Source organism: Spirillospora sp. NPDC000708, assembly GCF_040299565.1.
In the GTDB taxonomy this organism is placed as follows: Bacteria; Actinomycetota; Actinomycetes; order Streptosporangiales; family Streptosporangiaceae; genus Spirillospora.
The window spans coordinates 1-53,235 of the sequence record NZ_JBEPCJ010000077.1 but is presented as its reverse complement, the minus strand read 5'-3'; the positions used below and the strand labels follow the sequence as shown (position 1 = coordinate 53,235).

General features: G+C 73.1%; 52 protein-coding genes. 19 read left to right on the top strand and 33 right to left on the bottom strand.

Translation table 11 applies throughout. The features are described from left to right. Nucleotides 1-400 precede the first annotated feature (400 nt). From ABT299_RS38880 to ABT299_RS38855, 6 genes are all read right to left on the bottom strand, one after another. Nucleotides 401-1,084 carry an MgtC/SapB family protein gene (locus ABT299_RS38880; RefSeq protein WP_463043169.1) on the bottom strand — a complete coding sequence of 228 codons (684 nt, stop codon included), beginning with the start codon at nt 1,082-1,084 and terminating at the stop codon, nt 401-403. Nucleotides 1,085-1,530: 446 nt separating this feature from the next. Further along, nucleotides 1,531-3,012, bottom strand: a complete 1,482-nt coding sequence (locus ABT299_RS38875; RefSeq protein ID WP_500253795.1) for a CoA-acylating methylmalonate-semialdehyde dehydrogenase — start codon at nt 3,010-3,012, stop codon at nt 1,531-1,533. A gap of 9 nt (nt 3,013-3,021) precedes the next feature. Further along, nucleotides 3,022-4,872: a 3D-(3,5/4)-trihydroxycyclohexane-1,2-dione acylhydrolase (decyclizing) gene (gene iolD / locus ABT299_RS38870; protein WP_500253794.1), complete on the bottom strand. Its 1,851-nt coding sequence runs from the start codon at nt 4,870-4,872 to the stop codon at nt 3,022-3,024. A 121-nt stretch (nt 4,873-4,993) separates the two neighbouring features. Further along, complete coding sequence (locus tag ABT299_RS38865; protein ID WP_500253793.1) at nt 4,994-5,932, bottom strand: Cgl0159 family (beta/alpha)8-fold protein; 939 nt, start codon at nt 5,930-5,932, stop codon at nt 4,994-4,996. Further along, on the bottom strand, nt 5,929-6,891 hold the full coding sequence (gene iolC, locus ABT299_RS38860) for a 5-dehydro-2-deoxygluconokinase (RefSeq protein WP_500253792.1): 963 nt from the start codon (nt 6,889-6,891) through the stop codon (nt 5,929-5,931). Before iolC ends, ABT299_RS38865 begins: the two co-directional genes overlap by 4 nt. After that, nucleotides 6,888-7,862, bottom strand: a complete 975-nt coding sequence (locus tag ABT299_RS38855) for a TIM barrel protein (protein ID WP_500253791.1) — start codon at nt 7,860-7,862, stop codon at nt 6,888-6,890. The genes iolC and ABT299_RS38855 overlap by 4 nt, the downstream gene beginning before the upstream one ends. Before the next feature lie 183 nt (nt 7,863-8,045). Between ABT299_RS38855 and ABT299_RS38850 the strand changes: the two genes are divergently transcribed. The 3 genes from ABT299_RS38850 (at nt 8,046) to ABT299_RS38840 (ending at nt 11,343) form a co-directional block, all read left to right on the top strand. Further along, nucleotides 8,046-8,783, top strand: coding sequence for a GntR family transcriptional regulator (locus tag ABT299_RS38850; protein WP_500253790.1), 738 nt, complete (start codon nt 8,046-8,048; stop codon nt 8,781-8,783). 119 nt (nt 8,784-8,902) lie between these two features. Then, the gene (locus ABT299_RS38845) at nt 8,903-10,258 is read left to right on the top strand and encodes a phytase (RefSeq protein ID WP_500253789.1); all 1,356 of its coding nucleotides are present in this window, start codon (nt 8,903-8,905) and stop codon (nt 10,256-10,258) included. A gap of 125 nt (nt 10,259-10,383) precedes the next feature. Beyond that, nucleotides 10,384-11,343, top strand: a complete 960-nt coding sequence (locus tag ABT299_RS38840; RefSeq protein ID WP_500253788.1) for a LacI family DNA-binding transcriptional regulator — start codon at nt 10,384-10,386, stop codon at nt 11,341-11,343. Here ABT299_RS38840 and ABT299_RS38835 read toward each other — a convergent pair. The 10 genes from ABT299_RS38835 to ABT299_RS38790 all read right to left on the bottom strand — a co-directional run bounded on the left by ABT299_RS38835 (nt 11,333) and on the right by ABT299_RS38790 (nt 21,796). Next, entirely contained in the window at nt 11,333-12,154 is an 822-nt protein-coding gene (locus tag ABT299_RS38835; protein WP_500253787.1) for an MBL fold metallo-hydrolase, read from the bottom strand. The genes ABT299_RS38840 and ABT299_RS38835 overlap by 11 nt on opposite strands. Continuing rightward, a complete protein-coding gene (locus ABT299_RS38830; RefSeq protein WP_500253786.1) occupies nt 12,151-12,993 on the bottom strand; it encodes a Cof-type HAD-IIB family hydrolase in 843 nt (280 codons plus the stop codon). Before ABT299_RS38830 ends, ABT299_RS38835 begins: the two co-directional genes overlap by 4 nt. Continuing rightward, nucleotides 12,990-13,844 carry an inositol monophosphatase family protein gene (locus ABT299_RS38825; protein WP_500253785.1) on the bottom strand — a complete coding sequence of 285 codons (855 nt, stop codon included), beginning with the start codon at nt 13,842-13,844 and terminating at the stop codon, nt 12,990-12,992. Before ABT299_RS38825 ends, ABT299_RS38830 begins: the two co-directional genes overlap by 4 nt. Then, nucleotides 13,841-14,716 (bottom strand): HAD family hydrolase, encoded by an 876-nt coding sequence (locus ABT299_RS38820; protein ID WP_500253784.1) that lies wholly within the window; start codon nt 14,714-14,716, stop codon nt 13,841-13,843. Before ABT299_RS38820 ends, ABT299_RS38825 begins: the two co-directional genes overlap by 4 nt. Next, nucleotides 14,713-15,897, bottom strand: coding sequence for an ABC transporter ATP-binding protein (locus tag ABT299_RS38815; RefSeq protein ID WP_500253783.1), 1,185 nt, complete (start codon nt 15,895-15,897; stop codon nt 14,713-14,715). The genes ABT299_RS38820 and ABT299_RS38815 overlap by 4 nt, the downstream gene beginning before the upstream one ends. A 3-nt stretch (nt 15,898-15,900) precedes the next feature. Then, entirely contained in the window at nt 15,901-17,724 is a 1,824-nt protein-coding gene (locus ABT299_RS38810; RefSeq protein ID WP_387032145.1) for an ABC transporter permease, read from the bottom strand. A 64-nt stretch (nt 17,725-17,788) separates the two neighbouring features. Further along, the gene (locus ABT299_RS38805) at nt 17,789-18,985 is read right to left on the bottom strand and encodes an ABC transporter substrate-binding protein (protein WP_500253782.1); all 1,197 of its coding nucleotides are present in this window, start codon (nt 18,983-18,985) and stop codon (nt 17,789-17,791) included. Between the two features lie 179 nt (nt 18,986-19,164). Further along, nucleotides 19,165-19,824, bottom strand: a complete 660-nt coding sequence (locus ABT299_RS38800) for a DUF47 family protein (RefSeq protein WP_206699910.1) — start codon at nt 19,822-19,824, stop codon at nt 19,165-19,167. Beyond that, nucleotides 19,821-20,804: an inorganic phosphate transporter gene (locus ABT299_RS38795; RefSeq protein ID WP_500253781.1), complete on the bottom strand. Its 984-nt coding sequence runs from the start codon at nt 20,802-20,804 to the stop codon at nt 19,821-19,823. Before ABT299_RS38795 ends, ABT299_RS38800 begins: the two co-directional genes overlap by 4 nt. Beyond that, nucleotides 20,801-21,796, bottom strand: coding sequence for a Gfo/Idh/MocA family protein (locus tag ABT299_RS38790; protein WP_190855688.1), 996 nt, complete (start codon nt 21,794-21,796; stop codon nt 20,801-20,803). Before ABT299_RS38790 ends, ABT299_RS38795 begins: the two co-directional genes overlap by 4 nt. 438 nt (nt 21,797-22,234) lie before the next feature. Between ABT299_RS38790 and ABT299_RS38785 the strand changes: the two genes are divergently transcribed. The 3 genes from ABT299_RS38785 to ABT299_RS38775 all read left to right on the top strand — a co-directional run bounded on the left by ABT299_RS38785 (nt 22,235) and on the right by ABT299_RS38775 (nt 29,758). Continuing rightward, nucleotides 22,235-25,093 carry an AAA family ATPase gene (locus ABT299_RS38785; RefSeq protein ID WP_387032155.1) on the top strand — a complete coding sequence of 953 codons (2,859 nt, stop codon included), beginning with the start codon at nt 22,235-22,237 and terminating at the stop codon, nt 25,091-25,093. 256 nt (nt 25,094-25,349) lie between these two features. After that, a complete protein-coding gene (locus tag ABT299_RS38780) occupies nt 25,350-27,809 on the top strand; it encodes a M4 family metallopeptidase (protein ID WP_387032158.1) in 2,460 nt (819 codons plus the stop codon). 77 nt (nt 27,810-27,886) lie between these two features. Further along, entirely contained in the window at nt 27,887-29,758 is a 1,872-nt protein-coding gene (locus tag ABT299_RS38775) for a M1 family metallopeptidase (RefSeq protein ID WP_500253780.1), read from the top strand. A 168-nt stretch (nt 29,759-29,926) separates the two neighbouring features. On the opposite strand, the gene ABT299_RS38770 is transcribed toward ABT299_RS38775, so the two are convergent. Continuing rightward, nucleotides 29,927-30,592 carry an AAA family ATPase gene (locus tag ABT299_RS38770; protein WP_500253779.1) on the bottom strand — a complete coding sequence of 222 codons (666 nt, stop codon included), beginning with the start codon at nt 30,590-30,592 and terminating at the stop codon, nt 29,927-29,929. Between the two features lie 120 nt (nt 30,593-30,712). Here ABT299_RS38770 and ABT299_RS38765 point away from each other — a divergent pair, with 120 nt between their 5' ends. Further along, entirely contained in the window at nt 30,713-31,345 is a 633-nt protein-coding gene (locus tag ABT299_RS38765) for a TetR/AcrR family transcriptional regulator (protein ID WP_500253778.1), read from the top strand. Further along, the gene (locus ABT299_RS38760) at nt 31,345-32,679 is read left to right on the top strand and encodes a carotenoid oxygenase family protein (protein WP_500253777.1); all 1,335 of its coding nucleotides are present in this window, start codon (nt 31,345-31,347) and stop codon (nt 32,677-32,679) included. The genes ABT299_RS38765 and ABT299_RS38760 overlap by 1 nt, the downstream gene beginning before the upstream one ends. Nucleotides 32,680-32,709: 30 nt before the next feature. Here the strand turns inward: ABT299_RS38760 and ABT299_RS38755 are convergent, their stop codons facing one another. The 3 genes from ABT299_RS38755 to ABT299_RS38745 all read right to left on the bottom strand — a co-directional run bounded on the left by ABT299_RS38755 (nt 32,710) and on the right by ABT299_RS38745 (nt 34,866). Continuing rightward, nucleotides 32,710-34,122: an NAD(P)/FAD-dependent oxidoreductase gene (locus ABT299_RS38755; RefSeq protein ID WP_500253776.1), complete on the bottom strand. Its 1,413-nt coding sequence runs from the start codon at nt 34,120-34,122 to the stop codon at nt 32,710-32,712. A gap of 77 nt (nt 34,123-34,199) precedes the next feature. Next, the gene (locus ABT299_RS38750; RefSeq protein ID WP_433240157.1) at nt 34,200-34,670 is read right to left on the bottom strand and encodes an Lrp/AsnC family transcriptional regulator; all 471 of its coding nucleotides are present in this window, start codon (nt 34,668-34,670) and stop codon (nt 34,200-34,202) included. A 49-nt stretch (nt 34,671-34,719) separates the two neighbouring features. Then, nucleotides 34,720-34,866 (bottom strand): hypothetical protein, encoded by a 147-nt coding sequence (locus ABT299_RS38745; protein ID WP_500253775.1) that lies wholly within the window; start codon nt 34,864-34,866, stop codon nt 34,720-34,722. A gap of 181 nt (nt 34,867-35,047) precedes the next feature. On the opposite strand from ABT299_RS38745, the gene ABT299_RS38740 reads away from it, so the two are divergent. Next, nucleotides 35,048-35,623, top strand: a complete 576-nt coding sequence (locus ABT299_RS38740; RefSeq protein ID WP_500253774.1) for a TetR/AcrR family transcriptional regulator — start codon at nt 35,048-35,050, stop codon at nt 35,621-35,623. Between the two features lie 265 nt (nt 35,624-35,888). After that, a complete protein-coding gene (locus tag ABT299_RS38735; protein WP_500253773.1) occupies nt 35,889-36,065 on the top strand; it encodes a hypothetical protein in 177 nt (58 codons plus the stop codon). A gap of 27 nt (nt 36,066-36,092) precedes the next feature. Here ABT299_RS38735 and ABT299_RS38730 read toward each other — a convergent pair whose 3' ends face one another. Beyond that, nucleotides 36,093-36,407, bottom strand: coding sequence for a helix-turn-helix transcriptional regulator (locus ABT299_RS38730; RefSeq protein WP_190855658.1), 315 nt, complete (start codon nt 36,405-36,407; stop codon nt 36,093-36,095). A gap of 202 nt (nt 36,408-36,609) precedes the next feature. On the opposite strand from ABT299_RS38730, the gene ABT299_RS38725 reads away from it, so the two are divergent. After that, nucleotides 36,610-37,068: an STAS domain-containing protein gene (locus tag ABT299_RS38725; RefSeq protein WP_500253772.1), complete on the top strand. Its 459-nt coding sequence runs from the start codon at nt 36,610-36,612 to the stop codon at nt 37,066-37,068. Nucleotides 37,069-37,123: 55 nt separating this feature from the next. On the opposite strand, the gene dapD is transcribed toward ABT299_RS38725, so the two are convergent. After that, nucleotides 37,124-38,080, bottom strand: coding sequence for a 2,3,4,5-tetrahydropyridine-2,6-dicarboxylate N-succinyltransferase (dapD, locus tag ABT299_RS38720; RefSeq protein ID WP_347256633.1), 957 nt, complete (start codon nt 38,078-38,080; stop codon nt 37,124-37,126). Between the two features lie 86 nt (nt 38,081-38,166). After that, the gene (locus tag ABT299_RS38715) at nt 38,167-38,937 is read right to left on the bottom strand and encodes a hypothetical protein (RefSeq protein ID WP_500253771.1); all 771 of its coding nucleotides are present in this window, start codon (nt 38,935-38,937) and stop codon (nt 38,167-38,169) included. A gap of 94 nt (nt 38,938-39,031) precedes the next feature. Here ABT299_RS38715 and ABT299_RS38710 point away from each other — a divergent pair, with 94 nt between their 5' ends. Together ABT299_RS38710 and ABT299_RS38705 are read left to right on the top strand one after the other, a co-directional pair. Further along, nucleotides 39,032-39,181 (top strand): hypothetical protein, encoded by a 150-nt coding sequence (locus ABT299_RS38710; RefSeq protein WP_500253770.1) that lies wholly within the window; start codon nt 39,032-39,034, stop codon nt 39,179-39,181. A gap of 19 nt (nt 39,182-39,200) precedes the next feature. After that, nucleotides 39,201-40,277: an SMI1/KNR4 family protein gene (locus ABT299_RS38705; protein ID WP_500253769.1), complete on the top strand. Its 1,077-nt coding sequence runs from the start codon at nt 39,201-39,203 to the stop codon at nt 40,275-40,277. A 46-nt stretch (nt 40,278-40,323) separates the two neighbouring features. Here ABT299_RS38705 and ABT299_RS38700 read toward each other — a convergent pair whose 3' ends face one another. The 6 genes from ABT299_RS38700 to ABT299_RS38675 all read right to left on the bottom strand — a co-directional run bounded on the left by ABT299_RS38700 (nt 40,324) and on the right by ABT299_RS38675 (nt 44,095). Next, complete coding sequence (locus ABT299_RS38700) at nt 40,324-41,694, bottom strand: SMP-30/gluconolactonase/LRE family protein (RefSeq protein WP_500253768.1); 1,371 nt, start codon at nt 41,692-41,694, stop codon at nt 40,324-40,326. A 16-nt stretch (nt 41,695-41,710) separates the two neighbouring features. Further along, complete coding sequence (gene vph, locus ABT299_RS38695) at nt 41,711-42,574, bottom strand: viomycin phosphotransferase (protein WP_500253767.1); 864 nt, start codon at nt 42,572-42,574, stop codon at nt 41,711-41,713. A 123-nt stretch (nt 42,575-42,697) separates the two neighbouring features. Beyond that, complete coding sequence (locus ABT299_RS38690; protein ID WP_500253766.1) at nt 42,698-42,892, bottom strand: DUF397 domain-containing protein; 195 nt, start codon at nt 42,890-42,892, stop codon at nt 42,698-42,700. Nucleotides 42,893-42,895: 3 nt separating this feature from the next. After that, entirely contained in the window at nt 42,896-43,084 is a 189-nt protein-coding gene (locus ABT299_RS38685; protein ID WP_500253765.1) for a DUF397 domain-containing protein, read from the bottom strand. Nucleotides 43,085-43,088: 4 nt separating this feature from the next. After that, on the bottom strand, nt 43,089-43,283 hold the full coding sequence (locus tag ABT299_RS38680) for a DUF397 domain-containing protein (protein WP_500253764.1): 195 nt from the start codon (nt 43,281-43,283) through the stop codon (nt 43,089-43,091). Next, nucleotides 43,280-44,095: a helix-turn-helix domain-containing protein gene (locus tag ABT299_RS38675; RefSeq protein WP_500253763.1), complete on the bottom strand. Its 816-nt coding sequence runs from the start codon at nt 44,093-44,095 to the stop codon at nt 43,280-43,282. Before ABT299_RS38675 ends, ABT299_RS38680 begins: the two co-directional genes overlap by 4 nt. 101 nt (nt 44,096-44,196) lie before the next feature. Between ABT299_RS38675 and ABT299_RS38670 the strand changes: the two genes are divergently transcribed. Further along, nucleotides 44,197-44,625: an ATP-binding protein gene (locus tag ABT299_RS38670; RefSeq protein ID WP_387032194.1), complete on the top strand. Its 429-nt coding sequence runs from the start codon at nt 44,197-44,199 to the stop codon at nt 44,623-44,625. 38 nt (nt 44,626-44,663) lie between these two features. Here the strand turns inward: ABT299_RS38670 and ABT299_RS38665 are convergent, their stop codons facing one another. From ABT299_RS38665 to ABT299_RS38655, 3 genes are all read right to left on the bottom strand, one after another. After that, nucleotides 44,664-45,791 (bottom strand): CU044_5270 family protein, encoded by a 1,128-nt coding sequence (locus ABT299_RS38665; RefSeq protein WP_500253762.1) that lies wholly within the window; start codon nt 45,789-45,791, stop codon nt 44,664-44,666. Next, nucleotides 45,788-46,390 carry an RNA polymerase sigma factor gene (locus ABT299_RS38660; RefSeq protein ID WP_500253761.1) on the bottom strand — a complete coding sequence of 201 codons (603 nt, stop codon included), beginning with the start codon at nt 46,388-46,390 and terminating at the stop codon, nt 45,788-45,790. The genes ABT299_RS38665 and ABT299_RS38660 overlap by 4 nt, the downstream gene beginning before the upstream one ends. Before the next feature lie 96 nt (nt 46,391-46,486). Continuing rightward, the gene (locus ABT299_RS38655) at nt 46,487-47,101 is read right to left on the bottom strand and encodes a TetR/AcrR family transcriptional regulator (RefSeq protein ID WP_500253760.1); all 615 of its coding nucleotides are present in this window, start codon (nt 47,099-47,101) and stop codon (nt 46,487-46,489) included. Between the two features lie 85 nt (nt 47,102-47,186). Between ABT299_RS38655 and ABT299_RS38650 the strand changes: the two genes are divergently transcribed. Together ABT299_RS38650 and ABT299_RS38645 are read left to right on the top strand one after the other, a co-directional pair. Next, nucleotides 47,187-47,849 carry an FMN-dependent NADH-azoreductase gene (locus tag ABT299_RS38650; protein WP_500253759.1) on the top strand — a complete coding sequence of 221 codons (663 nt, stop codon included), beginning with the start codon at nt 47,187-47,189 and terminating at the stop codon, nt 47,847-47,849. Then, entirely contained in the window at nt 47,849-48,169 is a 321-nt protein-coding gene (locus tag ABT299_RS38645) for a DMT family transporter (protein WP_500253758.1), read from the top strand. The genes ABT299_RS38650 and ABT299_RS38645 overlap by 1 nt, the downstream gene beginning before the upstream one ends. A gap of 38 nt (nt 48,170-48,207) precedes the next feature. On the opposite strand, the gene ABT299_RS38640 is transcribed toward ABT299_RS38645, so the two are convergent. Beyond that, nucleotides 48,208-49,017, bottom strand: a complete 810-nt coding sequence (locus tag ABT299_RS38640) for a helix-turn-helix transcriptional regulator (RefSeq protein ID WP_500253757.1) — start codon at nt 49,015-49,017, stop codon at nt 48,208-48,210. Nucleotides 49,018-49,144: 127 nt separating this feature from the next. Between ABT299_RS38640 and ABT299_RS38635 the strand changes: the two genes are divergently transcribed. The 3 genes from ABT299_RS38635 (at nt 49,145) to katG (ending at nt 53,172) form a co-directional block, all read left to right on the top strand. Then, nucleotides 49,145-50,191: an NAD(P)-dependent alcohol dehydrogenase gene (locus tag ABT299_RS38635; RefSeq protein ID WP_500253756.1), complete on the top strand. Its 1,047-nt coding sequence runs from the start codon at nt 49,145-49,147 to the stop codon at nt 50,189-50,191. A gap of 331 nt (nt 50,192-50,522) precedes the next feature. Then, entirely contained in the window at nt 50,523-50,945 is a 423-nt protein-coding gene (locus ABT299_RS38630; RefSeq protein ID WP_190855924.1) for a Fur family transcriptional regulator, read from the top strand. 16 nt (nt 50,946-50,961) lie between these two features. Then, entirely contained in the window at nt 50,962-53,172 is a 2,211-nt protein-coding gene (katG, locus tag ABT299_RS38625) for a catalase/peroxidase HPI (RefSeq protein ID WP_500253755.1), read from the top strand. Nucleotides 53,173-53,235: the final 63 nt, after the last annotated feature.

Below are 53,235 nucleotides of genomic sequence, written 5' to 3'. Positions count from 1 at the left end.
AAGTCCATCGCGAAGCGACGCCGAAGGCGCCCTTGACTTTGGAGGGGCGGCCCCGTACGCAAGCGCCACCCCACCACCCGAACACCCCTCTTGCCCTACTGCGCTGCTGCCGTAACTTGCTGCCATAACTTGCTGCCGTGACTCGCCGCTGTGACATGCTGCCGTGACTTGCTGCCGGTGACATGCTGCTATGACTGGCGCCATGACTTGCTGCGACGTGACCTGGCGCCTGGTCTTGCTGCCACCGTAACCTGCCGCCTGGTTTGGCTGCCTGGTCTTGCTGCCGGAAAAGCCGCCGCGACTTGCTGCCTATTTGGTGCTCATTGAGAGATGGGATGGCTCTCGGTGTTGATTCAAATAAGAGCGCCCAAGTATCCGAGCGGAACCGTTAGAAGGCGGGCTACTCGTCGTCGCGGTCGGCGCCTGTGGTGACGGCGACGACGTCGGGGAGCTCGCTCAGGACGGCGGTCAGGTCGGGGATCGAGCCGGGACCTTCGAGGACGACGGTGACGACGGCGTTCCAGCGGCCTCGGCGGTGCGCGGGCTCCTCCCGGTCGCGGCGCTCGTCGCGACCGCGCTCGGAGTCGGAGTCGTCCGGCAGGTGCTCGCGTTCCACGTCGGCCTCGATGACGGCGAACCCGCGCTGGGTGCATTCGACGAGGACGCGGCGGAGGGCGCCGCGTCCGTCGCGGTAGACCAGCCGCATGCGGGTCCGGTCGGCGGGCCGGAACCGGTCCAGCGGCAGCCGACGGGTGAGCGCGCTCAGCCCGTAGACGACGAGGAAGTGCCCGGCGGTCCCCGCGATCGCGAGCAGCCAGAGCCCGCCGCCCGCGGCCATTCCGACGGCGGCGGTCACCCAGACGACGGCGGCGGTGGTGAGGCCGCGGACGGCGTCGCGGCGGACGAAGATGAGTCCGCCGCCGATGAAGCCGATGCCGGAGACGATCTGGGCGGCGACGCGGGATGGGTCGAACGCGACGGGTCCGGGGGCGTGCTGGAAACCGTACTTGCTGACCAGCATGAACAGGGCGGCGCCGACGCCGACGAGGGTGTGCGTGCGAAGGCCGGCGCTCTTGTTGCGCACGCCCCTTTCAAGGCCGATGCATGCGGAGAGCGCGAGGGCCAGTAAGAGTTCGCCGATCTGGACGAGTCCTTGACCTGTCACTACCTGGTCCTCCGATCCGGTCGACGATCCGCGGCCCGTGGCCTGCGACGATCCGCGGCGGTCCGCGACGTCCCGCGGCGGCCCGCGGTGGCGCGCAGCGTGCTGCGGCGGCCTGCGGCGGTGATCCGCGGCGGCCCGCGACGATCCGCGGCGGTCCGCGGCGGTCCGCGGCGGTCCGCGGTGGTCCGCGGTGGTCCGCGGCGATCCGTGGTGGTCCCGCGGTGGTCCCGCGGCGGTCCGCGACGATCCGCGGCGGTCCGCGACGATCCGCGGCGGTCCGCGGTGGTCCCGCGCCTGCGACGGTCCGCGGCGGTCCGCGAGGATCCGCGGTGGCCGCCCCGGTGGGGCCGGGGCGGCTCGGCGGGTCAGGTCGCGGTCGGGAAGGACAGCTCGCCTGCGGTGGACGCGGCCTGCGGCTCGGGCCACCGGGACGTGATGGCCTTGGCGCGCGTGTAGAAGCGGACGCCCTCGGGCCCGTGGATGTGGGTGTCGCCGAACAGGGACGCCTTCCAGCCGCCGAAGGAGTAGAACGCCATCGGCACCGGGATCGGCACGTTGATCCCGACCATGCCGACGTGGACGGCGCGCTGGTAGCGGCGGGCCGCCTCGCCGGACGAGGTGAAGATCGCGGTGCCGTTGCCGTGCGGGTTGGCGTTGACGAGGGCGATGGCCTCGTCGAGGCTCCCGGCGCGCAGCACGATCAGGACGGGCCCGAAGATCTCCTCGGTGTAGGCGGGCAGGTCGGTGCCGACGCCGTCGAGCAGGCAGGGCCCGAGGAAGTAGCCGGGGCCGGGGCGTCCGCGGCCGTCGACGACGACGGTGGCGCCGGCGGCCTGCGCGGCGTCGACGTGGCCGGTGACGCGGCGCAGGGCGTCCTCGCTGATCAGGGGGCCCATGTCGGAGCCGGGGTCGGTGCCGGGGCCGACCTTGACGGCGCGGGCGCGGTCGGCGAGGCGCGCGACGAGGGGGTCGGCGGCCTCGCCGACGGCGACGACGACGGAGATCGCCATGCAGCGCTGCCCGGCGGAGCCGTAGGCGGCGGAGGTGATCTGGTCGGCGGCGTGGTCGAGGTCGGCGTCGGGGAGGACGACGGCGTGGTTCTTGGCGCCGCCGAGGGCCTGGACGCGCTTGCCGGCGGCGGTGGCGGTCTCGTGGACGTGCCGTGCGACGGGCGTGGACCCGACGAACGACACGGCGGCGACGTCGGGGTGCCGGATGAGGGCGTCGGCGGTCTCGCGGTCGCCGTTCAGCACGTTGAAGACGCCGTCGGGGAGCCCGGCCTCGGCGTACAGGTCGGCGATGAACGCGGACGCGGACGGGACGCGCTCGCTCGGCTTGAGCACGAACGTGTTGCCGGTGGCGATCGCGATGGGGTGCATCCACAGCGGCACCATCACCGGGAAGTTGAACGGGACGATGCCCGCGCACACACCGAGCGGCTGCCGGAAGGAGTAGGCGTCGATGCCGGAGGACACCTGGTCGGAGTACTCGCCCTTGAGGGCCTGCGGGATGCCGCAGGCGAACTCGACGACCTCGCGGCCGCGGACGATCTCGCCGCGGGCGTCGTCGAGGACCTTGCCGTGCTCGGCGGTGACGAGCCGGGCGAGCTCGTCCTCGTGCCGTTCGAGGAGGTCGCGGAAGGCGAACATGATGCGGGCGCGGCGGGCCTGCGAGACGTCCTGCCAGGTCTCGAAGGCGCGGGCGGCGGCGCCGACGGCGGCGTTCACCTCGGCGGCGCGGCCGAGGACGACCTCACCGGACTGCTCGCCGGTCGCGGGATCGTGCAGGGGGGCGGTGCTGCCTCCGCCGACCTCGACACCGCCGATCCGGTGCTGAATCAGGCTCATGATTTCCTTTCAGAGGTAGCGGCGCTGGGCCTTCTTGGCGTCGTCGTAGCGGGCGCGGGCGTCCCGCGTCGCGCCGCGCTCGGAGGTCTCGGCGACGGGGACGTCCCACCAGGCGTCGCTGCCGGGGGCGGGGGCGAGCGGGTCGGTCTCGACGTGGACGACGGTGGTGCGGGGCGAGGCGGCGGCCTTGCGGAGGGCGGCGCGGAACTCGTCGGCGCCGGTCGCGCGGAGGACGTCGGCGCCGAGGCTGGCGGCGTTGGCGGCGAGGTCGACGGGGATGGGCGCGCCGTCGAGCCCGGTGCCGGTGCGGACGCGGTGCCGGGTGCCGAACCGGTCGGCGCCGACGGTCTCGGAGAGGTTGCCGATGGAGGCGTAGCCGTGGTTCTGGACGAGGACGACGAGGAGCTTGATCCCCTCGGCGACGGCGGTGGTGAGCTCCTGCGCCATCATCAGGTAGGAGCCGTCGCCGACCATGACGTACACCTCGCGGGAGGGGTCGGCCATCTTCACGCCGAGGCCGCCGGCGATCTCGTAGCCCATGCAGGAGTAGCCGTACTCGACGTGGTAGCCCTTGGGGTCGCGGGTGCGCCAGAGCCGGTGGAGGTCGCCGGGCATGGAGCCGGCCGCGCAGACGACCACGTCCCGGGGGCCGGACTCCTCGTTGACGATGCCGATGATGCGCGACTGGGCGGGCGGGTCGCCGTGGTCGAGGGCGTAGGCGCCGTCGACGATGGTGTTCCATCGGGCCGTCAGGTCCCGCGCGTTCTCGCGGTGGGCGTCCGGTGCCGTCCATCCGGCGAGGGCGGCGTCCAGCGCGGTGAGGGCCTCGCGCGCGTCGGCGACGACGGTGGTGCCGCCGAGCTTGAACGCGTCGGCGCGGGCGACGTTGATGTTGACGAACCGGACGCCGGGGTTCTGGAAGAGGCTGTGCGACGCGGTGGTGAAGTCGCTGTAGCGGGTGCCGATGCCGACGACCACGTCCGCGTCGCGGGCGAGCGCGTTGGCCGCGGTGGAGCCGGTGGCTCCGATCGCGCCGACGGCGGACGGGTGGTCCCAGGCCAGCGAGCCCTTCCCCGCCTGCGTCTCCGCGACGGGGATGCCGGTGCGTTCGGCGAACGCGTGCAGCGCGTCGGTGGCGCCGGAGTAGATGACGCCGCCGCCCGCGACGATGAGCGGACGTTCCGCCGACCGCAGCGCCTCGCACGCGTCGTCGAGGTCGCGGGCCTCCGGCAGCGGGCGCGGGATCCGCCACACACGGCGGGCGAACAGTTCCTCGGGCCAGTCGAACGCCTCGGCCTGGACGTCCTGGGGCAGCGACAGCGTGACCGCGCCGGTCTCTACCGGATCGGTGAGCACGCGCATGGCCGCCATCAGTGCGCTGGGAAGCTGCTCGGGGCGGTTGATGCGGTCCCAGTACTTCGACACCGGCTTGAAGCAGTCGTTGACCGACACGTCATGGGACCGCCCGTCCTCCAACTCCTGCAAGACGGGATTGGCCGGACGGGTCGCGAAGATGTCCCCCGGCAGCAGCAGCACCGGCAGCCGGTTGATGGTCGCCAGCGCCGCGCCCGTGACCATGTTCGTCGCGCCCGGCCCGATCGAGGTCGTGCACGCCAGCGTCGACAAGCGGTCGTTCATCCGCGCGAAGCCCGACGCGGTGTGCACCATCGCCTGCTCGTTGCGGGCCATGTAGTACGGCATCTCCTCGCCATACTCCAGCAGCGCCTGCCCGATCCCCGCCACGTTCCCGTGCCCGAAGATCCCGAAGCACCCCGGGAAGAACCGCTGCTCGCGCCCGTCGCGCTCCGACCACTGCGCCGCCAGGAAGCGCACCAGCGCCTGCCCGACCGTCAACCTCATCGTCTTCTTCTCCTTCACAGCGCCCCCCTCACCGTTCACTCCACCGCTCACAGGCACACTCCACTGCTCACAGGCACTCCGCCGCTCACAGCGCGTCCACCGCTCACAGCGCGTCCACCGCTCACAGCGCGTCCACGGCCGCGTCCACCGCGCCCGCGACGTCGCCGTCCCTCGGGTACAGCAGCGACCGGCCGACGATCAGCCCGCGCACCGTCGGGAGCCGCAGCGCGCGCCGCCACCCGTCCAGCGCGGCGCGCGGGTCGTCGGCGACCTCGCCGCCGAGCAGCAGCGCGGGCAGCGTCGACGCGGCCATCACCCGTTCCATGTCCGGGACGACCGGGACCTTCAGCCAGGTCCGCGCCGACGTGGTGCCGAGCGCGGACGCGATCGAGACGGCCCGGATCATCGCCTCCGGCGTCAGCACGTTGCGGACGCGGCCGTCGACGCGGCGGGAGATGAACGGCTCGACCATCGCCAGCAGCCCGTGCTCGGCGAGCGCGGACACCGCCCGCGCGCAGCCCTCCAGGGTGTCGGCGGTGGCGGGGTCGTCGTCGTCCACCCGCAGCAGCACCTTGCCGCCGTCCAGCCGGGACGCGGCGATCGCGTCCGCGCTGTAGGCGGTGAACCGGTCGTCGATCTCGAAGGACGCGCCGGCCAGGCCGCCGCGGTTCATCGAGCCGATCACGACCTTGCCGTCCAGCACGCCGAGGAGCAGCAGGTCCTCGACGATGTCGGGGGCGGCGAGCACGCCGTCCACGCCGGGGCGGTCCAGCGCGGTGCAGAGCCGGTCGAGCAGCTCGCCGCGGTCGGCCATCGCGAAGGGGTCGCCGCCGGCGGCGAGCGCGCCGCGCGCCGGATGGTCGGCGGCGACGATCATCAGCCGTCCGGTGGCGCCGGCCGGGGCGGAGCGCCGCGGCCGGCGGGCGGCCGCCTCGGCGATGGCCTCGGGGCGCCGCACGCGGGTCTCCGTCAGCGCCGCGATCCGGGACCGCGCCGGGGACTCCGCCCGTGCCGGCACGCTCGTACCGTTCTCCGCGCTCACACCCGTCTCCACGCTCATGCCGGCACCCCGTCCAGCAGCGCCGCCACCTCGGCGTACTCCGGCATGGCGTCGGCGCACGCGAGCCGCGACGCGACGATCGCGCCGGCGGCGTTGGCGAACGCGACGGTCCGCGCCAGGTCCCAGCCGGACAGCAGGCCGTGGCAGAGCGCGCCGCCGAACGCGTCGCCCGCGCCGAGGCCGTTGACGACCTCGACCGGCACCGGCGGCGCCTCCACGGCCTCGCCGTCCGCGCCGACCGCGAGCACGCCGCCGGGGCCGCGCTTGACGACGGCGAGCCGGACGCCCCGGTCGAGCAGCGCGCGGGCGGCCCGCACCGGGTCGGATTCGCCGACGGCGACCTCGCACTCGGCGAGGTTCCCGACGGCGACCGTGGCGTGTTCGAGGGCCTGGCCCGTCCAGCGGGACGCTTCGGCCGCCGACTCCCAGAACATCGGCCGGTAGTCCAGGTCGAGGACGGTGAGCGCGGTGCGGGGCCGGGCGCCGAGCGCGGCGAGCGTCGCCGTCCGGGACGGCTCGGCGCACAGCCCGGTCACCGTCGCCCACAGCACCCCGGCCGACCCGATCGCGGCGAGGTCCAGCTCGTCGGCGCGGATCTCCAGGTCGGGGGCCTTGGGGAAGCGGTAGAAGTACAGCGGGAAGTCGTCCGGCGGGAACAGCTCGCAGAACGTGACGGGCGTCGGCAGGCCGGGGACGTCCGCGACGAACCGGGCGTCCACCCCGTATCCGGCGAGGGCGCGGCGGACGAACCGGCCGAACGGGTCGGCGCCGGTCCGGGTGATCACGGCGGCGCGGCGGCCGTACCGGGCGGCGGCGACCGCGACGTTGGTGGCGCTGCCGCCGAGGAACCGGCCGAAGCCTTCGACCTCGTCGAGCCCGACGCCCGACTCCAGCGGGTACAGGTCGACCCCGACGCGGCCCATCGTGATGACGTCGAGGGACGCGGGCGCAGCGGTCATGCCGCGATCCCGGCGAGGAAGTCCAGGGACGCGCGCACGTCCCCGATCGGCCCGGCGCCGTCGTCCGGCTCGCGGTCGAGGATGGTGTCCTGTTCGAGGACGTACCAGCCGCCGTACCCGGCGCCTTCGAGGGAGCGGACGATGCCGGCGATGTCGATGTCGCCGCCGCCGAGGGGCCGGTAGATGTCCTTGCGGACGGCGTCGGTGTAGGCGATCCGGCCGGCCTGGACGTCGCGGGCGAGCCCGGCGTCGACGTCCTTGAGGTGGACGTGCGCGATCCGCTCGGGGACACGGGCGGCCAGCTCGCCGGGGTCGACGCCGCCGATCAGCAGGTGCCCGGTGTCCAGGCAGAGCGGGATCCCGGAGCCGTCCAGGACGCGCTGCACCTCGTCCGCGCGCTCCACCATCGTGCCGACGTGGGGGTGCAGGACGGCGCGGACGCCGGACTCTGCGGCGAGCGCGGCGATCCGGTCGAGGTTGGCCAGCAGCGCCGCCCAGCCCGCCGCGTCGAGCGCGGGCCGCTCGTCGTATCCGTCGAGGCCGTGCACGGCGGCGAGCACGAGCGTCAGACCGCCTTCCGGAGTATCGGCGGCGGGAGCATCCGCACCGGGAGCGTCCGCACCGGGAGCGTCCGTGCTGCGAGCGTCCGTGCCGGGCGCCGCGGTAGTCTTGGAACGTTCCACACCGAACGCGGTCAGGGTCCGCCGGATCTCGGGCAGCGGGTCGCGGTCCGGGTCGTGCAGCACGACGGGGGCGAACCCGCCGAGCGGGCGCAGCCCGTGCGCGGCCAGCAGGTCCGCGCGCTCGGCGGCGCCGGCGGGCAGGAAGCCGTCCGGGCCGAACTCGGTGGCGGCGAGACCGAGGGCGCCCATCTCCGCCAGCACCCGGCCGGGCGCCATCTGGTGCCCCCACCCGGGCACCTCGCACACCCCCCAGGAGATCGGCGCTCCCGCGACGCGGTCTTTGATCATCGGCACTCCATCCCGGTGAAAGGCGACGCCGGCGCCGCGGCCGGCCCCCGCCGAGTCTGCTGAAACCGGCCGAGCCATGTCAAGGCTTTGTCATGACATTATGAGGTAAGGAGGTTCGGCCAAGCGCGGAGTATCATCCGGTACGGGAGCCCGGCCGGGAGCCGGGCCCGGAGGGAGCCCGGGGTGTACCGACCGCGCGTGATCGTGGACCGCGGCAGCCCCGTGCCGCTCTACTACCAGCTGGCCCGGCAGCTCGAGGCCGCGATCCAGTCCGGCGAGCTGTCGCCCGGCACCCGGCTGGAGAACGAGCTGGAGCTCGCCGAGCGCTGCGGGCTGTCCCGGCCGACCGTCCGGCAGGCGATCCAGCACCTGGTGGACCGCGGGCTGCTGGTCCGCAAGCGCGGCGTCGGCACGCAGGTCGTCCTGTCGGAGATCCGCCGCCCCGTCGAGCTGACCAGCCTGCACGACGACCTGGCGGCGGCCGGCCGGGAGCCGCAGACCGAGGTGCTGGAGTTCGGCACGGTGCCCGCAGACGACCGGGTCGCCAAGGAGCTGGGGCTCGCGGCGGGCGACCCCGTGCTCCGGATGCGCCGCGCCCGGAGCACCGGCGGCGAGCCGCTCGCGCTGCTCACCAACTACCTGCCCGAGGGCCTGCTCGCCGTCACCGCCGACGACCTCGCCCGGCACGGCCTGTACGAGCTGCTGCGCGCGAGCGGCGTCAACCTGCGGATCGCCAACCAGTCCATCGGCGCGCGCCGCGCCACGACCGAGGAGGCGCGGCTGCTGGACGAGCGGCGCGGCGTCCCGATGCTCACCATGACCCGGACCGCCTACGACGACAAGGGCACCGCGATCGAGTTCGGCCGCCACGTGTACCGGGCGAGCCGCTACTCCTACGCGCTCACGCTCGTCGAACGCTGACCGCCGCCGCCCGCGCGGGCGCGCCGGACCTCGTGATCGATTAGAGCGCTCTATTGAATTAGAGCGCTCTAACACTTACGGTGCAGGGCATCCCCCCCGAGCGCATCAGGAGGAACCCGATGCCCTTCGCACCGTTCCGCCCCCGCGGCCACCGCCTCGCCGCCGCCGCGGTGACCGCCGCGCTGGCCGCCGCCGCGCTGTCGGCCGCCCCGGCGTCCGCCGACGACGACGAGCTCGCCCAGGTCCACGCCCGCCTGGAGACCCCGGCGGTGTTCGACGACGACGCGGGCGGCAACGCCAACGCCGACGACCCCGCGATCTGGAACCACCCGAGCGACCACGACGGCGACCTCGTCATCACCACCCTCAAGCAGGCCGGGCTCGCCGTCTACGACGCGTCCGGGCACGAGATCCAGCGGATCGCCGCGCCCGCGCCGCCGCGCGCCGGCGACGAGCCGGGCCGCTTCAACAACGTCGACCTGATCTACGGGTTCCGGCTCGGCGGACGCACCGTCGACCTCGCCGTGGTGTCCGACCGGGGCCGCGACATCGTCCGCACCTACGCCATCGACCCGCGGGCCGCGCTCCGGCACGGCGCGCCGCTCACCGACGTCACCGACGCCGCCGCCCCGTTCGTGTTCTCCTCCTCGCTCGACCAGGTCAACGACCAGGCCACCGCGTACGGGATCGCGTCGTGGAAGGACGGGCACGGCGCCTCGTACGCCGCGCTGAGCCGCCGCCACACCCCGCGCGTCGGGATCGTCCGGCTGGAGGCGACCGCCGCCGGCAAGATCACCTACCGGCACGTCCGGGACGTCGACCTGCCGTCGTCGTTCGCGCTGCCGGGCGGCGGCACCTGGTCGCCGTGCGAGGACCCGGGCCGCGGCCCGCAGGTCGAGGGCATGGTCGCCGACGAGGAGCACGGCGTGCTGTACGCCGCGCAGGAGGACGTCGGCATCTGGCGCATCCCGCTCGACGGCGGCACGCCCCGGCTCATCGACAAGGTGAAGGACTTCGGCGTCCCCGCCGCCTACAACGCCGAGACCGACGAGTGCGAGGTCACCGGCCCCGACCCGGGCGCCGGCGGCGCGCACATCACGCCGGACGCCGAGGGCCTCACCATCTACCGCAAGGACGACGGCGAGGGCTACCTGCTCGCGTCCAGCCAGGGCGACAACACCTTCGTCGTCTACGACCGGGAGGGTTCGAACGAGTACCTCGGGCACTTCCGCGTCGCGCCCGGGACGAACGCGGACGGTTCCGAGGAGTGCGACGGCGCGATGGTGACCAGCGCCCGCGTCGGCGGCTTCAAGAACGGCCTGCTGGTCGTCCACGACGGCTTCAACGCCCCCGACGAGACGGGCCCGGACGGCGAGGTCCGCACGAACACCAACTTCAAGTTCGTCGACTGGAAGGACGTCGCCGAGCCGCTCGACCTTGACGTCACCCCCGGCGCCTGGGACCCCCGCGACTGATCCGCCTCCTTGAGATGCGGCGGCCGCCGTCATGAGCGCCTTCATGACGGCGGCTCGCCGCCGGTCTGCGTGAGGGGCCGGGGGCTGGTTGGATCGGGGGCAGCCTCGTGAGTGGAGGAGCGTTGATGTCCCATCCGACCTTGGAAGACGTCGCCGCGCGGGCGGGGGTGTCCCGGGCGCTGGTGTCGCTGGTGATGCGCGGCTCGCCCAAGGTCGGCAAGGAGCGCCGCGAGGCCGTGCTGAAGGCGGCGGACGAGCTGGGCTACCGGCCGAACGTGATGGCGCGCGGTCTGGCCGCCGGGCGCACCGGGATGGCCGGGGTGCTGGCCGCCGACCTGCACGATCCGTCGTTCGCGTCCGTCCACGACGGGCTCGCGGACGAGGCGGCGCGGCGGGGCGTCCGGCTGCTGCTGGCGAGCGGCGGCGGGCGTCCGGCGCGCGAGCGGGCCGCCCTCGGCGAGCTGCTCGACCTGCGGCTGGACGGGCTGGTCCTCGCGGGCCCGAGGATCGCGGCGGCCGAGATCGAGCGGGCCGCGGCCGGATGTCCCGTGGCGGTGGTGGGGCGCCCGCTGCGGTCGGCAGGCGTCGACTGCGTGACGGGGGACGACGCGGCGGCCGTGCGGCTCGCCGTGACGCGCCTGGCGGAGCTCGGGCACCGCCGCATCGCCTGCCTGAACGTCGGCCGCTCGCGCCTGGAGAGGGCGTTCGAGACCGCCGTGGGCGAGGCCGGGCTCACCGCCGTCGGGGATCCGCGGTGGCGCTCGCCCGGGGCGCCGACGGCGGTCCTCGCCCTCGGCGATGTCACCGGGACGGCCGCGCTGAACAGCCTCTACCGTGCCGGGCTGGACGTGCCGGGGGAGGTGTCGCTCATCGTGCACGGCGACGCCCCGGGCGCGGCCGCCGCCGGCGTGACCACGGTCGCGGCCCCGGCCGCCGAGCTGGGGCGGCTGGCCATGGCCGCGCTGCTCGACCGGATCGACGGCGGTGTCAGTGGCGGCGGTGGCGGCGCGGCGGGGGAGGGACGGCGCGTCACCGTCCCTCCCGTCCTGACCGAACGCGCCACGACCGGGGCGCTCACACCATGACGCGCAGCCCCGGCACGGCGAGCGAGATCGGCCCGGCGTAGACCTTCCGGGCGTCGCGCAGCGCGTCGAGCGGGTCGGCCCACGGCCGCAGGTGCGTGAGGACGAGATGCCCCGCGCCCGCCTCCCGCGCCAGCCCGGCCGCCTGGACGGGCGTCAGGTGCGTCTCGGCGGCGCCGGGCGTCCGCACCGACGCCGCCGCCTCGCAGAGCAGCACGTCCGTGCCCCGCGCGAGGTCGAGCAGTTCGTCGCACTCGCCGGAGTCGCCCGAGTAGGTGAGGCTCGCCCCGCCTCCCGGGCGACTGCCTCCCGGGCGACTGCCTCCCGAGCCCCCGCCCGCCGAGCCCCCGCCCGCCGAGCCCCCGCCCGCCGAGCCCCCGCCCGCCGACACCCGTACCGCCACGCCTGGCACCGAGTGGACGACGGGTGCCGTCACGACGGTGAGCGGCCCGAACGGGCGCGGCTCGGCGGGCGGGGTGCGCCAGTCGAGCGCTCCCGCGTACGCGGGCGGCGCCGCCGGGTTCACCACGTGCGCCGCCGTCCCGGCGGGCGCGGTGACGGGCAGCCGCTTCGCCCCGCCGCGCCGGTCCCGCAGGTAGGCGAGCGGGATCAGGTCCGAGTAGTGGTCGCGGTGCGGATGGCTGATCACGACGGCGTCGACGGCGCACGGGTCGGTGTAGCGCTGCAGCGGGCCGAGCGCCCCGGTGCCGAGGTCCAGCAGCAGCCGGTACCCCGCGTGCTCCAGCAGATAGCAGGAGCACGCGGCGTCCGGTCCCGGGACGGTGCCCGCGCAGCCGACGACGGTCAGGATCACGGCATGACCCGGGCGACCAGGTCGGCGACGGCGCCCGCCGCGCAGTCGGCGACCACGACGTCCGCGGCGGCGCGGACGCCGGGATCGCCGTCGCCCACGGCCGCGCCGAGCCCGGCGGCCTGGATCATGTCCAGGTCGTTGGGGTTGTCGCCGATGGCCGCGATCCGGTCCATCGGCACGCCGCGCAGTGCCGCCAGCTCGCGCAGCGCGGTGCCCTTGGTCGCGCCCGCCGGCAGCACCTCCAGGTACGTCGCCTCCGACCGGACGAGGGTGACGCCGGTCCCGGGGTCGGCGGCGAACCCGGCGAGGGCCGTCTCCGCCGCGCCGACCAGGCCGGGCCGGTCGCAGATCAGCATCACCTTGATGATCTCGTCGAAGGGCAGCTCGCCCCATGAGCCGACCCGCGCGAGGGCGATGCGGTCGCGGCGCGCGTACTCGGCCAGCGCCGCGGACGGCGCGGCCCCGGCGGAGCGGACGTGGGCGCGGCCGCCGCTGAACGCGACCGGCCACACCCCGTCCGGCATCTCGTCGAACAGCAGGGTCAGCCGCGCCCACGCCGCCGCGCTCAGGCACCGCCGGTACAGCACCGCGCCCGTGCTCAGGTCCACGATCCGGGCGCCGTTGTAGAGGATCGCCGGGGTCGCGAGGCCCAGCTCGCGGTAGTACGGCAGCGCGGACTCCTCGCTGCGCCCCGTCGCGACGACCACGCTGCCGCCCGCGCCGGTGAAGCGGCGCAGCGCGGCCAGGTTCGCCTCGACGATCCGCAGGTCGCGGCCGACGAGCGTGCCGTCCAGGTCCGTGACGATCCACTCGGCGGTCCGCACGCCGGTGGCGCTCACGGGCGGCCCGCCGGGGCGAGGCCGGCGATCTCCGACAGCACGGACCCGGCGAGGTCGAACCCGCCGACGCACGCGACGTAGCCGGGCGCGTCCCAGTCGTCCCCGCCCGGCTCCCCGCCGAGCGGCAGGTACGTCCCGCCGGCCCGGCGGACCAGCAGCAGCCCGGCCGACACGTCCCACGCGTTGACGGACGTGCCGTACGCCGCGTCCGACCAGCCCGCCGCGACGTGCGCGAGGCACAGCGCCGCGCTGCCTGGCCGCCGGACGGTGGCGAACGACTCGACGAGCCTCGCGTAGTCGCGCAGCGCCGCGTCGCCCGCCCGCTTCAGCTCGCGGGCGTTCGGGTAGCCGGTGACGATCACGCCGGTCCGGTCCTCGGCCGCGCCGGCGGAGCGGATCGGCTCGCCGTTGCAGGTCGCGCCGTCGAGCGAGGCGGTGAACATGTCGTCGCGGACCGGGTCGTACACGACGCCCGCGACGACCTCGCCGCCCGCGACCGCCGCGATCGAGGTGCAGAAGAACGGCAGGCCGGCGGCGAAGTTCGCGGTCCCGTCGATCGGGTCGACGTACCAGCGGACCGCGCCGGCGGGCGAGCCCTCGACGTCGCCGCGCGTGCCGCCCTCCTCGCCGACGACGACGCTGCCGGGCGTGTGCTCGGCGAGCACCTCGCGGATCGTCTCCTCGGCGGCCCGGTCGTGCTCGGTGACCGGGTCGTGGAAGTCGCGCTTGACCGCGACCTCCGGACGCGAGCGGAACGCGCCGCGCAGCCGGTCGCCGGTCGCGCGCGCCGCGATCTCGGCGATCCGCGCCAGCTCCCTCGACTCGGGCACGCCGATGCCCTTGCTGTTCATGCGTCTCCTTCGGCAGCGGTGGTGAGCAGGTCCAGCAGCCCGTGGCCGTCGTCCACGACGGCGTCGGGCCGGTAGCGGACCTCGTACGGGACGTCGTAGGTGCCCTTGGCGACCATCAGCACGTTGCCGCCGACGCCGGCGCGGTGCCCGCACACCACGTCCCGGTCGAAGTTGTCGCCGACGTACCAGGCGTCCTCGGGCTCGACGCCGAGCGCGCGCGTGGCGATCCGGATCATCTCGGGGTTGGGCTTCCGGACGCCGGCCTCGTCGCTGTAGACCTCGATCGCCAGCTTCCCGGCGAGGCCCGTCGCCTCGGTGTAGTCGCGGTGCACGGCCCCGGACAGCGCGTTGCTGACGATCCCGCACGGGACGCCGAGCGCGGCGGCGCCGTCCAGCAGCTCGGGGATGCCGGGGCGGGTGCGGCGGTCCTGCCGCAGCTCTCCCATCCGCTTGCACAGCGGGGTCGCGTGCGCGACGACGAGCTGCCGCGCGGCGGCCGGCCAGTCCGCGGCGACGTAGTCGCCCCAGAACCCGGTGTGGGTCATCTCCGCCGGCGCGTAGGGCCGCGACATCGCGTCCTTCCAGCACTTGTCGGCGGCGGCGCCGGCCTTGATGTCGGTCTCGACGGCGGCGGCGTCGAGGTCGTGGCAGCCGGCGCGGGACAGCAGCGCGTGCACCTCCTTGGCGAGCGCCGCCGACCAGCCGGGCCTGCGGGACGTCTCGACGAGCACGCCGCCGAAGTCCAGCAGCAGCGCCCGCGGCCGGCGCATCGCCCGCCCGGAGAGCCGGTGCGGCCGCTCGCCCGCACCGTTCGTGCGGTTCGTGCCGTTCGTGCCGTTCACGGGGCCGGTGGTCGCGTTCTCGTCGCTCACTTGGCGCCCTCGCGGACCGGGGTGACGGCCTCGTCCCAGGCGGCCGACCGGACGCCGTCCTCGCCGAACAGGTGCAGGTGCTCGGGACGCGCCCAGCAGCGCAGCGCGTCGCCCGGCCCCGCGCCCGGGTCCTCGTGCGTGATCGCGAACATCCGGGTGTCGTGCACGCGCAGCTCGACCGTCCAGCTCGGGCCGGTCGGCAGGACGGTCTCGACGACGGCGTCCTCCGACCAGGCGGTGTCCGGCACGGTGGTGTCCGGCACGGTGGTGTTCGGCGCGGTGGTGTTCGGCGCGGTGGTGTTCGGCGCGGCGCCGCCCTGCGGGGCGAGCCGCAGCGCCTCGGGACGGACCCCGAAGCAGCCGACCGCGCCGAAGTCGCCGCGCTTCTCCGCGAACCGCTGGAGGGACGAGGCGAGCCCCGCCTGCTCGGCGGGCACCATGTTCATCGGCGGGCTGCCGACGAACTCGGCGACGAACCGGTTCGCGGGCCGCTCGTACATCTCCATCGGCGGCGCGACCTGCTGGAGCTCGCCGCCGCACATGACGGCGATGTGGGTGGCCATCGTCATGGCCTCCATCTGGTCGTGGGTGACGAACACGACGGTCGCGCCGGTCTCGTCGTGGATGCGCTTCAGCTCGGTGCGCATCTCCAGGCGGAGCCGCGCGTCCAGGTTCGACAGCGGCTCGTCCAGCAGCAGGACGTCGGGGTCGACCGCGAGCATCCGGGCGAGCGCGACGCGCTGCTGCTGCCCGCCGGACAGCTGCGACGGGTAGCGGTCCGCGCATTCGGCCACCTGGACCTTCTCCAGCGCCTCCATCGCGCGGGCCTTGCGCCGCTCCGCCGGGACCTTGCGCATCCGCAGCCCGAACTCGGTGTTCCCGCGCACCGTCAGGTGCGGCCAGAGCGCGTAGTTCTGGAAGACGAGCCCCATGTCGCGCTTCTCCGGCGGGACGTAGACGCCGCGCTCCACCGAGTCGAGCACCCGGTCGCCCACGGTGATCTCACCGCGGGTCGGCTGCTCCAGCCCGGCGATCATGCGCAGCGTGGTCGTCTTCCCGCAGCCGGACGGCCCGAGCAGGCAGGTGAACGAGCCGTCGGGGATGGTGAGGTCGAGGTCCTTCACCGCCGCGTGCCCGCTGACGTAGTTCTTGACCACTCCGCTGAGCGTGATGGTCGGCATTGATCAACCTCCGATGCCCGAGGCCAGGCTGCTCTTGGTGAGCCGCTGGGCCAGGTAGGTCATGGTGAACGAGACCAGCGCGATGACGAGCACGACGCCGTTGGCGAGCTGGGTGTAGCCGTAGTCGACGAGCCCGATCGACAGCGTGGTCAGCAGCTGGGTGCCCGAGGTGGTCAGCATGATCACGATGCTGAGCTCCTTCAGGCCGGAGATGAACGGCAGCACCACGCCGGTGACGAGGGCGCCGCGCTGGATCGGGATGATGATCCGCAGCATCCGGGTCGGCCACCGCGCGCCGCTGATCTGCGCGGCCTCCTCCGGTTCCCGGCCGAGCTGCATCATCGCCGCGATCCCCGACCGGGACGAGTACGGCAGGTGCGTGATGACCAGGACGACGACGAGCAGCGTGATCGTCCCGTACAGGGCGGGGACGGGGCCGCGCCGCACCGCGAACAGCGACAGGCAGGCGGCGGCGAACGCGATGCCGGGCACGAGGTAGGGCAGGAACGACACCTGCCGCAGGAACGTCGAGACCCGGCCGCCGTCGCCGCGCACGACCACGTACCCGATGAGCAGGCCGAGCAGGCCGCAGACCAGGGACGCCAGGCCGACGATGCGGAGGCTGTTCCAGGCGGCCTCCCACAGCTCGGTGCCGCGCAGCACCCCGTGCGGGAACCCGACCGCGCCGGGGATGTCGCTGCCGAACCAGTACTTGAGCGTGAAGTTGTCCGCGCTGAACACGCCGGGGGTCTTGGTGACCGTGGACAGCAGCAGCGTCAGCACCGGGATGACGACGCTCGCGGCGAAGACCGCCATGCCGAGGGAGAAGGCCGGCCAGCGCCAGGCGCGCAGGTCGCCGCGCCGGTCCATGGCGCCCTTGCCGCCGACGGTGACGAACCGGCGCTGCTCGCGGACGAGCCGCGTGTCGACGAGCACGACCAGCACGCCGACCAGGACGATGACGCCCGCGAGCGTCGACGCGACGCCGGTGCTGCGGTCGCGGATCGCGTGGTAGAGGCTCGTCGACAGCACGTTGTAGTCGCTGGGCAGCCCGAGGATGTACGGGGTGCCGAACGTGCCGAGGACGCGGCCGAGCACCAGCAGCACCGCCGACGACAGCGCCGGCATCATCAGCGGCAGCGTGACGCGGCGCAGGACCGTCCGGCCGCCGGCGCCGAGGATCCGCGCCGAGTCCTCCAGCTGCGAGTCGATGCGGCGCAGCGCGTTCCCGAACAGCAGCAGGACGAACGGGTAGTAGTGCAGGCCCAGCGTCACGATGATCGGCAGCGGCCCGTAGGCGAGCCAGCCGGGGGTGTGGATGCCGGCGCCCTGCAGGTAGCCGACCTGCCCGCCGGACCGCTCGTTCTTGAACAGCGTCAGCCACGCGAGCGCGAACGTCCAGGACGGCAGCATGTACGGCACGACGAGCGCGGCGGCCAGGAACTTGCGGCCCGGCACGTTCGTGCGCGTCACCAGCCACGCCATGGAGCCGCCGACGACGAGCGCGAACACGATGACGCCGACGGCGACGAACAGCGTGTGCCACAGCGGTTCCCAGAACAGCAGCTTGCTGACGGGCGAGCGGAACACCCGCCACAGGTAGTAGCTCGTCCAGGAGCCGGGGGCCTGGCCGGAGCGGGCCTCGTCCCCGTACTGGACGCGGCCCGCGTCGGAGATCACCGACACCAGCGGCGCGATGACCAGGTACAGCAGGACGAGGGTCATCACCATGCCGAGCAGGACGGTGGGATCGCGCAGCAGCACGCGGGCCCGGTACAGCACGCGCCGGCCACGTGACGCCGGCGGTGCGGAGGCGGCGACCGCCATGGAAGGTTCCTCCGGGGTGAGAGGGGACCGGCGGGCCGCCGTTCGCGGCCCGCCGGACGGGGGATCAGTGGTGGTTGAGACGCCAGAAGTCCTTGATGTCCTGGCGGGCGCGGAAGTCGGCGATGAGCTGGCTCGACGAGAACCGGTAGAGCTGGCCGTTCCAGTCGGTCAGCCCGGGCGGGTTGTTCCTGCTGACGCCGACCGCGTCGTTACCGGACACCCCGCCGGCGTGGGCCTCCAGGTCGAAGCCCTCCTTCTCCATGGCGAAGTGCACGAACAGCTTGGCGGCGTTCGGGTGCTTGGAGCCGGTGGCGATGGTGGCGAACTTCGGGTAGGCGAAGCCGGTCCACGGGTTCAGGCCCTCGCAGACCTTCATCTGGTAGCCCTTCTCCTCCACGTCGCGGAACTTCGCGATGGAGAACAGGCCGATGCGCTGCTGGGTCTGGTTGGGGGCGGCGACGCCGGCGGCGACGTCCTCGTCCTCGGTGGTGAGGACCGGTGAGTTCTGCGCGAACCGCTTCACCCACTCGTGCGCGGGGTCGTCCTCGGTCAGCTTGAGCTGGCCCTTGCCGAGCTGCGCGTACGCGGCGGTGAGCTTGTCGCCGCCCTGCTTGGCCATCTGCGTGAACCACTGGGTGAAGACCTCCTTGCCCAGCGGGTCCTGCAGCATCACCTTGCCCTTCCACTTCGGGTCGGTGAGGTCCCAGATGTTCTTCACCGGGCAGCCCTGCGGGCTGAGCTTGGTGTTGTAGACGAACACGTACGCCTTGGAGATCATCATCAGCGGGTTGCGGTTCGCCTCGCCGATGTGCGGCGCGAGGTCCGGCGGGATCCACGTCTGGACGATCTTCTGCGGGAGGAGTTGGCCGACGAGCATCGGGCCGTCCTCGAACAGGTTCACGTCGATCGTGACGTTCTTTGCCTGCGCCTCGCGGGTCATCTTCTCGGCGGTGTCGGCGGCCTTGGACTTCACGCCCTCGGCCTTGATGCCGTACTTCTTCGTGAACGCCTCCGCCATGTCCTTGACGTCGCCGCTGCCGTCGTAGGCGAGCACGCTGCCCTCCTTCTTGGCGGCGGCGACGAGGTCGTCCAGGTCGAACGACGCGGCGTCCTGCACGGTCACCGACGGCAGCGGCGTCCCCTCCTCGCCGGCCTGGCCGCTGGTCGAGGGCGCGCAGGCGCCGAGCAGCGCGGTGGCGACGGCGGCGGCCGCCGCGGCACCGGCCCGGGCGCGGCGCCCGGTGGGAATGGTGCGGATCATGTGGGTTCTCTCCTCGTGTGCATCCGCGGGCCCCCGACCTGCGGCTCTCATGCGGGTGACAGCGGGGTCAGTGCCGTTCGAGGGGGGACGACCCCCCACGCTCCCCGATCGGCTGCGTCGGCATCAGTTCCTCTCGAGGGGGGACGACCCCCCACGCCCCCCGATCGACTGCGTCGGCATCAGTGACTGCGTTTCAACATCGCGTCGGACAGGGCGTCCGCCGCCTCGCCGAGGCGGCGGCCGACCGCGTCGAGCCGGGCGAGCAGCTCCCGGCCGCGCAGGACGTCGGTGCCGAGCGGTCCGGCGAACAGGCGGGCCAGCTCGGCCTGCCGGGTCTCCCGGACGCGGTTGCGGGCCTTGCGCGCGCCCAGCGCCGCGAGGGTGACGGCGGCGGGCTCGGCGAGGACCTTCCGGACGGCGCCGTCGAGGGCGGTCAGCCCGTCGAGGACGGCGTCCAGCGGTGCGAGGGTGAAGTCGAGGTCCGGCGGGCCGAACAGGTCGGCCTCCCGGACGAAGTCGCGGAGGTTGTCCAGGACGTCGTCGACGGACCGGGACAGCCGGTAGAGGTCCTCCCGGTCGATGGGGGTGGCGAGGACGCCGTGCAGCATCGCGGCGAGCGCGGCGCGCTCGGCGTCGCCGGCGTGCTCGATCTCCGCCATCCGGGCGCGGGCGTCGGCGGGCGGGGTGCGCCCGGCGGCCATGGCGCGGGCCAGCTCGGCGCCGTCGCGGACGGCGCGGATCTGCCGGCCGACCTGGTCGATCACCCGTGTCCCGGAGCGGCCGCGCAGGTCGTCCCAGACGAGCCGGAAGCGGCGCGCGGGCCGCACCGCGGCGCTCACAGCGCCCTCGCGGCGAGGCCGCCGGCGGCGCCGGCGGCGAACGCCAGCGGCAGCGTGAACAGCCACGCCGCGCCGATGCCGAGGACGTTCTGCCAGCGCACCCGGGACGCGCCCTCGCTGGCGGCGACGCCGACGACCCCGGCGGTCACCGACTGGGTCATGCTGACCGGCGCGCCGGCGAGCGAGCTGGCCGTCACCGACGCCGCTGCGGCCGCCTCGGTGGACACGACGTGCAGCGGGCGGGCGAGGACGAGGCCGCGGCCGAGCCGCTCCCCGACGCGGTGCACGGCGCTGAGCGCGCCGGCGCAGAACACGACGGCGATCAGCAGCAGCATCAGCGGGGCGGGCTGGACGGGGCCGACGGCGCCGAGCCGCCGGGTCGTCACGACCTGGCGGGCGACGCTGACGACGGCGAGCATCTTCTGCCCGTCGTTGGCGGCGTAGGCGGCGCACTGCGCGCCGTAGGCGAGGACGTGGGCGGTGCGGACGGCCCGCGGCATGCCGGTGAACGACGGGACGCGCCGCGACGCGAGCCCGAGGCCGTAGCCGACGGCGGTCCCGACGAGCGGCGCCGCCGCCCCGATGAGCAGGACGGTGGCGAGGCCGTCCCACGACACGCGCAGGCCCATGCCGAGGCAGGCGCCGCCGATGCCGCCGAGGATCGCGAGGGTCAGGCTGGTCGGCAGCCCCTTGCGGGACAGGAGCCCGACGATGCCGAGCGCGACGGTCACGCCGAGCAGGAACGCGACCGCGCCGTGGGGGTCGCCGAGGTCGGCGAGCCGCTCGGTGAAGGTCCGCGCGACGGCGGTGCCGACGAGCTGCGGGACGAGCACCAGCGGCAGCAGGACGAGCAGCATCAGCAGCGGCGCGGGCGAGCGGGGGTAGCGGCCGCTCAGCCCGAGCAGCGCGCCGCCGTCGTTGACGCCGGTCACCCAGACGAAGGCGAGGGCGACGGCGCCGAACGCGATGGCCCAGATCATCGCAGCTCCGCGGGCCGGACGCGGCGTTCCTCGTGCAGCGACACCGTGGCGGCCTCGGCGATGAGCAGCGCCTCCAGGGCCTCGTCGACGGTGCACGGGCTGTCCGCGTGGCCCCGCGCCATGTCTAGGAACGTTCCAATCTCGCTCGCGTAGGCGGGCTCGAACCGGTCCCAGAAGTTGGTCCACGCGTCCCCGGACGGCCAGTCGACGCCCGGCTCGGCCGACCGCAGCGCGGCCCGCTCGTCCAGCCCGACCACCCACGTCCCGGCGGTGCCGGACAGCTCCATCCGGACGTCGTAGCCCGCACCGTTGTAGCGGGACCCCTGCATCGTCGCGATCGTCCCGTCGTCCAGCACCAGGACGGCGGCGCTGGTGTCGACGTCCCGGGCGTCCGCGAAGTAGCCGTCGCCGCGGTTGGCGCCGACCGCCGTCACCGACTCGACCTCGCGGCCGGTGACCCAGCGCAGGATGTCGAAGTCGTGGATGTGGCAGTCCCGGAAGATGCCGCCGGACGTGCGGACGTACTCGGCGGGCGGCGGCGCCGGGTCGGCGGTGACGAGGTGCACGCGGTGCAGGTCGCCGAGCCGGCCGTCCAGCACCGCCTGGCGGGCGGCGGCGTACCCGGCGTCGAAGCGGCGCTGGAAGCCGATGTGCACCGGCACCCCGGTCTTGGCGACGCGGTCGCGCACCTCCAGCGTGGTGCGCAGGTCGGGGGCGACGGGCTTCTCGCAGAACGCCGGCACGCCGGCCTCGCAGGCCCGGACGAGCAGGTCGGCGTGGGTCGAGGTGGGCGTCGCGATCAGCACCGCGTCCGGGCGGGCGGCGAGCACCGCGCCGGGGTCGGCGGCGCGGGCGCCGAGCGGGCCGGCGAGGGCCTCGGCCCGGCGCGGGTCGGCGTCGCCGATCACCAGCTCCGCGACCGCCGGATGACCGCTCAGGAACCGGGCGTGCCACGCCCCGATCCGTCCCGCGCCCAACAGTCCGACCCGCATGGTGTGCCTCCAATGGCCCGGTCGAGGGGATGACGCGTCATCCGGAGTTCAGAGAGTGTTCACCCTCTGTTCACCTTCTCGTCATCTGTGTGGCCTGGGGCACATTTGTATCCGCAGCGGGAGGGCCCGTCAATACTTTGTTCTTACATATGGACGTACTGACGTGACGTCATGGACGCGGTGCGGGCCGTTCGCCGAGGCCGCGGGCGGCGCCCCGGCCGGGCCGCCACCGGGATCTTGACTGCGGTTGCGGAGCGGGTTACCGTCCGCGACGGGTTCACACGCCGACCCAGGCGGTGCGGAGGCCACGCGATGAGGCATGCGATCCGGCCGGCCGGCGAAGACGCGACGGGCATCGTCCCACCTGCGCGTCCTCCGGCAACAGACGGGGAACGGCTTCAGCGCGTCCGCGGCGCTCCCGCGCCGAGCAGGGAGAGCGTGCTGGCCGACGTGCGCGCCCATCTGGCCGGGGGCGGCGGCGCGCTGCTCGTCGGCCCCACCGGGATCGGCAAGTCCACGCTCGTGTCCACCCTCGCCGACGAGTACGCCGCGGCCGGGCACCGGGTCTTCGCGTGCTGCCCCGCCGAGACCGAGCGCCACCTGCCGTTCCTCGGCCTCATCGACCTGGTCGCGCAGGGCGCCGACGAGGTCGTCGACCGGCTGCCCGAGCCGGAGCGGCGCGCCCTGCGGTCCGCGCTGCTGCTGCACGACGTCCCGATCGGCGAGCGCGACCTGCTGAGCCTGCGGCTCGGCGTGCTGCACACGCTGCGGATGCTCTGCGCCGACCGGCCCGGGCTCGTCCTCGTCGACGACGCGCAGTGGCTGGACCAGCCGACCGGTGAGCTGCTCGCGTTCGTCGCCCGGCGGGCCGGGCGGCTGGCGCCGCCGCTGCGGATGGTCGCCTCCGTCCGGGCGTCGTTCGGCGACCCGCGGCGGTCCGGCGGGCAGTGGCGGGACGCGGCCGGGCTGTGCCCGAAGCCGGTGCTGACGGTGAAGGTGCCGCCGATGTCGGCGGCGGAGCTGGCGGCGCTGCTGGCGGATCGGTTCGGCCGGTACTGGCCACGGTCGCAGGTGGCCCGCATCCACCGGGTGAGCGGCGGGAACCCGTTCTTCGCCGTGGAGCTGGCGCGCAGCGCGGTGGAGAGCGGCGCGCTGGAGGACGGCGGCCCGCCGGGCGGCGCCCTGCCGATCCCGCAGAGCCTGTCGGTGCTGATCCAGAAGCGGGTGGGCGCGCTGCCCCGGGCCACCCGCGAGACGCTGCTGATGGCGAGCGCGGCGAGCCGCCCGTCGGTCGAGCTGCTGCGCCGGGCCGGCGGCGCGGACCTCGCGGAGGCCGAGCGGCAGGGCATCGTCGACGTGGACGCCGGCGGCCAGATCCGGTTCACCCATCCGCTGCTGTCGGCCGTCATCTACGCCGAGGCGGAGGCCGGCGACCGGAAGGCGGTGCACGCGTCGCTGGCGCAGGCCGTCCGCGACCCGGTGGAACGGGCGCTGCACATGGCGAAGCTGACGTCAGGGCGGGACCGGCGGATCGCCGGGACGCTGGAGGACGCCGCCGCCGTAGCGCGCCGCCGCGGCGGCCTGTCGACGGCGGCGCACCTCGGCGAGCTGGCCGCCGACCACACCCCCGAGTCCGAGCGGGACGCCGAGGTCGGCCGGCGGCTGCGCGCGGCGGAGGACGCCGTCGCGGCGGGCGACTACCCCCTGGCGCGGCGGCTGGCGCACCTGGTGCTGGAGGCGTCCGCGCTGCCGCGCGACCGGGTGCGCGCCTGGATGGTCGTGATGGACTCCTCCGGCCAGGCGCTGGCCGAGGTGGAGGAGGTCTTCCCGCGCGCGATGGAGGACGCCCGGGGCGAGCCCGAGCTGCTCGCGCCGCTGCACTACCGGCTGAGCTGGCGGGCGTGGATGGTGCTGGGCTCGGCGGAGGCGGCGCTCCAGCACGCGCGCCGCTCCGCCGAGCTGGCCGCCGTCGCCGGGGACCGGGCGACGGAGCTGCTCGCGCTGACCAAGCAGGCGAACATCGAGTTCTTCCTCGGCCGCCCGGAGGGCGAGCGGACGCTGCGCCGGGCGCTCGCCGACCCGCAGGAGCCGCAGGTCATGTGGCACCACAACGGGCCCATCTACCTCAAGCACCGGCACCACCTGCTGCACGACCGGCTGCAGGAGGCCCGCAACGAGCTGCGCACGCTGATCTACGGCGTCCGCCAGCGCGGCGTCGTCGAGAGCCTGTGCCTGAGCCAGTTCTGCATGAGCCAGGTGGAGATCCACCGGGGCCGCTGCCGGCAGGCGCTGAGCCTCGCCCGGCAGAGCCTGGACCTCGCGGAGGACTCCGGGCTGAGCCAGGGGCCGTCCTGGTACTCGCTGGCGCTCGCGGAGGCGGCGGGCGGCGACCTCGAACGGGCGCTGACCGCGGCGGAGCAGGCGCTCCAGCACAGCGAGACCGACGGCGACCTGCTGTTCCTGCCGCGCGCGCTGCACGCCGAGGCGCAGGTGCGGCTGCGGCTCGGCGACGCCGCCGCCGCGGTGCGGATCCTGCAGCGGGTCCGGCTGATGGAGACGTCGCAGGGGCTCGGGGACCCGGCGGTCCGCCGCTGGCACGCCGACCTCGCCGACGCCCTCGTCGCCGTCGGCCGCACGAAGGACGCGGCGGACGTGCTGTCCGAGGCGAGGGCGCAGGCGACGCGGCTCGGGCGGCGCAGCGTCCTGGCGGTGCTGGAGCGCTCGTCCGCGCTGGTCCGCGCGGCGGAGGGCGACCGCGAGGGCGCGCTGGACGGGCTCGTCCGCGCGGTCGAGCTGTCGCAGGCGCTCCCGTACCGGCTGGAGGAGGGACGTGCCTGGCTGGAGTTGGGCGCGTTCCGCGCGCACACGGGAGACGTGGAGGCGGGACGCGCCGACCTGCTGCGCGCCCGGACCATCTTCGCCCGTGCGCAGGCCCGGCCCTGGCTGGAGCGCGTCCAGGACGAGCTGCGGGACATCGAGCACGGCAGGCACCGGCACGGCGACTCGGAGCACGCCGGTCCCGGCAACGGCGCCCGCGGCGGACCGGAGCGCGGCGGGCACGGGCACGGGTCCGGCGAGGCCGGCGGCCGGGGCGCGGGCGCCCACCCGCTGGACGTCCTCACCGACATCGAGCGCGAGGTGGCCGTCCTGGTCGCCGAGGGCGCGACCAACCGGGAGATCGCGTCCCGGCTCTTCCTCAGCGTGAAGACCGTCGAGGCGGCCCTCACCCGGACGTTCCGCAAGCTGGGCGTCCGCTCCCGGGTGGACGTCGCGCGGGTCGCGGTGTCCGGCCGCTGACCTGCGCTTTCGCTGAGTTCCTGCGGCTCGCCGGAGGGGCGTGCCCGCAGGCATAGGGATATCCCTACGCCTTCGCCGTGAGGCTTCTGCAAACGCTCACGTGTCCACAGACTCGCGCTTGTCCGTGACGCCCGACTTGAACCGAATCACCCAGTGTCGGAATCGCACAGAAGGGAGCGGATGCCGCGGCCTCCGGACGCGTCCCCCCCGTCACCACGGGATTACCCGCTTCAGTGGTGAAAGGACAACCACCCCCATGTCCCAACGGACAATCGCGATCGCCTCATCGGCGGCCGCGCTGATCGCCCTCACCGGCGTCGCGGTCGCACCGCAGGCCGCGGCGACCCCGCGGCCGACCCCCAAGGCCAAGACCCAGCCCGCCGGCCCGGACGCCTTCTCCAAGGCCGACTTCACGCTGAACCCCGCACCGTCCACGCGCGACAAGGCCGTCAAGAACGCGCGGAAGGCCCTCGACGCCCACGGCGCGCGCGCTCACCGCGCGAGCGGCCAGGCGTTCAAGGTCCGCACCGTCGCCGTCAGCCGCGACGGCGCCGCCGACGTCCGCTTCGACCGGACCTACAAGGGGCTCCCCGTCTACGGCGGCGACCTCATCGTCCACCTCAAGCCCAACGGCTCCTACCGGACGCTGGAGACCGCGTCCGCCACCTCCGGTGCCATCGGCACCACGCCCGCCATCAGCTCCCAGAACGCCGCCGCGCTCGCCCGGCAGCAGCTCAAGGGCACCGTCTCGGCGGTCTCCGCGCCCAAGCTGGCGATCAGGATGGACGGCCGGTCGGCCACGCTGGTCTGGGAGACCGTCGTGTCCGGCGTCAAGGCCGACCAGACGCCGAGCCGGCTGCACGTCATGGTCGACGCCCGCAAGGGCCGCGTCGTCCAGAGCAGCGACCAGATCGACACCATCGCTCCCGCCGGCGTCCGCGCCGCCGCCCCCGCCGCTCCCGCGGCCCCGCGGACGGCGCTGACCACCGGCTCCGGCCACGGCATCTACGTCGGGACGGTCAACATCGACCTGACGCAGTCCGGCAGCACATGGACGATGAAGGACCCGTCCCACGGCAACGGCTACACCACCAACCTCAACCACGCCACGTCCGGCACCGGCACCACCTTCAGCAACACCACCGGCACGTTCGGCAACGGCTCCAACAGCGACCCCGCCTCCGCCGGCGTCGACGCCCACTACGGCGCCGCGATGACCTACGACTACTACAAGAACGTCCAGGGCCGCAGCGGCATCTTCGGCGACGGCCGCGGCGTCCCGTCCCGCACCCACTACGGCAACGCCTACGTCAACGCGTTCTGGGACGGCACCCAGATGACCTACGGCGACGGCCAGAGCAACGCCCGGCCGCTCGTCGAGCTCGACGTCGCCGGCCACGAGATGAGCCACGGCGTCAGCGGCGCCCTCACCGGCTGGGAGGAGAACGGCGAGACCGGTGGGATGAACGAGGGCACCAGCGACATCTTCGGGACGATGGTGGAGTTCTACGCCAACAACCCGGTCGACACGCCCGACTACACCATGGGCGAGCTGATCAACATCAACGGCGACAACCAGCCGCTGCGCTGGATGTACAACCCGTCGCTCGACGGCAACTCGCCCAACTGCTACAGCAGCAACAACGGCAGCCTGGACCCGCACTACTCGCTCGGCCCGCTCACCCACTGGTTCTTCCTCGCCGCCGTCGGCAGCGGGGACCACGGCTACGGCAACAGCCCGACCTGCAACAGCTCCACGGTCACGGGCATCGGCAACGACAAGGCCGCCAAGATCTGGTACAAGGCCCTGGCGTCCTACGCCAACAGCAACGAGAACTACGCGCAGGCCCGCACCGACTCGCTGAAGGCCGCGGCCGACCTGTACGGCACCCACTGCACCGAGTACAACACCATCAACGCCGCGTGGGCGGCGGTCAGCGTCACCGGCAGCGACCCCGTCCCGGGCACCTGCCCCGGGCAGGGCGGCGGCCCCACGGTCACCAGCCCCGGCGACCAGACCAGCACCGTCGGCCAGGCAGTGAGCGTGCAGATCAAGGCCAGTGACCCCAACGGGCAGGCACTGACCTACAGCGCGACCGGGCTGCCAGCCGGGCTGACGATCAACGCGAGCACCGGCGTGATCTCCGGCACCCCGACCACCGCGGGCACCAGCACCGTCACGGTCACCGCCAAGAACACCTCCGGCCAGACCGGCACGGCCACCTTCACCTGGACGGTCAACCCGGTCGGCGGCGGCACGTGCTCCTCGCCCGGCAACAAGGTGTCCAACGGCGGGTTCGAGAGCGGCACCTCGCCGTGGACGACCACGTCGGGGGTCGTCTCGGCCAACGGCAGCGGTGAGAGCGCCCACTCCGGCACGCACTTCGCCTGGCTCGACGGCTACGGGCAGTCCCACACGGACTCGGCCACGCAGTCGGTGACGATCCCGGCGAACTGCAAGGCCACCCTCACCTACTACCTGCACATCGACACCGACGAGTCGCCCGGCACGGCCTACGACAAGCTCACCGTCAAGGCCAACGGCACGACCGTCGCGTCCTACTCCAACCTCGACGCCAACTCGGGCTACGCGCAGAAGAGCATCGACCTGTCCGCCTACGCGGGCCAGACCGTCACGCTCTCCTTCTCCGGCACGGAGGACGCCTACCTCCAGACGAGCTTCGTCCTTGACGACGTGGCCCTGAACGCCGGCTGACGCCCCCTCCCTCACCCCGCTCTGTCGCCGGCCCCCACCGCTGGGGGGCCGGCGACAGTCATGAGCAAGGAGAATCCATGAACAGCAGACTGCTGGCCGCCGCCACCGCCGTGGCGGCCGCGGCGGCCGGCCTGGCCGCGGCGGTCGCCCCCGCGCACGCGGCCCCACCCGCGCACGCCGCCCTGCCCGGAACCACCATCACCGACTGCTCCGCCGCCCAGGTCGTCTCCAACGGCGGGTTCGAGAGCGGCACCTCGCCGTGGACGACCACGTCCGGGGTCGTCTCGGCCAACGGCAGCGGTGAGACCGCCCACTCCGGCACCCACTTCGCCTGGCTCGACGGCTACGGCTCGACCCACACCGACACCGCGTCCCAGTCGGTGACGCTGCCCGCCGGCTGCACGGCGACCCTGTCGTTCTACCTGCATGTGGACACCGACGAGTCGCCCGGCACCGCCTACGACAAGCTCACCGTGAAGATGGGCGGCGACACCGTCGCCACCTACTCCAACCTCGACGCGAACTCCGGCTACGCGAAGAAGAGCATCGACGCGTCCGTCTACGCGGGCAAGACCATCACGCTCTCCTTCTCCGGGACGGAGGACTCCGGCGCGCAGACCAGCTTCGTCCTCGACGACGTCGCCCTCGACGTCTCCGGCGGCGGCACGACGCCCCCGCCCACGGGCGACGGCACCCGCACCCCCGACTCGCAGTCCTACACCGTCAACCTCACCAGCGACGCGTCCGGCGCCAACTGGCAGGGCCACGAGTCGGTCGCGTTCACCAACACCGACTCCGCCCCGCTGTCGGAGGTCTACCTGCGGCTGTGGGACAACGCCCACGGCACCTGCCCGTCCAACACCCCCATCACCGTCACCAACGTCACCGGCGGCACCGCCTCCGCCCTCACGGTCGGCTGCACCGCGATGAAGGTGACGCTGCCGAGCCCGCTGGCGAAGGGGCAGAGCGCGACCGTCGCGTTCGACCTCGCCATCGCGGTGCCGTCCGGCGCCGACCGGTTCGGGCACGACGGGGCGTACAACTTCCTCGGCAACGCGCTGCCCGTCCTCGCCGTCCACGACGGCGACGGCTGGCACCTCGACCCGTACACCAACAACGGCGAGTCGTTCTACGGCCTGGCGAGCGACTACAAGGTGACGCTCGACCACCCGACCTCGCTGTCCGTCCCCGCGACGGGCACGTCCGTCGACACCCCCGGCTCGTCCGGCCGGACGGTCACGACCGCGACCGCGTCGCACGTCCGCGAGTTCGCCTGGGGCGCCGGCCCGTTCTCCAAGATCTCCGCCACCTCGCCGAACGGCGTCAAGGTGAACATGTACTGGGTGAGCGGCATCAGCCAGTCCAGCGCCCAGCAGATGCTGTCGCTCGCGACCAGCGCGATCGACGCCCACTCCGGCCGCTTCGGCGCCTACCCGTACGGCGAGGTCGACGCGATCCTCGACAACAACTTCTGGTTCGGCGGCATGGAGTACCCGGGCTTCGTCCTCGACCTCGTCAGCACCGTGGCGCTGCCGCACGAGCTGGCGCACCAGTGGTGGTACGGGATCGTCGGCGACGACGAGTACAACCATCCGTGGCTGGACGAGGCGTTCGCCGACTACGCGACCGACCTGTACCGCGGGATCAGCGGCGCGGGCTGCTGGAACAGCGTGTCGTGGGCGTCGTCCGACGAGAAGATCACCAACTCGATGGCGTACTGGGACGCGCACTCGTCCCGCTACTCCACCGTCGTCTACGACTACGGCAAGTGCGCCCTGCACGACCTGCAGCGCGTGATCGGTGACTCCGCCATGGCGAACCTGCTCAAGACCTACGCGGCGAGCCACTGGTACGGCATCTCCACGACCGCCGAGTTCAAGAAGGCCGCCCAGGCGGCCACCACCACCGACCTCACGTCCTTCTGGACCCAACACCGCATCGAAGGCTGACCTTCTCGCGAGGCGCACGGCGGGCGACACCCCCGCCGTGCGCCTCCGCGTCTTGGCCCGGCCGCCACGCGGTCGATGCCCGGCCGTTCCGCGGTGCCGCAGGCTGGTGGCGCTCTGCGTGGGTTCGTGGAGGGGTGACGGAAGGCAGGTGTGGACACGCCGGCTGTGTCAGGCGAAGGAGAAGTGCGCGGCGGCTTCGGTGGGAGTGATCGCTTGGCGGCGTCCGGGGACGTCGTGGACGCTGGTCGCGCCCTCGGCGCGCAGCTGGTCGGCACCGGCGTCCCGGGCCATGATGACGGCGTAGTCACGGACGTCCGCGGCGGCGAGGTCCGTGCGGCCTCGCTCGGCGTACTGCTGGAGGAGGTCGGTGACGTCCGGGTCGAATCGCAGCATGGTCACCGGGGCGTTGAAGCGCCTGGCGATGGCGATGAGCCGCGCGCGTGCCCGCGCCGTGACGTTCGTCGACTCGGCGACCGCGCTGCGCCCGGCGGCGAGCCTGGCGACGATCCTGCGGTCACGTTCCTCGAAGATCCGTGCGTCCGCCGCGTCGGATTCCGCTTGTGCGGGTGAGGTGCCGAAAAGCTCCGCGCGGATCTCGTCGCTGGACACCACGGCGTCCGCGTCGATCTGCCCGCGCGCGATCAGTGCCCGAACGAAGCTGGTCTTGCCCGAGGCCGGTGGGCCGACGAGGACGACGAGTCCCACCGGCACCCGGATGACGGGCGCGAGACCGTGGAGGCGGAGGTCACCTGCGCGGTCGAGGGCTTCCTCGGGGGAGCCGGCGGGCAGTCCGCGCAGGTGGTGCTGCGTCGGTTCCGGGGGGTTCTCGGGCACACGCCCATTCTGCCGGGTGCGGCGGCGGCCGCCCGTCCCCCGGAGATCGGGGGGTTGACGGGGCTTGCCCGTCGTGCGATAACAGCGTTACTGACCAAAAACGTTGTTATCGAGGACGGTATGGCGTCGAGCGCGTACGAGCTGGCCCAGCGGCAAGGGGACGAGGCGATCCGCACATCGCTGCTGGACGCCGCCAGCCGACTGCTGGCCGAAGAGGGACCGGGGGCGCTGGCGTTGCGCCGGATCGCCGCCGACGTCGGCTGCTCCACGACCGTCCTGTACCGGATGTTCGAGAGCAAGGCGGGGCTGATCGAAGCCCTGTACGTGGAGGCGTTCGAGCGGTTCCGGCGGCGGCTCGCGGCGGTGCCGGAGCGGTCCGACCCGCTGGAGCACCTCATCGACCTGGGACGCGCCTACCGGGACAACGCCCTCGCCGAGCGCAACTACTACCGGCTGATGTTCGGCGAGCCCATCCCCGGCTTCCGGCCGAGCGACGAGGCCCTGGTCCAGGCCGCGGAGACCTTCACGATCCTGCAGGACGCCGTGGCCGGCTGCGCCGCCGCCGGTCTGCTGACCGGCGGCGATCCGCGCCATGTCGCCGCGTCGCTCTGGGCCGCCATCCACGGCGTGGTCAGCCTCGAACTCGCCGGCCACCTCCCCGCCGACGCCGCCGAGGTCTTCGAGGCCACCCTCCTCGCCATGGGAGCCGGCCTGTTCCGCACCCCTTCCGCACCCGAGAAACGAGGCCCCTGATGCCCAGCCCGTTCCTGGAAGGCCCCTACGCCCCCGTCACCGAGGAGACCACCGCCCACGACGTGCCCGTCACCGGGCGCGTCCCCGCCGAGCTCAACGGCCGCTACCTGCGCATCGGCCCGAACCCGCTCGGGCTGGAGGACCCCGAGTCCTACCACTGGTTCCTCGGCGACGGCATGGTCCACGGCGTGCGGCTGCGCGACGGCCGCGCCGAGTGGTACCGCAACCGCTGGGTGCGGTCCCGGCGGGTGGCCGCCGGGCTCGGCGAGCCGTGGCCGGAGGGGCCGGTCTTCGACGACTTCGACTTCGCCCCGAACACCAACGTGATCGGGCACGCGGGCCGCACGTTCGCGCTGATCGAGGGCGGGTTCCGGCCGTACGAGCTGGGCCACGACCTCACCACCCTCGGCCCTTGCGACTTCGGCGGCACCCTCAAGGGCGGCTACACCGCGCACACCAAGAAGGACCCCGCCACCGGCGAGCTCCACGCGATCGCCTACTACTTCGGCTGGGAGCACCTCCAGTACACGGTGCTGAGCGCCACCGGGCTCGTCACCCGCTCGGTGGAGATCCCCGTCTCCGACGGCCCGATGGTGCACGACCTGGCGCTCACGGAGAAGTACGTGATCGTCTACGACCTGCCCGTCACGTTCTCCATGCCGCTGGCCGCCGACGGCGCCACCCTCCCCTACGCCTGGAACGACGCGCACCCGGCGAGGATCGGGCTGCTGCCCCGCACCGGCGACGCGTCCGACGTGCGGTGGATCGACATCGAGCCGTGCTGGGTGTTCCACACCATGAACGCCTACGACGACGGCGACCGGATCGTGCTCGACCTGGCGAAGTTCCCCAGCTTCCTGCGGGACGGCCGCCTGGAGGGCAACCCGCCGCCGGTCCTGGACCGCTGGACCATCGACCCGGCCGCCGGGACCGTCGCGCAGCGGACCCTCGACGACCGCGCCCAGGAGTTCCCCCGCGTCGACGAGCGGCTGACGTCCCGGCCGCACCGCTACGGCTACACCGTCGCCTCGGAGTCGTCGCCCGGCGAGCTCGTCGGCGACGGCCTCCTCAAGCACGACTTCCGGACCGGCCGCACCGACGTCCGCCGTTTCCCCGCGGACGCGGTGGTCGGCGAGGCCGTCTTCGTCCCGTCCGCGGCCGACGCCGCCGAGGACGACGGCTACCTGATGGTCCTCGCCTACGACGCCGACCGCGCCGCCACCGACCTCGTCATCCTCTCCGCGCAGGACTTCACCGGCCCGCCGGTCGCCGTCGTGCACCTCCCCGTCCGCGTCCCGCCCGGCTTCCACGGCAACTGGCTCCCCGACCGCTGACCGCCGCGCCGACGGGATCGGCGGGCGAGGTCAGCTGTCGAAGCCGAGGCCGAGGGTGTCCATGGCGCGGAGCCACAGGTTGCGCCGGCCGCCGTTGACGTCGGCGCGCGCCATGGAGCGGCGGGTCAGCTCGATGCCGAGCCAGCGCAGGGGTTCGGGCGGGAACGGGACGGGCTTGGTGCGCACCATCGCGAGCCGGGTGCGCGGCGTGTCCAGGCCGTCGAGCCGGTCGAGGATCACCTGGGCGGCGAAGCGGGTCGCGCCGACGCCGAGGCCGGTGAAGCCGAGCGCGTAGGCGGCGCGGCCCTGCGCGGCGGTGCCGAAGAACGCGGAGAACCGGGTGCAGGTGTCGATGGCGCCGCCCCAGGTGTGGGTGAACCGGACGTCTTCGAGCTGCGGGAACGTGCGGAAGAAGTTGCCGGCGAGGACGCGGAAGGTGTCGGGGCGCTGGTCGAGGTCCGCCGACATCCGGGAGCCGTAGTGGTAGACGGCGTCGTAGCCGCCCCACAGGATCCGGTTGTCGGCGGTCAGCCGGTAGTAGTGGAACCGGCTGCCCGAGTCGGCCATGCCGTGCCGGTTCCGCCAGCCGATGGCGCCGAGCTGCGCGTCGGTCAGCGGTTCGGTGACCATCGCGTAGTCGTAGACGGGGACGACGTACGGGCGGACCCGGTGGACGAGCGAGGGGAACGCGTTGGTGGCGAGGGCGACGCGGCGGGCGGCGACGCGGCCGTAGGCGGTGGTGACGACCATGCCCGGGCCGCGCGCGGCGAGGGAGGTGGCGGGGGTGCGCTCGTAGATGCGGACGCCGAGCCGGAGGCACGCGTCGCGCAGGCCCCAGACGAGCCGGGCCGGGTTGACGAGGGCGGTGCCGTCGCGGTCGAGGAGGCCGGCGAGGTAGGTGGGGGAGGCGACCTCGGCCCTGACCCGCTCGGTGTCGAGGAACTCGGGGGACAGGCCGTGGCGGCGCATGGCCTCGGCCTCCTCGCGCAGCTCCAGGACCTGGTGGGGGCGGGTGGCGACGTTGAGCTCGCCGGTGCGCTCCCAGTCGCAGCCGATGCCGTGCCGGCGCAGCGCGTCCTCGATCTCGTCGAGGTTGCGCATGCCGAGCCGTTCGAGTTCGGCGATCTCGCCGGGCCAGCGGGCGAGGCCGTTGCCGAAGCCGTGGGTGAGGCTGGACGAGCAGAACCCGCCGTTGCGCCCGGACGCGGCCCAGCCGGCCTCGCGGGCCTCGACGAGGACGACGTCGCGGCCGGGGTCGCGCTCCTTGGCGAGCAGGGCGGTCCAGAGGCCGCAGTAGCCGCCGCCGACCACGGCGAGGTCGGCGTGCTCCTCGCCGGCGAGGGCGGGGAGGGCCGCGGGGCGCGCGGGGTCGTCCAACCAGAAGGGGACGGGTTCGGCGTGCACGAGCGCGCGTGCGGGATCAGCGGCGATGGCCTGGGACATGCCACTAATTTAGCGACTTCCAGGCAAGATTTCACTAATCGAGTTGTCATGATCGAATGCGGCTACTGATTTAGTGGTCAGTGCGTGCCCCAGCGGTAGCTCTCCTTGCGCAGCTGGAGGTACACGAACGTCTCGGTGCCCGCGACCCCGGGGATGGAGCGGATGCGGGACGCCAGCACCTCCGCGAGGTGCGCGTCGTCGTCGCAGACGATCTCGCAGAGGATGTCGAAGCCGCCCGCGCACAGCACGACGTAGATCGTCTCCGGCATGTCCGACAGCGCGGACGCGACGGGTTCGAGGGGGCCGGAGACCCGGACCCCGACCATCGCCTGCCGGTGCCCGCCGACCAGCAGCGGGTCGGTGACGGCGACGATCTGCATCACGCCGGACTCGGTGAGCCGCTGCACCCGCTGCCGGACGGCCGCCTCCGACAGGCCGACCACCTTGGCGATCGCCCCGTAGGAGCGCCGGCCGTCCTCCTGCAGCTGCTCGATGATCTGCCAGGAGATGTCGTCGAGGTCCGGCCCGGCCGTGCTCTTCCTGCTCATGGCCCGCATCATCGCAGGCCGCCGCGCGGGCGGCGGGCGGATCCCCGCATCAGGGGACGCCACCGGCCGGAGCGGGACGGATCAGGAGAAGGCGGGCGGGGCGATGCGGGGCGCGCGGTCCTCTGAACGGGTCGCGCAGGTCGGCGCCCGCCATGGCGTGCAAGGCCAGCCGCGCGTCGGCGACGGTGCGGGCCATCGGACCCTGCGCGGCCCACGCCTGGACGGTGAGGGGCGGCTCGGGGTTCCATGCCTGCTCCTCGGGCTGCTGGGGGCGTCACGTGGGCCGGAGCGCACCGGCGATGGCGAGGAGCGTACGTGATGCAACGCTGATGTACAACGGTGTTGTATAACGCGACCTCCGGCGTTACCCTGCGGGCATGCCGGTGGAGATCGATATCGACCAGCGCCTCGCGACCATCGCCGACGCCACCCTGGACATCGTGGCGGCGGACGGTCTCGACGGCGTGTCCATCCGGGCCGTCGCCAAGCGGATCGGCGGCTCGACGACGCTCGTCACCAACTACCTGCCCACCAGGGAGGCGCTGCTGCGCAACGCGATAGAACACGCCATGCGGGACTGGGACGCCGAGCTGGACCAGGCCCTCGAAGGCACCCCCGCACCCGGGCGGCTGGCGGTCCTGGCCCGCTGGGCGTGCTCGACCACCGGCAACGACGAGGTGCTCCGCCGGCTGTTCCTGGAGATCCTCGGCCGCAGCGGCCGGGGGTCGGAGGCGCTCCAGCTCATCCGGGACGACGCGTGCCAGAACCTGGACGGGCTCGTCGACGCCGCGCGGGACGCGGGCGCCGCCGACGCCGCGTTCGCCGCCGACGTCCTGCACCTGGTGTTCCGCGGCTTCTACGTCTCCAGCCTGGAGGCGCCCGAGCGCTGGAACAGCGAGCGGATGGCCCCGCTCGTCGACCGGCTCGTCCGGATGCTGACCACCGGACCGTGACGAGCCACCGGACCGAGATGAGAGAGCGCGCTGATGGACCTCGACGCGAGGGCGGGCCGCGGGGGCGCCCGCTCAGCCACGCGCCCCCGTGTCGCCGGCCGGTTCCGGCTCGGGCGTTCCGGTGCCGTCCGTGCCCGCGGGCCGGTGCCGGGCCTCCAGGGCCGCGAGGAGCTGCGCGGCCAGGGCCTTCATCCCCGCCCGTCCCGGCGATCTCGCGTTCGAGCCGGCCGCAGCTGTCGTAGATCCGGCCGCGGAGCCGGACGTCGTGCATCGCGCCGGCCACCGCCTCGCCCTCGACGTCATGAGCGGCGACTTCCCCGAGTACGTGCCGGAGGCCCCCGCCGGCGCCGACCCGTGGACGTCCGCGCCCGGCGCCCCCGCGACGCGGCGCCTCACGCTCGGCGGCCCGGACCCGTCCCGCGTGCGCATCGGCCCCCGCTGACGGCGCGGCGCCCGCGCACCGGCGCGCTCAGGCGTAGGAGCCCTCGCCGAGGAACACCTCGATGAGGTCCCGGACGTCGTGGTCGGACTCGGCCGGGTGCCGGAACGGCCGGTCGCCGTTGATGGTGTAGGTGTTGCGGCGGCCGACGCGGGTCCGGACGAGGTACCCCGCCTCCTCCAGGTCCGTGATGATCAGCTGCGCCGCCCGCTCGGTGATCCCGATCTGGTCCGCGACGTCGCGGACGCGCAGGTCGGGATCCCGGGCGATGCAGATCAGGACCCGGGCGTGGTTGGTCAGGAACGTCCACGGCTTCCGGTCCTGCCGTGTCCTGGCGTCCTCCATCGGCGACCTCCGCTGTCCGGTGCTTCCTCCCGGCGGCGAGCGCGGGCGGAGCTCGAGCGGTGCCCCGCCCCGCCGGTGCGGGAGGTGTCGGCCACTCCGCCATGATACGACAGGGTTTTGCCGAATAATTTTTCCTGTAACATCTTTGCGGCAAGCAGGATCAGTAGTCGACGCCGTCGTCACGTGAGGAGGGTGCTTCACCATGCTCGTGCAGTCCGCCACGTCGCAGGTCACACCGGATCACTGCGCCGGTGAGTCCCTACGCGCGGAGTCCGCGCCGCGCGCCCGCCCCGCCCTCGCCTTCGAGACCGGCACCCGCGACGGCGCGACCGTCCTGATGATGAAGGGGCGGCTGGTCGCCGAGACCGTCGTGACCGCCGAGGCGAAGATCCTCACCACGACCGTGCTGGCCGGACGCCCCCTGAACCTGGTCCTCGACCTCAGCGAGGTCGACGCGATCGACCAGCACGGCACCGCGCTGCTGACCAAGACGCGCTTCACCGTCTCCGCCGCCAGGGGCGCCCTGCACCTCGTCGCCCCGCTCGGCGGAGCCGTCCACCCCGCGCTCAACCGGTACCTGCGCCGGATCTGCGTGCCGCGACTGGACGACGTCCCCGCCGCTGCGGGCGCGCACCCGCCGGACGCCGCCCGCTCAGCCTGAATCGGGAACCGCAGGTCGCATGCGGGCTCCAGAGGGGGGAGCCCGCACGCGATCGTCAGTTGTTGGTGTGGAGGTCGGTGTTCAGCGCGATCTTCGCGCCGTTGCGGGGCAGCGCCTCCACGGCGCCCGTGCCGGAGTTGCGGCGCAGCAGCAGCCCCGACCGCCCGGACAGCTCCGCGGCCTTGACCGCGGTGCCGTCCGGCAGGGCCACCTTGGTGCCCGCCGTCACGTACAGGCCCGCCTCCACCACGCAGTCGTCGCCGAGCGAGATCCCGATGCCGGAGTTGGCGCCCAGCAGGCAGCGCTCGCCGACCGAGATGACCTGCGTGCCGCCGCCCGACAGCGTCCCCATGATCGACGCCCCGCCGCCCACGTCGGAGTCCGCGCCGACCACCACGCCCGCGGACACCCGGCCCTCGATCATGGACGTGCCGAGGGTCCCGGCGTTGAAGTTCACGAACCCCTCGTGCATCACCGTGGTGCCGGCCGCCAGGTGCGCGCCGAGCCGGACCCGCGACGCGTCGGCGATCCGCACCCCGGACGGCACGACGTAGTCGGTCATCCGCGGGAACTTGTCGACCCCGTCCACCGTGACCGGGCCCCGCGCCCGCAGCGCCGTCCGGACCCGCTCGAAGCCGTCCACCGCGCACGGCCCGGCGCTCGTCCACACCACCGTCGCGAGCAGGCCGAAGATCCCCTCCAGGTTGACCCGGTGGGGGCGGACCAGCCGCGCCGACAGCAGGTGCAGCCGCAGGTACACGTCGTGCGCGTCCACGGGCGGGTCGGCGAGGCTGCCGATCTCCGTCCGCACCGCGACGGTCTCGACCCGCCGCGCCTCGTCCCGCCCGACCGCGACGTCCTCGCCGAACACCGCGCGCGCCTCGCCGGCGTCCAGCCGGCGGGTCCCCTTGCCGGCCTCCCCGGCGAGCCGCGGCTCGGGGAACCAGGTGTCGAGCACCGTGCCGTCGTCCGCCACCGTGGCGATGCCGTCGCCGACCGCTCCGTCTGTCACAAATCCCGTTCCGACCATGCCGAACACGGTAACGGCCCGCCCGCCCCCTCATGGCAGCCGGCGTGGACCGACCGGCGAGGGACGCCTCAGCGGTGCATCCGGCGCCAGGGGTTCTGCGCCTCGTCCACGGATTCGAGGAGGAGGCCGCGCACCCGGTCGGGGAGGGCCTGGATGTACGGCGTCACCACGGGCAGCGTCGAGGCGAGGCCGTCGAGGACCTGCTGGGCGGACGCGTCCTCGTGGGCGTCGGCGAAGCGCTCGGCGGCGGCCCGCTGCCGCATGCCGATGAATTGCGACGCCTTGATGAGGAACAGGGTCCTCACATGCTCGTGGAGGACGGCGAGGTTCCCCTCGGAAGGCTGGAAACCGGCCGTGCGGACGATGTCCTCCAGGTAGGTGGGGGAGAGGCGCGGGGCCGTCAGGCCGACGATGCCGGGTGGAAGGGTTCCGATGGACGCCAGGGACGGGTCCCGCCGTTTCCACATCCCGGGGAGCTTCATCCGGTTGAGCCGGTCGGGGCCGGCGCCGAGCGGGAACAGCCCCGACTCGGTGCCCGCCGGCGTCTTCCAGAAAGCGCCGAACACGAAATCGTCCTCGGTGTCGTGGAAGCCCACGACGCGGGCCGGGGGCTCGTCCGGCCCCAGCCACACGAACCCGGGCTGGTGGACCAGCGGCATGTGCTCGTAGGGCCGCTCGCCGTAGGACTCCACCGTCGCGGTGAGGGAGCGCAGGGCGTCGTCGAGCGCGAGCCCGCTGCGGAAGCGGCGCCCGGAGTCCAGGCGGAGGCACTGCGGGCCCGCGTCCGGCGGTGCGGCGGTGCCGGTCCGCGCGGCCTTGCGTCTGCCGAACAATGGCATCCAGACTCCTTGATCTTTTCGCACGCCATTTCGCGCGCCGCGAGCGCCACGCACCCGCCCCCGTTCATCGGCCAATGAACATCTATCACGGGGTATGAATGGCGACGATGACCGCCTGGAAAGGATCTCGTCCGTATCCGGCCAGCCCTTTATCGCCGGTGTAATTGCGGGTGCCGGGACCGGTGTTTCCCCGGAATTCAAGGAACGCCGCGAGGAAATGCCCGCCGCGCCGATGGCCGTGTGATAGCGGTAGGGTCCGGCGGGTGAACGATCATGTTTCCGCCGCGGACGGTCTCCGGCGGGCGGGCGAGAGGCTGGCCGCGACCTTCCGGAGCGTCCCGGACGGCGGCGGCCCCGGCCGGGAGCCGCAGATCCCGAGCGGTTCCTGCCCGGACGACTACAGCGCGCTGGTCTCCCGGACCGGCCCGGGAACCCTGGCGGGCGTGCTGCGGCTCCTCGTGCCGGGCGGCGACGGCGGTTTCGGCATGGAGGCCGAGCAGCGCGAGCACGAGCCGCCGCATCCGGAGGCGAGGCTCTGGGGCGTGTTCACCGGCGGGGAGACGTGCTGGTGGCTGCCGTTCGGCGACGATCCCGCCCGATGGCTGGTGGCGCTGGACGGGCACGGGCGGCAGCAGCTCAACCTCACCATCACCGAGTTCCTCGACGAGTGGCTCGACGGCCGGCTCGACCTGCCGGTGCTCGCGCCGCCGCCCGTCCCGCGCGAGCGCACGTTCACGCGTGCCGGGCACCCGGTCGCGGCACCGGCCGAGCCCGTCCGGGGCGGCGTCCGGGATCCCCTGGCCCAGCTGCGGACCATCATCGGGCCGGGCCGTCCGGCCACCGCCCGTGACGCCGGCTATGACTGGGAGGCCATCGAGCAGGAGCTGGGCGTCCCCGCGCTGCCCGCCGACTACAAGCGCCTATACGAGGTGTACGGCGCCGGCGGGCGGTTCGCCGTGAACGGCATCTTCGTCCAGGCCCCGGACGGCCTCGCGGAACACCTCGCGGAGTACGGCCACTATTACCGGAAGTGGGCCGAGAACTGCCGCAATCCCGCGCACCCCGATCGCCGCTACAAGGGGTATCCGGAGCCCGGCGGGCTGCTTTACTGCGGCAGCACCGAGGGACGCGACACGCTGTGCTGGGACACCGCCGGCCCGGACCCGGACCGCTGGCCCGTGGTGAACCTGGGCTACGGCGACATCGTGGAGTTCGGGCCGCTGACCGAGCTCCTCGTCGCCGAGCTGACCGGCGTCGGCCTGGACATGACGGACGCCTCCCTCGGCGACCCCGCGGAATGGGCGTGGCCGTTCTGGGGACCGCGCCCTCCCCGCACCTGAACGCGCCGGGCCGTTGCGGCGCGGGCGTTCGGGTGCGGAGGGTCCGTCACTTGCCCTTCGTGGGGAGGCGCAGCCGGATGACCGCTGACTGGTCGTTCGCTGTGGTGCACTTGGCCTCGCCGGATGGGCAGGTGTCGACGGCGAGGTACAGGTATCCGTTCGCGGTGGAGAGCGCTTCGGCTCCGGCGGTGACCGCGGACAGGTCGCCGTTCCGGCCGACCTGGTAGACGGTCTGCTGAGCGTTGCGCAGCGAGTCGCGGAACTCGCGCTGGGACTTGGTGAGGTCGCCGCTCCACCGGAATCTCGCGGAGATCCCGGTCGTGCCGTTGCCGGGCCGGGGGTCGCCGGCCCCGTAGTAGAGGCCGCCGGTGGCCCGGTCCACCGCGATGCTCGACGCATGTTCCCCGTCGCCGCCGCGCGGGGCGTCGACATATCCGTTGATGGCCTTGCCGAACGGCTTGAACGGTGCGTCCGGACGCTTGAGGGACGCCGTGTCGCGGGACCCGACGACGGGATAGATCCGTTCCGTCGCGGTGGCGATTCTCAGGATTCCGCGACCGGTGTGCACGTACAGGTTCCCGCTGTTCCACGCCAGCGGCGCGTTGCCGTCCTCGGGGATGTAGGTGTCTTCGGCGGGAGCACCGGTCTTCGGATCCAGGAGATTCGGATCCTTTTTGGGGAGTTCTTGCGTGGCATTCAGGGGAGTGCCCGCGACTCTGACCGTCCGGCCCGAACGCAGGCGGTGGACGAGGAGCGAATTGCGCTGGTTCTGCCGGTCGCTGAAGAACACGGTCCCGTCGTCGGCGACCGCCACCCCGTTCACGGACACAGGCGGGACCCGCTCCGCAGGCGTCCGGTCCGTGAGAGGGCGCTCGCGCGCCGTCGCGACGACCCTGGTCGCCTGCCCGTCCCTGGTGACCCTCCACAGGCCCTCGGCGTCGAGCGCCAGATAGAGACTGCCGTCCGGCGCGGTGGCCGCCTGAACCGCCTGGCCCAACGCCTCTGCGTTGAACCGGTCCAGAGCGGGGACGCGCACCCGCGCGACGGCTCCACCGGGATCGGCCGTCCAGAGTTCGAAGCCTTGGGAATCCACCGTGAACAGGGCGACGTTCCCGTGCTCGTCAGTGGTCATGCTCTGCACTTCCCCGGGCACCTTTCGCTGCGGTCCGCCGCCGCTGTCGGAAGTACCGGCTCCCAGCACGAATTCGACCGATGCGCCACTGGAGGAGCCGCGGACCGCGAAACCGACGACGACGGCCGCCACGATGATGACCGGGACGAGCACCGCGAGGAACCAGCGGCGCCGCGCCAGGATGGGAATCTGAATGACCGGCCTCCCAGTGCATCGTTCGCCTTCCCGGCCGGGGGTAGCGCGGAAGTGACGAAAGCGGCGGCATCCTACCGGTCGCCGCACCACCGGTCGCCGCCGCGCCTCAGCGGTAGTCTTCCAGGCCGTCCGCGAGTTCCTCATCGTCGCCGTCGCGGAGCGCGTAGAGGGCTTGCTGCAATGCGAACGTGCCGCGGATCGCGGCGATGCGGGTACGGAGTCCGTGGTTCGACAGGCTGCCCAGGGCGAGCACCCGCTCCAGGAGCTCGGGGCCGTAGCCGGCGCCGATGGCCGCGAGGTCCTCGGCCGGGTCGCCGAGTGCGACATCGTCCCAGTCGAGCACTCCGGAGAGGCGCGGCAGCCCGTGCGTCCACTCCCACAGGACGTTCTCGGGACCGAGGTCGCCGTGGACCACTGCTCGGGTGAGGTGGGGGAGGCCGTCGAGCGCTGTGAGTTCCCGATCCGCCCGTAGCCGCCCGCTGTCGGACATGAGCTGGAACAGCTCCGCGCGCACGTTCTCCGCGAACAGCCGCCACCGGCCTTCTGATGCCTGAGGTAGAACGGCCCGTACCGTCTCGTCGGTGCCCGCACGGGCCAGACCGGACAGCAGCATGGCGTACTGCGCCGCCACGGCGTCGAGCACGCGGGCATCGTTGAGGGCGTCGGCCTCCAGCGGTTCCCCGGGAATGCGACTGAGCACCAGGAACGGCGTCTCGCCGGTGTCGTGCGCGCCGCCCCGGAGCAGCGGCTCAGGTGTGCGGAAGCCGAGGTCGAGGCCCGCGAGTGCGTGCAGCGCGGCCGCCCGCTGGGGCAACCGGGCGGCCGCCGCCCGCGTGCGAGGCAGGCACACGACGCGGTCCGAGCCGATGACCACGATGTGGAATTGCCCCTGGCGTACGGCAAGGCCGTCCGGTCGGTCGTCGGGCAGCAGACGGTCCAGCAGAGCGCGATGCGTCGCAAGGATGCTCACGAGCGTGACCTCTGGGTCCTTCGATGGATCGGAGGCGATGTGCACGAAGCACGGCCAGCTGGAATGCGGACGGCCCGGCGGCCGGGCCGCCGGGCCGTCGAGGAGCTGTGTCGTGGGGTCGGGTCAGGGGGACGTGGTGCGCTTGATGCGCGCCAGAAGGGCGGCGAACTCGCCGGCTGTGAGGGTGAGGTGCCCGCCATCGGGGTCCTTCGAGTCCCGCACGCCGACGCCGACCCCCGGTGCAAGACGTCCCAGCTCAACGCACTGGTTGTCGTTCACGCCGCCGGTGTACGCGCTCTTGCGCCACTGGATGCCCATGACCTAACGCTCCGCGTTCTGCTTGATCTGGCTGACGACGTCCGCGAACTGTACGGACGTGAGAGTCAGGTGCCCGCTGTCGGGATTCTTCGAGTCCCGGACCCCGATGCCGACCTCCGGCGCCAGTCGTCTCAGCTCAACGCAGTGCTGGTCGTCCGCTCCGCCGCTGTAGGAGCTCTTGCGCCACTGCATGGTCTCAGTGCTCCGTGTGTCGCTTGAGCTGGTTGATGATGTCCGTGAATTGCGCGGGGGTCAGGGTGAGGTGCCCGCCATCGGGGTTCTTCGAGTCCCGGACCCCGATGCCAACCTCCGGCGCAAGACATCCCAGCTCAACGCAGTGCTCGTCGTCCGCCCCGCCGCTGAATGAACTCTTGCGCCACTGCACGATCATTGGTAACTCTCCAAGTACCGTTTGATGATCTCGCGGGAGGCTTCAAGGGAAGCCGCCGTCGCGCCTATGCGATCGAACTTAACGGACAGTTCGCGGACCTCGCCAGGCGTCTCGATCAAGCGTCCTCCGTTCTGCGCGCCCGAGTACGCGATGTCGCGGCTCTCTAGGCTGAGTACCTGCAGGGCACCATCGACGCCGAGGTGTGCGCCGGACTTGAAAGGGATGATACGCAGGCTGATCTGAGGTAGATCAGCCAGCTTCAGCAGGTGATCAAGTTGTGCTCTCATCACCGATGCGCTGCCGACCACGCGGGCTAGGACGCTCTCGTCTAGGACGGCCCACATCTCCACGTCGGTCCCCCTATCGAAGAACGACTTCTTGCGGGCGGTCCGCCTTTCCATGGCGGCCTCGAAGTCCTTCGGTGTTCCCGATTGGACGTAGGCCCAGGTGTACTCGTCGGTCTGGAGGGCGAGCGGGATCACCTGGCCGTGGTAGGTCCTGATGATGTGGGCCTCTTCCTCGTACTTGACGAGTTGGCGGCCCCAGTCCGGGTCGTGGGCCATTCGGGCGAACCAGAGCAAAAGCTGAAATAGCCATCCGGTTCCGTAATGCTTGTCGAGTGCCCGCATGTGGTCTTCCTGCGGCCGCCGTCGCCCCGCCTCGAAGTTGGATACAGTGCCGCGCTGCACGCCCATTATCTCGCCGCACTGGGTGAGTGACAGTCCCATCTTCTCTCGCCAAAACCGCAGGTAGAAGGCCAGGAAGTGCCACATGGAGAGCTTCGGGTTGAGGGGGTCGCGGACGATCGGCATCGCTCTCTCCTGTATCCGGATCGGGGGACTACAGGCACAACGTAGAACGACCGGGTGATCCTTGCCACAAGAAATCGAAAACGTTGGCGAGGGTGGGGACGATGGTGATGACGGCGGCGGGGGATTTGATCATTCCCATGCTCGCGACGCCGGCGACGGTGGGGCTGGCGCGTACTCTTGCGGACGCGTGGATGTGCAAATGGGGATATTCGCGCATTCTTGACGATGCGCTGCTGATCGTCTCCGAACTCGTCACGAACGCGGCGCGCGAGACGCCGCACAAGGAGATCCGCTTCCAGCTCAGCCGGGACGCGCAGGGGGTCGTCATCGCCGTCTGGGACTCCGGTCTCGGCGCGCCGCGTCCGAAGCCGTTCCGGAGGCTCACCCTCGAAGACCTCGACCTCTCCGCGGAGGCGTTCGACGACAACGGCGGCTGGGGCCTGCACATCGTCCAGTCCCTCTCGACCCGCTGCGGCGCGACCCAGGACCCGAACGGCGGCAAGTGGATCTGGGCCCGCCTGTCTCCGTGAATCCGCTCCGGTCGACGGCCGGCGCCTGGGGACCCCGGTCAGCGCGGGGCGGTGTCGGTCCAGCCGGACGCCAGGTTCACCACCGAGTTGATCGGCGAGCCCGGTGCGCGTCCCGCGTTCCCGCCCGCCGGCTTGAGGACGAGCTGCTCGTAGGCCAGGGCGGTCCCGGACGCCTGGTCGATGATCAGGCGGTGCTCCAGGTCCCCGTCGGAGGTGTGCTCGTCGATCGCGACCGCCGTGCCCTGGCGCCCCTCCGCGTCCCGCACCGAGCCGATCGTCCGGACGGTCGGCAGGTCGGCGATCATCCGGAAGGCGGCCGCGCGGACCCGTGGGGTCACCGGCATGGTGAGGATGATGTCGCGGGCGACCGAGAACATCCAGGAGTCGCCGGTCTTGTTCCTGGTCAGCGGCTCGGTGTCGCGGCCGGACCTGCCGAACCGCTCGAGGAGCAGCCGCTTGAGGCGGTTCGGGTCGGCGGGCAGCGCACGCAGGTCCTTCATGGTGACGTTGCCGCCGAGCGAGAAGATCGCCCCGTCGGGCGGGAGGGCCCGGCAGGCGGTGGTCGGCGCCCCCGCCGCCAGCTTGAGCGTCATCGGCGCGAACCCCTTGCGGTCCATGGGGATCGCGAAGGTGGCGGGGGAGCCCGCGCGGCGCCAGGCCGCCTGGTCGGCGGGCCCGGCCGGGCGGGTGCCGAGATCCTGCCGGCGGCCGCAGTCGCGCCCGGTGGGGCCGCTCGGCGTCCAGCCTTCGAAGCGCCGCGCCCAGACGACGGTGTAGTCGCCGGTCGGCGCGTGCAGCCGGTAGTAGAGGCGCGAGGTGCTCGTATCGTGCCAGTACCCGCGCATCGTGTCGTCGTGCCGTTCGGCGCTCCGCGCCGCTGCGAGCAGCACCGTCCGAGCGGCCGGGGGCGGTGCGGTCGATCGGTGCGGTCCGGTCTCCGGCGACGCCCCCAGGACGGGCACCGCGACGGCCACCGCAGCGGCGACGGCGGTGAGGCCGAAGCCGCCGGCCCACAGGCGCTTCCTGCCGGCGGCGAGGCCGCGCGGGCGCCGGGAGGCGGCCCCGCCGGCGATGTCCCGCTGCACATGGGCGAGCGCCGCGGCGGTCTCCTGTTCGGTGGGACGCGGCCGCCCGAGGGCTTCGCGCACCAGGTCGATCTCGTTCATCGGTCTGACTCCTCGGTGATGAGCGTGGGGTCCACCCCGCCCAGGGCGTCACGGAGCTTGCGGCGGGCCCGGTTCAGCCGGGAGGCCACCGTTCCGGGCTTGAGGCCGAGCGCCTCGGCGACCTCGGGATAGGTGCAGTCGCCGAGGGCGACCAGCAGCAGCACGTCGCGGTCCCCCGGCGACAGGCCGCGGAGCGCCTCGGCGAGGCCGCCCCGCACGAGACCGGCGCTGACCTGGGCCACGACCTGCTCCTCATGCCCCGTCTGGGGACCGGCGGCGGGCGTTCTGGCGAGCGTCCGCAAGTAGCGGGCCTCGCCGCGCCGGTGCGTCGCCACCAGGTTGGTGGCGATGCCGAACAGCCACGGCCGCAGGGCGCCGCGCGCCGGGTCGTACCTGTCGCGCCGCCGGTAGGCCGTCAGGAACGTCTCCGCGGCGATGTCGTCGGCGGCGTCGGGGCCGAGCCGTCCCGCGACGTACCGGTGGACGTCGGGGAAGTGGCGGTGGAAGATCTCAGCGAACTGCTCAGGCTCATGCCACGATGCCTCGATCCCCACGGCGTCGTCGCGGAGCGGGTCCGCGGCGGCGGGGGTGTGGCTCATCGTCACCTCGTCCTTCGCTGGGGCGATCGGTCACCCCTACTCCGCCGCCCGTGCAGCAACCCTTCACACGGACAGGACCCGGCGGCGCGCCGCAGCTCAACGAGAGGGCGCGTTGCTGGTGACGGCGTGGGCGAGGCGGGTCAGGGACGCGGTGATCTGGGGCGGGGTCAGGCCCTGGCGGCGTTGCTCGGTGTAGACGTCGGGGGCCAGCGGGGCGAGCAGGGCGTCGGTGAGGGCGGCCGGGTCCGGGGTTCCCGCCTCGGTCAGCAGCATCCGGACGTGGGCGCGCCAGAAGCCGTAGGCGCCGGCGGCGAAGCGCGCCGCGCCCTGCTCCGCTCCGAGGACGAGCGCGATGTGGTCTTCCAGCAGCTCGACCATGGCGGCGTAGAAGGCGGCCAGCCGGTCGCCGGGGGGCGCGCCGGGGCCGAGCGGCGGGTCGCCGCGCAGCAGGCGCTCCTGGAGCGCGCGCTCGTGCTCGTCGAGGAGCGCCCGCGCGATCGAGACGGTGTCGGGGTAGCGGCGGTAGAGCGTGCCCCGCCCGACGCCCGCGGCCTTGGCGATGTCGTCCATGGTCACGGCGCGCGGGTCGCGGGAGGCGAACAGCTCTGCGGCGGCGGCCAGCACCTTGGCGCGGTTGCGGGCCGCGTCCGCGCGCTCGCGCGGCGGGTGGCCCGCGGGACGTCCGCTGAGCAGGTCGGTACGGGGCTCCATGACGGCGACTCTAGTAGCGATGTGGACAAAGTGTCCACATCGTTGCTACGGTCGAGCCGACTTCAAGCGGACATAGTGTCCAGTTATGAGGAGGCTGCTCATGGCCACGCTGCTGCACCTGGACGCCAGCGCCCGGCGCCGCTCGATCAGCCGCGAGATCGGCGACGCCTTCGCCGGGTCGTGGCGGGCCGCCCACCCCGGGGGGACGTACGTCCACCGGGACCTGGCGGCCGAGCCCGTCCCGCACATCGGCGAGGCGTGGACGGAGCTGTGCGACCACGTCCTCGCGCACGGCATCACCGACATCGACCGCTACAAGGAGGCCGTCCGCACGCCGGAGCAGGCCGAGGCGTGGGCGGTCGTCGAGCCGCTGCTGTCCGAGCTGGTGGCGGCGGACGTCATCCTGATCGCGACGCCGATGTACAACTACTCGGTCCCGTCGTCGCTGAAGGCGTGGCTCGACCAGGTGACCTTCCCGCGGATGTCGCTCGCCGGACGGCGCTTCGTGGTCGCCACGGCGCGCGGCGGCGCGTACGGCCCCGGCGCGCCGAAGGCCCGCTTCGACCACCAGGAGCGCTTCCTCCGCGACTTCTTCGCCGGTCACTTCGCCGTCGAGGACGCCGTGTTCGTCGCCGCCGATCTGGCCAACTCCCGCGTCGACCCGGCCCTCGCCCACCGCCGCGCGGAGCACGACGAGCTGTACGCCGCCGCGCTCCGCACGGCCCGCGACCTGGGCAAGGAGTACTGATGAACTGGCTCGTCCTCGGGCTGGCGGGGCTGGTCGAGATCGCCTGGGCGCAGAGCATCAAGCCGACGCAGAGCTTCACCAGGCCGCTGCCGACCCTGGTCTGCCTGGTCCTCATGGTGGCCGCGGTCTGGCTGCTGGCCCAGGCGATGCGCACGCTCCCGGTCGGCACCGCGTACGCGGTCTTCACGGGCATCGGCGCGGTCGGCGCGATCGCGCTGGGCGTCGTCGTCCACAAGGACCCGCTGACGGCCGGGCGCATGACCGCGCTCGCCCTCATCGTCGCCGGCCTGGTCCTCGCCCGCGTCACCGGCTCCGAGTGACGCGCTCAGCGGGCGGCGAGGGCGGCCGGCGCCCTCGGTCAGGTCGCGGCCATCGTGGCGAGCAGGGCCAGGGACCGCTCGTCCGGTGAGCCGGGCCGGGCGTGGTGGACGGTGAGCACTTGGCCGTCCTCCAGCGGCATCGCGTGGAAGCGGAGGCTGATCACACCCAGCTCCGGGTGCCGGAAGCTCTTCGCGCCCGCCGTGGTGGTGTGGACGTCGTGGCGGGCCCACAGTTCCCGGAACTCCTGGCTGCGCAGCGAGAGTTCGCCGATGAGCTCCGTCAGCTCGGGGTCGTCCCGCTCGGTTCCGATCCGGGCCCGGAAGTTGGCGACCGCGTCGGACGCCGCCGCGTTCCAGTCCACATGCGTCTCCCGCGTCCCGGGGTCCAGGAACACCGCGCGCAGCAGGTTGGTCCCGGGCACGTAGCAGGAGGCCAGCTCGCACGCCAGGGCGTTCGATCCGACGACGTTCATCCGGCGGCTGGTCACCGTGGCCGGTGTGGTCGTCCAGGCGTCCAGCAGTTCCTGCACCATGTCCGACACCCGCTCCCGGGTGCGGGTGGCGGTCGGTGCCGGGCGGGCCAGAGCGTACAGGTGCTCCGTCAGTTCCTCGTCCAGCCGCAGCGCCCGGGCAAGCGACTCCAGGACGCTCTCCGAGGGGCGGTGGCCACGTCCCTGCTCCAAGCGCACGTAGTAGTCCGCGCTCACTCCCGCCAGGAAGGCCAGTTCCTCGCGCCGCAGCCCCGTCACGCGGCGACGGGCGTCGCCGGCGTCGTCGAGGCCCACGTCCTTGGGCCGGACCAGGGCTCGGCGAGCCCGGAGGAATTCTGCGAGAGCGGCGTCGTCCATCGCTTCAGGCTACGTCGGGCCGTCCCGTACGAGGGTGGCCCTGCGATTCCCAGTCATCGGCCACCGATGGTGGAACGGCGCGGTCCGCCCGCAGCATGGGGGCGTCGTGAACGAGAGGAGATCCACCATGCGAACGGTCAACGGCTGGGCCGCCCAGGCACCCGGCTCGGCGTTGGCGCCCTGGCGCTTCGAGCGCCGTGAGCTGCGACCCACCGACGTCGCGCTGCGAGTGACGCACGCCGGGGTGTGCTTCACCGACCTGGAGCACGTGCGGCCCCGGCCGGGCCACGAGCGGCCGGACATCTTTCCGCTGGTGCCGGGCCACGAGATCGTGGGCGATGTGACGGCCGTCGGCAGCGCGGTCACCCGCTTCCGGGTCGGCGACCCGGTCTGCGTGGGGAACATCGTCGACTCGTGCGGGGTGTGCGAGGCATGCCGCAGCGGTGATCAGGAGTTCTGCGCGGAGTTCCCGACACTGACCTACGGGGGGCGCGACCGGCGCGACGGGTCCCTGACCCAGGGCGGATTCAGCGACGAGTACGTGGCCGACCAGGCGTTCGTGTACCGCCGCCCCGAGGGGCTCGACCCGGCCGGCACCGCGCCGCTGATGTGCGCGGGGATCACCACCTGGGTGCCGCTCAGGCGCTGGGAGGCCGGCCCGGGGCGGACGGTCGGCATCATCGGCCTCGGCGGGCTCGGGCACGTGGCGGTGAAGCTGGCCAAGGCGCTCGGCGCCGAGGTCGTGGGCTTCACCACCTCACCCGGCAAGGCGAAGGACATGCTGGAACTCGGTGCCGACGACGTGGTGGTGTCGACCGACGCCGAGGCCATGGCCGGGCAGCGCGGGCGGTTCGACTTCATCCTCGACACCGTCCCCTTTGCGCACGACCTCTCGCCCTACCTGACGGCGCTCCGCTTCGACCGGACCCTGTGCACGCTCGGCATCGTGCCGGAGCTGTCCTTCACACCTCAGGCCCTCCGGTTCGGGCGGAAACGGCTGGCGGGCGCGGGCAGCGGCGGCATCACCGACACCCGGGAGATGCTCGACTTCTGCGCCGCCCGCGACCTGACCGCGACCGTGGAGGTACTGCCCGTCGCCGAGGTCGACACGGCACTGGACCGGCTGGCCGCGGGCGACGTCAGGTACCGGTTCGTCCTCGACCTCACGGCCTGACGATCTGAGGCCGGCGCGGAGAAGTGGAGCGGGACGTCGACGACGGTGGGGCCGCCGGCCTGGTGCATCAAGGGATGTTGCGGAGGGTACTGATGAGGCCGAGGAGGGTGGAGTGGGTTTCGGGGCCCGCGTCGGCCGGGCCGGTGCGGCCGCTCTCCTCGCCGGCCCATGTTTTTCGCGGGGTTCTGCACGGGGCCGCAGCCCAGCCGTGCAAGGCGGATCCGCATCCTGGACCTGACCTGGTCAAGAACTGGGTTTCTACAAACACTTGACTCATTCAAGAAAACGAGGCAGCCTGTCGGACGTGGCCACGACCGTGGAGATCCGGCAGATGCTGCGCGGGGCCGCTCTCCGCGTGACCCGTCCGCGGGTCGCGGTGCTGAGCGCGGTGCACGCGCATCCGCACGCCGACACCGAATCGATCATCAGCGCCGTGCGCGGGGACGTCCCGAAGGTCTCCCACCAGGCGGTCTACGACTCGCTGCGCGCGCTGACGGACGCGGGCCTGGTCCGGCGGATCCAGCCGGCCGGCTCCGTCGCGCGCTACGAGGCGCGCGTCGGCGACAACCACCACCACATCGTGTGCCGGTCCTGCGGGACGATCGCCGACGCTGACTGCGCGACCGGCGAGGCGCCCTGCATGACCGCGTCCGACGACAGCGGATTCTCGATCGACGAGGCCGAGGTCACCTACTGGGGCCTGTGCCCCGACTGCTCCACCGCTCACCGTTCCTCATCCGCCAACCTCGCGTAGCCCTGGAGGGAACCCCATGTCCGAGAACAACGAAGCCGCCGCGGGCCAGTGCCCTGTCGCGCACCAGCGCGCCCCGCACCCGACGCAGGGCGGCGGCAACCGCGGCTGGTGGCCCGACCGGCTCAACCTGAAGCTCCTCGCCAAGAACCCGCCGGTGACGAACCCGCTGGGGGAGGACTTCGACTACGCGGAGGCGTTCAACAGCCTCGACCTCGCGGCCGTGAAGCAGGACATCGCGACCGTGCTCACGGACTCGCAGGACTGGTGGCCCGCCGACTTCGGCAACTACGGGCCGCTGATCATCCGCATGGCGTGGCACAGCGCGGGCACCTACCGCGTCAGCGACGGCCGGGGCGGCGCCGGCGCGGGCCAGCAGCGCTTCGCGCCCCTCAACAGCTGGCCGGACAACGCGAGCCTCGACAAGGCCCGCCGCGTGCTCTGGCCGGTGAAGAAGAAGTACGGCCGCAAGATCTCGTGGGCCGACCTGATGATCCTCGCCGGCAACGTCGCGCTGGAGACGATGGGCCTGAAGACCTTCGGCTTCGCCGGCGGCCGCGAGGACGCCTGGGAGGCGGAGGAGGACGTCTTCTGGGGCCCCGAGACGGCGTGGCTGGACGACGAGCGCTACAGCGGCGACCGTGACCTGGAGAAGCCCCTCGCCGCCGTGCAGATGGGCCTCATCTACGTCAACCCGGAGGGCCCGAACGGCAACCCGGACCCGCTCGCCGCGGCGCGCGACATCCGCGAGACCTTCGCCCGCATGGCGATGAACGACGAGGAGACCGTCGCGCTGATCGCCGGCGGCCACACCTTCGGCAAGACGCACGGCGCGGGCCCGGGGGACACCATCGGCGCCGAGCCGGAGGGCGCCCCGCTGGAGGACCAGGGCCTCGGCTGGAAGAACAGCCACGGCACCGGCAAGGGCCGCGACTCCCACACCAGCGGCCTCGAGGTCACCTGGACCAGCACCCCGACCAAGTGGGACAACAGCTTCTTCGAGATCCTCTTCGGGTACGAGTGGGAGCTGGACAAGAGCCCGTCCGGGGCGAACCAGTGGCGGCCGAAGAACGGCGCCGGGGCGAACACGGTGCCCGACCCCGAGGACGGCACCCTCAACCGCGCGCCCGGGATGCTGACGACGGACCTGTCGCTGCGCTTCGACCCGATCTACGAGCCGATCGCACGGCGGTTCAAGGACAACCCCGAGGAGTTCGCGGACGCGTTCGCGCGCGCCTGGTTCAAGCTGACCCACCGCGACATGGGGCCGATCCAGCGCTACCTCGGCCCGGAGGTGCCGAGCGAGACGCTGGTCTGGCAGGACCCGGTCCCGGCGGTCGACCACGAGCTCGTCGACGCGCAGGACATCGCCGCGCTCAAGGCCCGGCTGCTGGACTCCGGCCTGTCGGTGTCCCAGCTCGCCGCCACCGCGTGGGCGTCGGCCGCCTCGTTCCGCGGCACCGACAAGCGCGGCGGCGCCAACGGCGCGCGCATCCGGCTGGAGCCGCAGCGAAGCTGGGAGGTCAACAACCCGGCCGAGCTCGCGACCGTGCTGCGCACGCTGGAGCAGGTCCAGGAGGCGTTCAACGCCGAGCAGACCGGCGGCAAGAAGATCTCCCTGGCCGACCTGATCGTGCTCGGCGGCTGCGCCGCCGTCGAGAAGGCGGCCAAGGACGCCGGCCACGACATCGAGGTGCCGTTCACGCCGGGACGCACCGACGCGTCGCAGGAGCAGACCGACGTCGAGTCGTTCGAGGTGATGGAGCCGACGCACGACGGGTTCCGCAACTACCTCGCGAAGGGCAACGTCCTGCCGGGCGAGTTCCTCCTCATCGACCGGGCGAACCTGCTCACCCTGAGCGCCCCGGAGATGACGGTGCTCCTCGGCGGCCTGCGGGTCCTCGGCGTGAACCACGGGCAGTCCGACCTCGGCGTCCTCACCGACCGGCCCGGTCAGCTCACGAACGACTTCTTCGTGAACCTGCTCGACATGGGCACGGTGTGGAAGGCGGCGAACGAGGAGTCCGAGATCTACGAGGGCCGGGACGCCTCGGGCGAGGTCAAGTGGACCGGCAGCCGGGCCGACCTGGTGTTCGGCGCGAACTCCGAGCTCCGCGCGGTCGCCGAGGTCTATGCCTCCGACGACGCCAAGGAGAAGTTCGTCGAGGACTTCGTCGCGGCGTGGGACAAGGTGATGAACCTCGACCGGTACGACCTGAAGCGGGCCTGACACGACGGCGGCCGGGGCCCCGGCCCGCGGGGCCGGGCCCCGCCCGGCCGGCCGGGGGGGGGT

Coding starts and splice junctions, on each gene's coding strand:
- ABT299_RS38875 (WP_500253795.1), bottom strand. CDS start 3,012: ATGAGCCTGATTCAGCACCGGATCGGCGGTGTCGAGGTCGGCGGAGGC.
- iolD (WP_500253794.1), bottom strand. CDS start 4,872: ATGAGGTTGACGGTCGGGCAGGCGCTGGTGCGCTTCCTGGCGGCGCAG.
- ABT299_RS38865 (WP_500253793.1), bottom strand. CDS start 5,932: ATGAGCGTGGAGACGGGTGTGAGCGCGGAGAACGGTACGAGCGTGCCG.
- iolC (WP_500253792.1), bottom strand. CDS start 6,891: ATGACCGCTGCGCCCGCGTCCCTCGACGTCATCACGATGGGCCGCGTC.
- ABT299_RS38855 (WP_500253791.1), bottom strand. CDS start 7,862: ATGATCAAAGACCGCGTCGCGGGAGCGCCGATCTCCTGGGGGGTGTGC.
- ABT299_RS38845 (WP_500253789.1), top strand. CDS start 8,903: ATGCCCTTCGCACCGTTCCGCCCCCGCGGCCACCGCCTCGCCGCCGCC.
- ABT299_RS38840 (WP_500253788.1), top strand. CDS start 10,384: ATGTCCCATCCGACCTTGGAAGACGTCGCCGCGCGGGCGGGGGTGTCC.
- ABT299_RS38825 (WP_500253785.1), bottom strand. CDS start 13,844: ATGAACAGCAAGGGCATCGGCGTGCCCGAGTCGAGGGAGCTGGCGCGG.
- ABT299_RS38815 (WP_500253783.1), bottom strand. CDS start 15,897: ATGCCGACCATCACGCTCAGCGGAGTGGTCAAGAACTACGTCAGCGGG.
- ABT299_RS38810 (WP_387032145.1), bottom strand. CDS start 17,724: ATGGCGGTCGCCGCCTCCGCACCGCCGGCGTCACGTGGCCGGCGCGTG.
- ABT299_RS38805 (WP_500253782.1), bottom strand. CDS start 18,985: ATGATCCGCACCATTCCCACCGGGCGCCGCGCCCGGGCCGGTGCCGCG.
- ABT299_RS38795 (WP_500253781.1), bottom strand. CDS start 20,804: ATGATCTGGGCCATCGCGTTCGGCGCCGTCGCCCTCGCCTTCGTCTGG.
- ABT299_RS38790 (WP_190855688.1), bottom strand. CDS start 21,796: ATGCGGGTCGGACTGTTGGGCGCGGGACGGATCGGGGCGTGGCACGCC.
- ABT299_RS38780 (WP_387032158.1), top strand. CDS start 25,350: ATGTCCCAACGGACAATCGCGATCGCCTCATCGGCGGCCGCGCTGATC.
- ABT299_RS38775 (WP_500253780.1), top strand. CDS start 27,887: ATGAACAGCAGACTGCTGGCCGCCGCCACCGCCGTGGCGGCCGCGGCG.
- ABT299_RS38765 (WP_500253778.1), top strand. CDS start 30,713: ATGGCGTCGAGCGCGTACGAGCTGGCCCAGCGGCAAGGGGACGAGGCG.
- ABT299_RS38760 (WP_500253777.1), top strand. CDS start 31,345: ATGCCCAGCCCGTTCCTGGAAGGCCCCTACGCCCCCGTCACCGAGGAG.
- ABT299_RS38755 (WP_500253776.1), bottom strand. CDS start 34,122: ATGTCCCAGGCCATCGCCGCTGATCCCGCACGCGCGCTCGTGCACGCC.
- ABT299_RS38750 (WP_433240157.1), bottom strand. CDS start 34,670: ATGAGCAGGAAGAGCACGGCCGGGCCGGACCTCGACGACATCTCCTGG.
- ABT299_RS38745 (WP_500253775.1), bottom strand. CDS start 34,866: ATGGCCCGCACCGTCGCCGACGCGCGGCTGGCCTTGCACGCCATGGCG.
- ABT299_RS38740 (WP_500253774.1), top strand. CDS start 35,048: ATGCCGGTGGAGATCGATATCGACCAGCGCCTCGCGACCATCGCCGAC.
- ABT299_RS38730 (WP_190855658.1), bottom strand. CDS start 36,407: ATGGAGGACGCCAGGACACGGCAGGACCGGAAGCCGTGGACGTTCCTG.
- ABT299_RS38725 (WP_500253772.1), top strand. CDS start 36,610: ATGCTCGTGCAGTCCGCCACGTCGCAGGTCACACCGGATCACTGCGCC.
- ABT299_RS38715 (WP_500253771.1), bottom strand. CDS start 38,937: ATGCCATTGTTCGGCAGACGCAAGGCCGCGCGGACCGGCACCGCCGCA.
- ABT299_RS38710 (WP_500253770.1), top strand. CDS start 39,032: ATGAATGGCGACGATGACCGCCTGGAAAGGATCTCGTCCGTATCCGGC.
- ABT299_RS38690 (WP_500253766.1), bottom strand. CDS start 42,892: ATGGGCATCCAGTGGCGCAAGAGCGCGTACACCGGCGGCGTGAACGAC.
- ABT299_RS38685 (WP_500253765.1), bottom strand. CDS start 43,084: ATGCAGTGGCGCAAGAGCTCCTACAGCGGCGGAGCGGACGACCAGCAC.
- ABT299_RS38680 (WP_500253764.1), bottom strand. CDS start 43,283: ATGATCGTGCAGTGGCGCAAGAGTTCATTCAGCGGCGGGGCGGACGAC.
- ABT299_RS38675 (WP_500253763.1), bottom strand. CDS start 44,095: ATGCCGATCGTCCGCGACCCCCTCAACCCGAAGCTCTCCATGTGGCAC.
- ABT299_RS38670 (WP_387032194.1), top strand. CDS start 44,197: ATGGTGATGACGGCGGCGGGGGATTTGATCATTCCCATGCTCGCGACG.
- ABT299_RS38665 (WP_500253762.1), bottom strand. CDS start 45,791: ATGAACGAGATCGACCTGGTGCGCGAAGCCCTCGGGCGGCCGCGTCCC.
- ABT299_RS38660 (WP_500253761.1), bottom strand. CDS start 46,390: ATGAGCCACACCCCCGCCGCCGCGGACCCGCTCCGCGACGACGCCGTG.
- ABT299_RS38655 (WP_500253760.1), bottom strand. CDS start 47,101: ATGGAGCCCCGTACCGACCTGCTCAGCGGACGTCCCGCGGGCCACCCG.
- ABT299_RS38650 (WP_500253759.1), top strand. CDS start 47,187: ATGAGGAGGCTGCTCATGGCCACGCTGCTGCACCTGGACGCCAGCGCC.
- ABT299_RS38645 (WP_500253758.1), top strand. CDS start 47,849: ATGAACTGGCTCGTCCTCGGGCTGGCGGGGCTGGTCGAGATCGCCTGG.
- ABT299_RS38640 (WP_500253757.1), bottom strand. CDS start 49,017: ATGGACGACGCCGCTCTCGCAGAATTCCTCCGGGCTCGCCGAGCCCTG.
- ABT299_RS38635 (WP_500253756.1), top strand. CDS start 49,145: ATGCGAACGGTCAACGGCTGGGCCGCCCAGGCACCCGGCTCGGCGTTG.
- ABT299_RS38630 (WP_190855924.1), top strand. CDS start 50,523: ATGCTGCGCGGGGCCGCTCTCCGCGTGACCCGTCCGCGGGTCGCGGTG.
- katG (WP_500253755.1), top strand. CDS start 50,962: ATGTCCGAGAACAACGAAGCCGCCGCGGGCCAGTGCCCTGTCGCGCAC.